The organism is Fundicoccus ignavus (assembly GCF_009659375.1).
In the GTDB taxonomy this organism is placed as follows: domain Bacteria; phylum Bacillota; class Bacilli; order Lactobacillales; family Aerococcaceae; genus Fundicoccus; species Fundicoccus ignavus.
This window is the reverse complement of the sequence record NZ_WJQT01000001.1, coordinates 1-56,653: the sequence shown is the minus strand read 5'-3', so window position 1 is coordinate 56,653 and position 56,653 is coordinate 1. Positions and strand designations below refer to the sequence as shown.

General features: G+C 39.1%; 62 protein-coding genes, 21 tRNA genes and 1 rRNA gene (1 of these 84 cut by a window edge). 5 read left to right on the top strand and 79 right to left on the bottom strand.

Translation table 11 applies throughout. The features are described 5' to 3' along the window. Window positions 1–1,423 carry the 3' portion of an RNA degradosome polyphosphate kinase gene (locus tag GF867_RS00420; protein WP_153831151.1) on the top strand. 803 nt of this gene lie to the left of the window's left edge, so 1,423 of the gene's 2,226 nt are visible here — the last part of the coding sequence; its start codon lies off the left edge, out of view; its stop codon occupies window positions 1,421–1,423. Window positions 1,424–1,626: 203 nt separating this feature from the next. On the opposite strand, the gene GF867_RS00415 is transcribed toward GF867_RS00420, so the two are convergent. Both GF867_RS00415 and GF867_RS00410 read right to left on the bottom strand, forming a co-directional pair. Then, entirely contained in the window at window positions 1,627–2,319 is a 693-nt protein-coding gene (locus GF867_RS00415) for an enoyl-CoA hydratase/isomerase family protein (RefSeq protein ID WP_153831150.1), read from the bottom strand. A 1,073-nt stretch (window positions 2,320–3,392) separates the two neighbouring features. Then, entirely contained in the window at window positions 3,393–5,564 is a 2,172-nt protein-coding gene (locus GF867_RS00410; protein WP_153831149.1) for an LPXTG cell wall anchor domain-containing protein, read from the bottom strand. 273 nt (window positions 5,565–5,837) lie between these two features. Here GF867_RS00410 and GF867_RS00405 point away from each other — a divergent pair, with 273 nt between their 5' ends. The 4 genes from GF867_RS00405 (at window position 5,838) to GF867_RS00390 (ending at window position 10,034) form a co-directional block, all read left to right on the top strand. Next, window positions 5,838–7,466: an ABC-F family ATP-binding cassette domain-containing protein gene (locus tag GF867_RS00405; protein WP_153831148.1), complete on the top strand. Its 1,629-nt coding sequence runs from the start codon at window positions 5,838–5,840 to the stop codon at window positions 7,464–7,466. A gap of 68 nt (window positions 7,467–7,534) precedes the next feature. Then, window positions 7,535–8,509, top strand: a complete 975-nt coding sequence (gene guaC / locus GF867_RS00400) for a GMP reductase (protein WP_311454272.1) — start codon at window positions 7,535–7,537, stop codon at window positions 8,507–8,509. Window positions 8,510–8,791: 282 nt separating this feature from the next. After that, window positions 8,792–9,511, top strand: coding sequence for a YebC/PmpR family DNA-binding transcriptional regulator (locus tag GF867_RS00395; RefSeq protein ID WP_153831147.1), 720 nt, complete (start codon window positions 8,792–8,794; stop codon window positions 9,509–9,511). Window positions 9,512–9,560: 49 nt separating this feature from the next. After that, a complete protein-coding gene (locus GF867_RS00390) occupies window positions 9,561–10,034 on the top strand; it encodes a glutathione peroxidase (protein ID WP_153831146.1) in 474 nt (157 codons plus the stop codon). A 517-nt stretch (window positions 10,035–10,551) separates the two neighbouring features. On the opposite strand, the gene GF867_RS00385 is transcribed toward GF867_RS00390, so the two are convergent. From GF867_RS00385 to rrf, 77 genes are all read right to left on the bottom strand, one after another. After that, window positions 10,552–11,199 carry a CBS domain-containing protein gene (locus tag GF867_RS00385; protein WP_153831145.1) on the bottom strand — a complete coding sequence of 216 codons (648 nt, stop codon included), beginning with the start codon at window positions 11,197–11,199 and terminating at the stop codon, window positions 10,552–10,554. 3 nt (window positions 11,200–11,202) lie between these two features. Further along, window positions 11,203–11,871 (bottom strand): ABC transporter ATP-binding protein, encoded by a 669-nt coding sequence (locus GF867_RS00380; RefSeq protein WP_153831449.1) that lies wholly within the window; start codon window positions 11,869–11,871, stop codon window positions 11,203–11,205. Between the two features lie 35 nt (window positions 11,872–11,906). Further along, window positions 11,907–12,683, bottom strand: coding sequence for an ABC transporter ATP-binding protein (locus tag GF867_RS00375; protein WP_153831144.1), 777 nt, complete (start codon window positions 12,681–12,683; stop codon window positions 11,907–11,909). Further along, complete coding sequence (locus GF867_RS00370; protein WP_153831143.1) at window positions 12,680–13,648, bottom strand: branched-chain amino acid ABC transporter permease; 969 nt, start codon at window positions 13,646–13,648, stop codon at window positions 12,680–12,682. The genes GF867_RS00375 and GF867_RS00370 overlap by 4 nt, the downstream gene beginning before the upstream one ends. A 9-nt stretch (window positions 13,649–13,657) precedes the next feature. Then, a complete protein-coding gene (locus GF867_RS00365; protein WP_153831142.1) occupies window positions 13,658–14,536 on the bottom strand; it encodes a branched-chain amino acid ABC transporter permease in 879 nt (292 codons plus the stop codon). Between the two features lie 364 nt (window positions 14,537–14,900). Beyond that, window positions 14,901–16,064: an ABC transporter substrate-binding protein gene (locus GF867_RS00360; RefSeq protein WP_153831141.1), complete on the bottom strand. Its 1,164-nt coding sequence runs from the start codon at window positions 16,062–16,064 to the stop codon at window positions 14,901–14,903. A gap of 431 nt (window positions 16,065–16,495) precedes the next feature. Then, complete coding sequence (locus tag GF867_RS00355; RefSeq protein WP_153831140.1) at window positions 16,496–18,475, bottom strand: heavy metal translocating P-type ATPase; 1,980 nt, start codon at window positions 18,473–18,475, stop codon at window positions 16,496–16,498. A 249-nt stretch (window positions 18,476–18,724) separates the two neighbouring features. Then, window positions 18,725–19,885 (bottom strand): ABC transporter substrate-binding protein, encoded by a 1,161-nt coding sequence (locus GF867_RS00350; protein WP_153831139.1) that lies wholly within the window; start codon window positions 19,883–19,885, stop codon window positions 18,725–18,727. Between the two features lie 115 nt (window positions 19,886–20,000). Further along, on the bottom strand, window positions 20,001–21,509 hold the full coding sequence (locus tag GF867_RS00345) for a hypothetical protein (protein ID WP_153831138.1): 1,509 nt from the start codon (window positions 21,507–21,509) through the stop codon (window positions 20,001–20,003). A gap of 506 nt (window positions 21,510–22,015) precedes the next feature. After that, window positions 22,016–22,534 carry a GNAT family N-acetyltransferase gene (locus GF867_RS00340; RefSeq protein ID WP_153831137.1) on the bottom strand — a complete coding sequence of 173 codons (519 nt, stop codon included), beginning with the start codon at window positions 22,532–22,534 and terminating at the stop codon, window positions 22,016–22,018. A 478-nt stretch (window positions 22,535–23,012) separates the two neighbouring features. After that, window positions 23,013–23,783: a tRNA pseudouridine(38-40) synthase TruA gene (gene truA, locus GF867_RS00335; RefSeq protein ID WP_153831136.1), complete on the bottom strand. Its 771-nt coding sequence runs from the start codon at window positions 23,781–23,783 to the stop codon at window positions 23,013–23,015. 18 nt (window positions 23,784–23,801) lie between these two features. After that, on the bottom strand, window positions 23,802–24,608 hold the full coding sequence (locus GF867_RS00330; protein WP_153831135.1) for an energy-coupling factor transporter transmembrane component T family protein: 807 nt from the start codon (window positions 24,606–24,608) through the stop codon (window positions 23,802–23,804). 3 nt (window positions 24,609–24,611) lie between these two features. After that, the gene (locus GF867_RS00325; RefSeq protein ID WP_153831134.1) at window positions 24,612–25,502 is read right to left on the bottom strand and encodes an energy-coupling factor transporter ATPase; all 891 of its coding nucleotides are present in this window, start codon (window positions 25,500–25,502) and stop codon (window positions 24,612–24,614) included. Beyond that, complete coding sequence (locus tag GF867_RS00320; protein ID WP_153831133.1) at window positions 25,472–26,311, bottom strand: energy-coupling factor ABC transporter ATP-binding protein; 840 nt, start codon at window positions 26,309–26,311, stop codon at window positions 25,472–25,474. Before GF867_RS00320 ends, GF867_RS00325 begins: the two co-directional genes overlap by 31 nt. Window positions 26,312–26,636: 325 nt before the next feature. Beyond that, window positions 26,637–27,017, bottom strand: a complete 381-nt coding sequence (gene rplQ, locus GF867_RS00315) for a 50S ribosomal protein L17 (RefSeq protein ID WP_153831132.1) — start codon at window positions 27,015–27,017, stop codon at window positions 26,637–26,639. A gap of 35 nt (window positions 27,018–27,052) precedes the next feature. Beyond that, the gene (locus GF867_RS00310; RefSeq protein WP_153831131.1) at window positions 27,053–27,997 is read right to left on the bottom strand and encodes a DNA-directed RNA polymerase subunit alpha; all 945 of its coding nucleotides are present in this window, start codon (window positions 27,995–27,997) and stop codon (window positions 27,053–27,055) included. A gap of 84 nt (window positions 27,998–28,081) precedes the next feature. Then, the gene (rpsK, locus tag GF867_RS00305; RefSeq protein WP_153831130.1) at window positions 28,082–28,474 is read right to left on the bottom strand and encodes a 30S ribosomal protein S11; all 393 of its coding nucleotides are present in this window, start codon (window positions 28,472–28,474) and stop codon (window positions 28,082–28,084) included. 35 nt (window positions 28,475–28,509) lie between these two features. Continuing rightward, window positions 28,510–28,872 (bottom strand): 30S ribosomal protein S13, encoded by a 363-nt coding sequence (gene rpsM, locus GF867_RS00300; RefSeq protein ID WP_153831129.1) that lies wholly within the window; start codon window positions 28,870–28,872, stop codon window positions 28,510–28,512. A gap of 27 nt (window positions 28,873–28,899) precedes the next feature. Continuing rightward, window positions 28,900–29,013, bottom strand: coding sequence for a 50S ribosomal protein L36 (gene rpmJ, locus GF867_RS00295; RefSeq protein WP_153831128.1), 114 nt, complete (start codon window positions 29,011–29,013; stop codon window positions 28,900–28,902). Between the two features lie 34 nt (window positions 29,014–29,047). Further along, window positions 29,048–29,266, bottom strand: coding sequence for a translation initiation factor IF-1 (gene infA, locus GF867_RS00290; protein WP_153831127.1), 219 nt, complete (start codon window positions 29,264–29,266; stop codon window positions 29,048–29,050). 60 nt (window positions 29,267–29,326) lie between these two features. Continuing rightward, window positions 29,327–29,977 carry an adenylate kinase gene (locus GF867_RS00285; RefSeq protein ID WP_153831126.1) on the bottom strand — a complete coding sequence of 217 codons (651 nt, stop codon included), beginning with the start codon at window positions 29,975–29,977 and terminating at the stop codon, window positions 29,327–29,329. 29 nt (window positions 29,978–30,006) lie between these two features. Next, the gene (secY, locus tag GF867_RS00280) at window positions 30,007–31,299 is read right to left on the bottom strand and encodes a preprotein translocase subunit SecY (RefSeq protein WP_153831125.1); all 1,293 of its coding nucleotides are present in this window, start codon (window positions 31,297–31,299) and stop codon (window positions 30,007–30,009) included. Then, window positions 31,299–31,739, bottom strand: a complete 441-nt coding sequence (gene rplO / locus GF867_RS00275) for a 50S ribosomal protein L15 (protein WP_153831124.1) — start codon at window positions 31,737–31,739, stop codon at window positions 31,299–31,301. Before rplO ends, secY begins: the two co-directional genes overlap by 1 nt. A 33-nt stretch (window positions 31,740–31,772) precedes the next feature. Continuing rightward, window positions 31,773–31,952 carry a 50S ribosomal protein L30 gene (rpmD, locus tag GF867_RS00270; protein ID WP_153831123.1) on the bottom strand — a complete coding sequence of 60 codons (180 nt, stop codon included), beginning with the start codon at window positions 31,950–31,952 and terminating at the stop codon, window positions 31,773–31,775. 13 nt (window positions 31,953–31,965) lie between these two features. Further along, window positions 31,966–32,469: a 30S ribosomal protein S5 gene (gene rpsE, locus GF867_RS00265; protein WP_153831122.1), complete on the bottom strand. Its 504-nt coding sequence runs from the start codon at window positions 32,467–32,469 to the stop codon at window positions 31,966–31,968. A gap of 20 nt (window positions 32,470–32,489) precedes the next feature. Beyond that, a complete protein-coding gene (gene rplR, locus GF867_RS00260) occupies window positions 32,490–32,846 on the bottom strand; it encodes a 50S ribosomal protein L18 (RefSeq protein ID WP_311454255.1) in 357 nt (118 codons plus the stop codon). Between the two features lie 60 nt (window positions 32,847–32,906). Beyond that, window positions 32,907–33,443, bottom strand: a complete 537-nt coding sequence (gene rplF, locus GF867_RS00255; protein WP_311454253.1) for a 50S ribosomal protein L6 — start codon at window positions 33,441–33,443, stop codon at window positions 32,907–32,909. A 44-nt stretch (window positions 33,444–33,487) separates the two neighbouring features. Beyond that, on the bottom strand, window positions 33,488–33,886 hold the full coding sequence (rpsH, locus tag GF867_RS00250; RefSeq protein WP_153831121.1) for a 30S ribosomal protein S8: 399 nt from the start codon (window positions 33,884–33,886) through the stop codon (window positions 33,488–33,490). 36 nt (window positions 33,887–33,922) lie between these two features. After that, on the bottom strand, window positions 33,923–34,108 hold the full coding sequence (locus GF867_RS00245) for a type Z 30S ribosomal protein S14 (protein ID WP_153831120.1): 186 nt from the start codon (window positions 34,106–34,108) through the stop codon (window positions 33,923–33,925). Between the two features lie 19 nt (window positions 34,109–34,127). Beyond that, the gene (gene rplE / locus GF867_RS00240) at window positions 34,128–34,670 is read right to left on the bottom strand and encodes a 50S ribosomal protein L5 (protein ID WP_153831119.1); all 543 of its coding nucleotides are present in this window, start codon (window positions 34,668–34,670) and stop codon (window positions 34,128–34,130) included. A gap of 24 nt (window positions 34,671–34,694) precedes the next feature. Then, window positions 34,695–35,000, bottom strand: a complete 306-nt coding sequence (rplX, locus tag GF867_RS00235; protein WP_153831118.1) for a 50S ribosomal protein L24 — start codon at window positions 34,998–35,000, stop codon at window positions 34,695–34,697. A gap of 26 nt (window positions 35,001–35,026) precedes the next feature. Beyond that, on the bottom strand, window positions 35,027–35,395 hold the full coding sequence (gene rplN, locus GF867_RS00230) for a 50S ribosomal protein L14 (protein WP_153831117.1): 369 nt from the start codon (window positions 35,393–35,395) through the stop codon (window positions 35,027–35,029). A gap of 33 nt (window positions 35,396–35,428) precedes the next feature. Beyond that, on the bottom strand, window positions 35,429–35,692 hold the full coding sequence (rpsQ, locus tag GF867_RS00225; protein ID WP_153831116.1) for a 30S ribosomal protein S17: 264 nt from the start codon (window positions 35,690–35,692) through the stop codon (window positions 35,429–35,431). Between the two features lie 23 nt (window positions 35,693–35,715). Next, a complete protein-coding gene (rpmC, locus tag GF867_RS00220) occupies window positions 35,716–35,910 on the bottom strand; it encodes a 50S ribosomal protein L29 (RefSeq protein ID WP_153831115.1) in 195 nt (64 codons plus the stop codon). Further along, a complete protein-coding gene (rplP, locus tag GF867_RS00215; protein WP_153831114.1) occupies window positions 35,900–36,334 on the bottom strand; it encodes a 50S ribosomal protein L16 in 435 nt (144 codons plus the stop codon). Before rplP ends, rpmC begins: the two co-directional genes overlap by 11 nt. Before the next feature lie 3 nt (window positions 36,335–36,337). Then, the gene (rpsC, locus tag GF867_RS00210) at window positions 36,338–36,994 is read right to left on the bottom strand and encodes a 30S ribosomal protein S3 (protein WP_153831113.1); all 657 of its coding nucleotides are present in this window, start codon (window positions 36,992–36,994) and stop codon (window positions 36,338–36,340) included. Between the two features lie 3 nt (window positions 36,995–36,997). After that, window positions 36,998–37,354 carry a 50S ribosomal protein L22 gene (gene rplV, locus GF867_RS00205; RefSeq protein ID WP_153831112.1) on the bottom strand — a complete coding sequence of 119 codons (357 nt, stop codon included), beginning with the start codon at window positions 37,352–37,354 and terminating at the stop codon, window positions 36,998–37,000. An 18-nt stretch (window positions 37,355–37,372) separates the two neighbouring features. Next, window positions 37,373–37,654: a 30S ribosomal protein S19 gene (gene rpsS, locus GF867_RS00200; RefSeq protein WP_343030414.1), complete on the bottom strand. Its 282-nt coding sequence runs from the start codon at window positions 37,652–37,654 to the stop codon at window positions 37,373–37,375. Window positions 37,655–37,694: 40 nt separating this feature from the next. Then, complete coding sequence (gene rplB / locus GF867_RS00195; protein WP_311454240.1) at window positions 37,695–38,525, bottom strand: 50S ribosomal protein L2; 831 nt, start codon at window positions 38,523–38,525, stop codon at window positions 37,695–37,697. A gap of 33 nt (window positions 38,526–38,558) precedes the next feature. Continuing rightward, entirely contained in the window at window positions 38,559–38,852 is a 294-nt protein-coding gene (locus GF867_RS00190; protein WP_153831111.1) for a 50S ribosomal protein L23, read from the bottom strand. Continuing rightward, window positions 38,852–39,475, bottom strand: coding sequence for a 50S ribosomal protein L4 (gene rplD / locus GF867_RS00185; protein ID WP_153831110.1), 624 nt, complete (start codon window positions 39,473–39,475; stop codon window positions 38,852–38,854). Before rplD ends, GF867_RS00190 begins: the two co-directional genes overlap by 1 nt. A gap of 26 nt (window positions 39,476–39,501) precedes the next feature. Next, window positions 39,502–40,137 carry a 50S ribosomal protein L3 gene (rplC, locus tag GF867_RS00180; RefSeq protein WP_153831109.1) on the bottom strand — a complete coding sequence of 212 codons (636 nt, stop codon included), beginning with the start codon at window positions 40,135–40,137 and terminating at the stop codon, window positions 39,502–39,504. 23 nt (window positions 40,138–40,160) lie between these two features. Continuing rightward, window positions 40,161–40,469 (bottom strand): 30S ribosomal protein S10, encoded by a 309-nt coding sequence (gene rpsJ / locus GF867_RS00175; protein WP_153831108.1) that lies wholly within the window; start codon window positions 40,467–40,469, stop codon window positions 40,161–40,163. Window positions 40,470–41,113: 644 nt separating this feature from the next. Next, complete coding sequence (locus GF867_RS00170; protein WP_153831107.1) at window positions 41,114–41,272, bottom strand: hypothetical protein; 159 nt, start codon at window positions 41,270–41,272, stop codon at window positions 41,114–41,116. 363 nt (window positions 41,273–41,635) lie between these two features. Further along, on the bottom strand, window positions 41,636–42,820 hold the full coding sequence (locus GF867_RS00165) for an ABC transporter substrate-binding protein (protein WP_153831106.1): 1,185 nt from the start codon (window positions 42,818–42,820) through the stop codon (window positions 41,636–41,638). A gap of 803 nt (window positions 42,821–43,623) precedes the next feature. After that, window positions 43,624–44,577, bottom strand: coding sequence for an ABC transporter ATP-binding protein (locus GF867_RS00160; RefSeq protein ID WP_153831105.1), 954 nt, complete (start codon window positions 44,575–44,577; stop codon window positions 43,624–43,626). Beyond that, window positions 44,570–45,646: an ABC transporter ATP-binding protein gene (locus GF867_RS00155; RefSeq protein WP_153831104.1), complete on the bottom strand. Its 1,077-nt coding sequence runs from the start codon at window positions 45,644–45,646 to the stop codon at window positions 44,570–44,572. Before GF867_RS00155 ends, GF867_RS00160 begins: the two co-directional genes overlap by 8 nt. A gap of 2 nt (window positions 45,647–45,648) precedes the next feature. Then, window positions 45,649–46,710 carry an ABC transporter permease gene (locus GF867_RS00150; RefSeq protein WP_153831103.1) on the bottom strand — a complete coding sequence of 354 codons (1,062 nt, stop codon included), beginning with the start codon at window positions 46,708–46,710 and terminating at the stop codon, window positions 45,649–45,651. A 2-nt stretch (window positions 46,711–46,712) separates the two neighbouring features. Then, window positions 46,713–47,645, bottom strand: a complete 933-nt coding sequence (locus tag GF867_RS00145; protein ID WP_153831102.1) for an ABC transporter permease — start codon at window positions 47,643–47,645, stop codon at window positions 46,713–46,715. 154 nt (window positions 47,646–47,799) lie between these two features. Next, window positions 47,800–49,431 (bottom strand): peptide ABC transporter substrate-binding protein, encoded by a 1,632-nt coding sequence (locus tag GF867_RS00140; protein WP_153831101.1) that lies wholly within the window; start codon window positions 49,429–49,431, stop codon window positions 47,800–47,802. A gap of 338 nt (window positions 49,432–49,769) precedes the next feature. After that, window positions 49,770–50,690 (bottom strand): cysteine synthase A, encoded by a 921-nt coding sequence (cysK, locus tag GF867_RS00135; protein WP_153831100.1) that lies wholly within the window; start codon window positions 50,688–50,690, stop codon window positions 49,770–49,772. A gap of 36 nt (window positions 50,691–50,726) precedes the next feature. Continuing rightward, the gene (locus GF867_RS00130) at window positions 50,727–51,467 is read right to left on the bottom strand and encodes an amino acid ABC transporter ATP-binding protein (protein WP_153831099.1); all 741 of its coding nucleotides are present in this window, start codon (window positions 51,465–51,467) and stop codon (window positions 50,727–50,729) included. After that, a complete protein-coding gene (locus GF867_RS00125) occupies window positions 51,464–52,177 on the bottom strand; it encodes an amino acid ABC transporter permease (RefSeq protein WP_153831098.1) in 714 nt (237 codons plus the stop codon). Before GF867_RS00125 ends, GF867_RS00130 begins: the two co-directional genes overlap by 4 nt. A gap of 23 nt (window positions 52,178–52,200) precedes the next feature. After that, entirely contained in the window at window positions 52,201–53,010 is an 810-nt protein-coding gene (locus tag GF867_RS00120) for a transporter substrate-binding domain-containing protein (protein ID WP_153831097.1), read from the bottom strand. Between the two features lie 38 nt (window positions 53,011–53,048). Further along, window positions 53,049–54,203 (bottom strand): trans-sulfuration enzyme family protein, encoded by a 1,155-nt coding sequence (locus tag GF867_RS00115; RefSeq protein WP_153831096.1) that lies wholly within the window; start codon window positions 54,201–54,203, stop codon window positions 53,049–53,051. Window positions 54,204–54,446: 243 nt separating this feature from the next. Continuing rightward, window positions 54,447–54,517 (bottom strand) — tRNA-Gly (locus GF867_RS00110). 22 nt (window positions 54,518–54,539) lie between these two features. Beyond that, window positions 54,540–54,612, bottom strand: a tRNA-Asp gene (locus GF867_RS00105). A gap of 2 nt (window positions 54,613–54,614) precedes the next feature. Next, window positions 54,615–54,687 (bottom strand) — tRNA-Met (locus GF867_RS00100). Window positions 54,688–54,717: 30 nt separating this feature from the next. Then, window positions 54,718–54,807 (bottom strand) — tRNA-Ser (locus tag GF867_RS00095). Window positions 54,808–54,834: 27 nt separating this feature from the next. Continuing rightward, window positions 54,835–54,906 (bottom strand) — tRNA-Glu (locus GF867_RS00090). Window positions 54,907–54,945: 39 nt separating this feature from the next. Further along, window positions 54,946–55,035: transfer RNA gene (locus GF867_RS00085), tRNA-Ser, on the bottom strand. A 42-nt stretch (window positions 55,036–55,077) separates the two neighbouring features. Next, window positions 55,078–55,151, bottom strand: a tRNA-Ile gene (locus GF867_RS00080). A gap of 13 nt (window positions 55,152–55,164) precedes the next feature. Further along, window positions 55,165–55,235, bottom strand: a tRNA-Gly gene (locus GF867_RS00075). Between the two features lie 15 nt (window positions 55,236–55,250). Further along, window positions 55,251–55,323, bottom strand: a tRNA-Met gene (locus GF867_RS00070). Window positions 55,324–55,341: 18 nt separating this feature from the next. Next, window positions 55,342–55,431 (bottom strand) — tRNA-Ser (locus GF867_RS00065). Window positions 55,432–55,443: 12 nt separating this feature from the next. Continuing rightward, window positions 55,444–55,517, bottom strand: a tRNA-Ile gene (locus tag GF867_RS00060). A gap of 10 nt (window positions 55,518–55,527) precedes the next feature. Next, window positions 55,528–55,601 (bottom strand) — tRNA-Met (locus GF867_RS00055). A gap of 47 nt (window positions 55,602–55,648) precedes the next feature. Further along, window positions 55,649–55,721: transfer RNA gene (locus GF867_RS00050), tRNA-Ala, on the bottom strand. 16 nt (window positions 55,722–55,737) lie between these two features. Further along, window positions 55,738–55,811, bottom strand: a tRNA-Pro gene (locus GF867_RS00045). Between the two features lie 22 nt (window positions 55,812–55,833). Continuing rightward, window positions 55,834–55,907, bottom strand: a tRNA-Arg gene (locus tag GF867_RS00040). Window positions 55,908–55,917: 10 nt separating this feature from the next. After that, window positions 55,918–56,003 (bottom strand) — tRNA-Leu (locus tag GF867_RS00035). 27 nt (window positions 56,004–56,030) lie between these two features. After that, a tRNA-Gly gene (locus tag GF867_RS00030) sits at window positions 56,031–56,102 on the bottom strand. Window position 56,103: 1 nt separating this feature from the next. Beyond that, window positions 56,104–56,179, bottom strand: a tRNA-Thr gene (locus GF867_RS00025). A 47-nt stretch (window positions 56,180–56,226) separates the two neighbouring features. Beyond that, a tRNA-Leu gene (locus GF867_RS00020) sits at window positions 56,227–56,308 on the bottom strand. 28 nt (window positions 56,309–56,336) lie between these two features. Then, a tRNA-Lys gene (locus GF867_RS00015) sits at window positions 56,337–56,409 on the bottom strand. Window positions 56,410–56,417: 8 nt separating this feature from the next. Continuing rightward, window positions 56,418–56,490: transfer RNA gene (locus GF867_RS00010), tRNA-Val, on the bottom strand. Window positions 56,491–56,522: 32 nt separating this feature from the next. After that, window positions 56,523–56,638: ribosomal RNA gene (gene rrf / locus GF867_RS00005) — 5S ribosomal RNA — on the bottom strand. Between the last annotated feature and the right edge of the window lie 15 nt (window positions 56,639–56,653).

Here is a 56,653-nt window from a genome sequence, read left to right as displayed (position 1 = left end):
AGTCATCGAAAACTACGTCAAAAAACGTAAAAACGGTATGGCAGTCCGAGTGGAGGTCGACACTTCTCAGTTGAGTGACTTCTCTGAACTGCAAGTTCAATATTTATTGGATGCATTGGACTTACATATCAATGATGTCTATCAAATTAACGGTCCACTAGATTTAACTTTCTTATTCGGGCTACGTGAACAAATTGGCGCAGATTTACCCGAATTAATGTACAAACCTTTTGATAGTTTCTTAGATCCAGCTAACTTGGGTGAAAGTTTATTTACACGCGCTAAAGAAAGAGATTTATTCTTCCACCATCCTTACGACGCTTTCGATCCGATTGTCTCGTTAGTTGCACACGCTGCTCAAGATAGCCAGACGATTGCGATTAAACAGACGCTCTACCGTGTGTCGAAAAACTCGCCGATTATCGCAGCCTTAAAACAAGCAGCTGAGAACGGTAAAGAAGTGACGGTATTAGTGGAATTAAAAGCGCGTTTTGATGAAGAAAATAATGTTTTCTGGGCGCGTGAACTTGAAGATGCCGGCTGTCACGTTTTATATGGGGTAACAGAATTAAAAACGCATAGTAAAATCACTTTAATTACACGCCGTGAAGATGATCGCATTCAACAATACGTGCATCTAGGCACTGGCAACTACAATGATAAAACCGCCAAGATGTATACGGATATGGGGATTATTACCACGCATGAAGGGATTACAAGCGATGCGACTAATTTCTTTAATTATTTAAGTGGTTACGGTGAGCGTCCGACTTACAAACATTTGCACGTTTCACCTTTTGAAATCCGTGACTCTTTGATGGATTATATTGATGAAGAAATTGACTTCCACCGCCAATTTGGCAATGGACGCATCATTGCGAAAATGAATTCATTGACTGACAAAGAGCTGATTCGCAAGCTTTATCAGGCCGGTCACGCAGGAGTTAAAATCGACCTAATTGTTCGTGGTATTTGTTGCCTGAAACCAGGGATGGAAGGAATTTCTGAAACCATCCATGTGCGTAGTATCGTCGGTCGTCTCTTGGAACATCCACGTATTTACTATTTCCACCGCAATGGTAGTCACCATCTATTCCTGTCATCTGCTGATATGATGACGCGTAATATGACGAAGCGTGTTGAAATTGAGTTTCCAATTCTCGACCCTAAAATTGAACAAGAAATTTATGACATCCTCGAATTGCAGTTGTCTGACACTGCCAAAGCACACGTCTTACAACCTAACGGCGAATACCTAAAACCAGAACATATTGAAGAACAAGTGAACAGTCAAGATATCTTGATTAAACGCGCTCAAGCTGAAAGCGACGCTTTACTAGAGGTTGCACACGTCGAAGCCATAGTAGCAGAGGCTAAACCCTTAACCTGGTGGCAAAAACTCCTAAACTTCTTTACAAAATAGGACTCTAAGTCATTCGCAGTAAGTAAGACAAGAACAGCCCACTCCATTGTCTGGTGTGGGCTGTTCTTGTCTTCTGTATTTGAGGGGGCTTGCGTTCAAATACCCATGGATTGAGTTACTCGAGTCGCTTAGCACCGACATTCGGCTATGTTAAGCAGCTCGCTATTGATGCACGATATGTGGTGACGTATTTTGTCGGTGAATTATTGGTTGAAATTTGGTGTGCGTTTTTCTAGAAACGCTGTTGTACCTTCGATAAATTGTTCCGTCTGCATAGCTTCGGTCTGTTTAGTCGTTTCGAGTTGTAGATACTTCTCCAGGTCTTCGTAATTACTGTGGTAGTTGAGTGCTTTCAGGTTCTCGTAGGCGCTAAGAGGACCGGTCGCCAATTGTTCAGCGACACGTTTCGTTTTTTCCATCAGGTCATCAGCTGGAACGACTTGACTGACTAAACCAATTGAGTAAGCTTCAGTCCCCTTAATCGCTTCGCTCGTCAAGCTATAATGCATCGCGCGACTGGCACCAATTTGCTTCGATAATAAATAGAAATTAGCGCCATCTGATACCAGACCGACTTTAATAAAGGCAGTCATAAACACTGCCTTTTCTGAAGCAATAATTCGATCGGCCGCTAATACTAGGCTAAAGCCTGTTCCCGCAGTTGCGCCATTTACAGCCGCAATAATCAATTTCTTCATTTGTTTCATATATAAAATAATCTCAGCGACTTTCTCTACCAGCACTTTCATAGCTTCAGTTTTCTGATCTTGCGCATGTTGCTTCAATGTCGCTAAATCACCACCGGCACTAAACACTTTAGCGGTGCTTCCTAACACAATTACTTTTGTCTCAGGGTCCTCCTCTGCTACCTGCAACGCCTCTAATAAATCAGTCATTTACGTGATATCAATGACATTGAAACTTGCTAGTGAATCCAACATGATGTAACGAACCCCGTTTTCTACCTTAGCACTCACTAATTTTCTTTCCATCTGACACAATCCTTTCTCGGCATACTCTTCTTTCGTTTCATTCTATCATTTAGAGAAAGCCTTTTCACCACTCGGCCTTTGACGTTTAATTATCTAACTTATTAGCTCAACAGATACCTCGTTAAAATTCTAGACGCAATCATCTAGTACGTTTTGATCGTGCTCCATTTTTTTAAACTCGAACATGATTCCATCCGAATCGTGCCCCACTTTTCGAAACTGAGACATGATACCGCAGAAATGCTAGCAACCAACTTATTCTCTTGCAAGAAACCCAAGGCGGTGTCATGGCCCAAGGTCCACGACGATTATATTAAAACCGCAAGGCGTTTCAATCGTGTCGGTCAGTCGGCCGACACTCCTTTGGTTCTTCGTTTTTTTTGAAGCAATAGATAAAACCCAAACTCGTAACAGCATACTATGAGAATTTCTCCAGAATGGATTAAATGTTGTTTTCGCATACAATAATCCTCTCTCGAGCAAATTTAAGTTATAAAAAAACTCGCTATTCCAGGTTTCTAGCCGATTCTAGCGGACCTTCGGCTAGATTAGCTTGTATTGGAAAAAATAAGCTGATCGAAATTCTAAGCTTGGTAATTCACCCTTAAACTCATAGTCCTCATGACGCTAGGAAATCTCAGCCTAATCAGAGGCCACTAAATTTCGTTTAGCAATCATACAGCATTACTATTATGGAATACTGTGCGCAGCTCAGCAATTTGTTTTCCCAAGCGGTATCAAGGGCAATCGGCACAGCTTGCTCTGACTATGAGCGCAGCGAAGTAGACAGAGCCTAGCCGATTGAGCCGGAAAAGCCTGAAGCGCCAGCGAAGGCTTTGAAGACGACCACCGCCTTGGAAAACAATAAACTGAGCGAAGTACAAAGTTTGTTAAAGCACCCAAACCCGTATCATCCCATATGCAAAAAAACTCGGGCAGCCATAGCCACCCGAGTTCAAATCTAATCTTGTATTCAATTAGTTGGCCTTACGTCCGCGGTAAATTAAGTAACCAGCAACACCAATTAATAATACTGCTACGCCACCAATCCACCATGCATTTGTTTCACCAGTGTTTGGTAATGTTTCTTGATTTTCTGATTCAACATCCGTTGATTTTGAAACTGAAACACTTGTACTTTCTGATTCAGAGCTTGTTTCTGAACTTTCATCTGTTGATGTCTCCGATTCAAAAACTTCTGGATATAGATCACGTAAGTATTGTTCAGCTGCTGAGTAATCTACTTCACCTTCTGCAGAGAAGTTCGCAAATAATAAGTGAACAAATTGCATTTGATCCACTTGTGCTTGTGTTAAAGCTGTATTACCCACTAAATCACTTTTTGCTTGAATAACTAAATCTCTGAACAAGTCTGGATATGTTTCTAGTGCGCGTTGGAATGGATACGTTATATCGTTACCACCCGTATCAATTGATTCACGACTCCAAGTTAAGAAATCACCTGAAGGAATTTGATTCGCAATATCCATCGTCATCGGTGTCGCACTTACACTACTTTCACGTAATAAATTCGCTACTGAATTTACTTGTTCATCAGTGAAGTTATCAGGATAGTAAGTAATCAACATGCGTCTGAATCCATTTACGTTGCCTTCTGTTAAATCTGTTACATCAAAGCCAAATGTATCTAAGACTGATTGTAATGTTTCATCACCTAAAGCAGCGACTTGTTCATTCGTTAAATCAGTTTGTGATACTAAAGCTTCTTTGAAACTATCTAATTCTGTTGCTTCATCTTCAGAATCTGATTCACTCTCTGCTTCGCTAGATTCATCATCAGTACTTACTTCATATTTGGCTTGCATGACAGCGGCTAACTCTTCCAAATCTTCCGCTCCGCCTGCTTGTAAATAAGAGTAGTATTCTTCCCATAATAGTGTAACATCTGGTACAGCAGCTAAGTCCTCTTCATTTAAGCCATATGACTCATTTAAAGCTGTACGGAAACGATTTGCTTCATCCGCAAATACTTCTGGGTAATCTTCTGTTGAACGATTGAATATGTATTCGACACCGTTGTCACTTGTATTGATCACTTTATCATAAGATAATAAAGCTGCATTTGGAATTTCAGCTGCTTGAGCTTGTAACATCGGTGTTTCAGCGACTGCTGCTGCACGAATTTTATCGGCAACACCTTGAATTTGCTCTTCAATAAATAAGTCTGGTCGTTCGCTCACTAACATATCTTGAATCGCTAAAGCTGATTCTGCGCTAAAGTTGTTAGCGACTGCTACTGGTAAGTAAGTGTTTAAGGTTGCTTCATCGAAATAAGTTAAACCAGGTTCAGTTAAGAATGAATATTCAACTAAAGAAGCTTTCATCTTGTCTAAATCTGATAGAATTACATCTTCAGATGATTCAATCACTTCTGTTGAGTCTTCTTCTGTAGATTCCTCTTCTGAGTTTTCTTCAACGGGTACTTCACTCGTTGCTTCCTCTGAAGACTCTTCTACCGTTTCTTCTGAAGTTTCTTCCTCCTCAGAACTGCTGTCTGTTTCTGTGCTGTCAGCTGTACTTTCTTCTGCAGCTTCTTGTGAGCTTTCCTCAGCACTTTCAGCTGCTTCAGCTTCACGTTGCTCACGACGTTCAATGTATTCTTTAACAGCCGTCTCAATTTCAGGTAAGATAGCGGCAACTGTTGCGTCAACATCTTCACCGTTAGCATTGAATTCCGCTTGATATAAAGCTAATGTTGTGCTTGGTAAAGCCATATTTAAATCAGAGAACGTATAGCTAGAAGCTGCGGCAATTGCTTCAGCCGCACGACGGTATGCATCGTACTGTTCACCGATTAATAAACTTAATTCAGGGTAATTCGCTGCAAGATCGTCATAAATTGCTTTATATAATTCATCACTATTGGCGCTTGTTTCTAAAGCATCGCTATAGTAAAGCAATAAATCTTCATCTTTAACATTTAATAATTGTTCCAAGTTAACTGGCTCTAAACCAGCTACCATATTTTTAATCTCAGTAACTAATGTTGCTTCGTCTGCTGTTAATTCTTGGGCATGTACAATCGCTGGTGTTGTGCCTAATGCATCTCCTAGCCAAATTGCATTCGTATTAACTGCTCCTAAAGCTAATGCACTCGCAGAGACGAGTAATAGTTTTTTCAATTTCATGTTACTTCCCCCTCTTAATTAATTCTTATTATACGTCATAATTGTGAAATTTATTTGACTTTCATGTGTCAAAACAAACAAATTTACATCCAAAATATTAACAGAAATCGCTTTTGTGTCATATTTTGTCAGGTTTGGTTGCTTGAGTCATTTTACTTGTCAGAATGTTCTAATTTTTCCTAAAAAGTCACTATTATTGTGGTAGTTATGCTATTATATTACATGTGTCAGAAGTGCTTGACACCTTCTATAAGCACTCAAGGAGGATAAATAATGTTAAACGTATCAAACGTAAGTTTACAGTTCCCGGACCGTAAGCTATTTGATGATGTAAATATAATGTTTTCACCAGGAAACTGTTATGGTGTAATTGGAGCAAATGGAGCTGGAAAGTCAACTTTCTTAAAAATCTTGTCTGGAGAAATTTCTCCATCAACAGGTAATGTCTCAATGGATCCAAACGAACGCTTAGCAGTCCTAAGTCAAAACCACTATGGCTTCGAAGACCACAGCGTTATCGAAACAGTCATGATGGGTCATAAAGAATTGTACGAAATCATGAAAGAAAAAGATGCCATCTATATGAAAGAAGATTTCACAGATGAAGATGGTATTCGTGCCGGCGAATTAGAGGGTCTTTTCGCTGAAATGGGCGGTTGGGAAGCTGAATCTGAAGCAAGTAACATGCTACAAGGTTTAGGTATTTCAACAGATATGCACTTTAGCTTAATGCGTGAATTAATTGAAGCAGATAAGATTAAAGTTTTACTTGCTCAAGCTTTATTCGGTAAACCCGATAACTTATTACTGGATGAGCCGACAAACGGTTTAGACTCACAAGCAATTAGTTGGTTAAGTGAATTTATTATTAACTTCCCTAACACAGTAATTGTTGTTTCCCATGACCGTCACTTCTTAAACAATGTTTGTACGCACATGGCAGACGTTGACTTTGGTAAGATTAAATTGTACACAGGTAACTATGACTTCTGGTTACAATCTAGTCAATTAGCAGCTAAATTAGCGGCTGATCAAAACGCGAAAAAAGAGGAAAAAATCAAAGAGTTACAAGACTTTATTGCTCGTTTCTCTGCTAACGCGTCTAAATCTAAACAAGCGACTTCTCGTAAGAAGACTTTAGATAAAATTACGTTGGATGATATTCAACCATCGTCACGTCGTTATCCATTCGTTGGCTTCTCACCAGAGCGTGAAATTGGGAATGACTTATTAAGTGTTAACGGCTTATCTAAAACAGTTGATGGCGTGAAAGTATTAGATAATATTACATTCACCCTAGACCGTGATGATAAAGTTGCCTTTACAAGTCGTAACGACATTGCGATTTCAACTTTCTTCGATATTATTACAGGTAAAATCGAGCCAGATAGTGGGTCTTTTGAATGGGGAGTAACGACTTCTCAAACTTACTTACCACGTAACTCAGGTGATGAGTTTGATGGTGTTGATTTAAATATCGTTGATTGGTTACGTCAATACGCTTCAAAAGAAGAAAGCGACAATACTTTCCTAAGAAGTTTCTTAGGTCGTATGCTTTTCTCTGGTGATGACGTGATGAAGAAAGTTAATGTACTTTCTGGGGGAGAAAAAGTTCGTTGTATCTTATCTAAAATGATGCTTTCTAAAGCGAACGTTTTAGTTCTAGACCAACCTACAAACCACTTAGACTTAGAGTCGATTACTGCTCTAAACGAAGGTTTAATCAAATTTAAAGGCGCTCTTCTAGTTGCTTCACATGACTACGAAGTCTTAAATACGACGGTTAACCGCGTGATTGAATTGACACCTAATGGTTCATTCGACCGCATCAATACAACTTATGAAGAATTCTTAGATAACAAAGATACACAAAATCGTATCGAAGAATTGTACAACGCTTAAGCTAAGTCATAAGTTTTATCACACAATGTAATTTAATACTAATAACCCCTATAAAAGGAGAATGTTCTGTGGAAGTTTTTGATTATGAAGATATCCAACTGATTCCAAATAAATGTATCGTGAGTAGCCGTTCTGAGTGTAATACACAAATTCAGTTTGGCCCTCGCACTTTTAGAATTCCTGTTGTACCTGCAAATATGCAAACTGTTATTAATGAAGAGTTAGCAATCTGGTTTGCAGAAAATGATTACTTCTATATCATGCACCGTTTCGACGAAGCTGCTCGCATACCATTTGTTAAAATGATGCACGAGCGTGGCCTATTTGCCTCGATTAGTGTAGGAATTAAAGACTACGAATATAACTTTGTTCGTCAGTTAGCTGAAGAAAATATAATTCCAGAATACATTACGATTGATGTTGCACATGGCCACTCAGAAGATGTTCTAGATATGGTACGTTTCATCAAAGAAATGATACCACAAACTTTCCTAATTGCAGGTAACGTTGGTACACCAGAAGGTGTACGTGAACTTGAAAACGCTGGAGCCGACGCAACGAAAGTTGGCGTAGGTCCTGGTCGTGTTTGTATTACTAAATTAAAAACTGGTTTCGGAACTGGTGGTTGGCAATTAGCTGCCATTCGTTCATGTGCTAAAGCAGCCCGCAAGCCAATTATCGCAGATGGCGGAATCCGTCATCATGGCGATATCGCTAAATCAATTCGTTTTGGTGCTTCGATGGTAATGATCGGCTCTTTATTAGCCGCTCATGAAGAAAGCCCTGGCCGTACACGTGTCATCGACGGACGCACATACAAAGAATACTTCGGTAGTGCTTCTGAGTACCAAAAAGGTGAACACAAAAACGTGGAAGGCAAGATCGAAATGATTGCTGCTCGCGGTAAACTTTCAGACACATTAATTGAAATGGAACAAGATTTACAATCTTCTATTTCATATGCAGGTGGGCGCGACTTAGAAGCCATCCGCAAAGTCGACTATGTTGTTGTACGTAACAGCATCTTCAACGGAGACCGTTAAATTTAACCAAATATAATTTTAGCACGTCAGATTAATCGATCGATTAGTCTGACGTGCTTTTTTGTTTAGTGAGCCTCTTTTTTTAAGCCAGCAGAAACGTATTCTTTTATTAAGTAAATTACTACAAGAAAATGATATTTTTCTTTTTAAACGTTCGTCTTTTTTTGAGATGGTGGCAACCTTTAGTCGCTTACTCCCTATCTCATTACATTCTAACTTAACAAATGCGCCCTTTCATGTATATAATAGACTTAAGACAGTTTAGAAAGAAGAGTGAACACAATGGGACGTAAATGGATGAACATTCGCGAAAAAAAAGCGAAAACCGATCAGAACACTTCAAGAATTTACGCTAAATTTGGAATTGAAATTTATGCTGCAGCGAAATCTGGCGACCCTGATCCCGAGTCAAACCAAAAACTAAAATTTGTTGTCGACCGTGCGAAAACTTATAATGTACCTCGCCACGTTATTGAAAAAGCGATTGATAAAGCCAAAGGTGGCGACGATGAAACTTTCCAAGAATTACGTTATGAAGGTTTTGGCCCTAATGGATCAATGATTATCGTAGATGCCTTAACAAATAACGTTAACCGTACAGCCGGTAATGTACGTGCTGCTTATGGTAAAAACGGTGGTAACATGGGCGTGAGTGGTTCAGTTAGTTATTTATTTGAATCAACAGCAGTATTTGTCTTCAATGGTGAAGATGCTGATGAAATCATGATGGGCTTACTTGAAGCTGAAGTTGATGTTCGTGAAGTGCTTCAAGAAGAGGAACAAATTATTGTTTATGGTGAACCAACTGAGTTCCATTCAATTAAAGAAGCATTAGAAAACATGGGAATCACAGAATTTGAAGTCGCTGAAATTGAAATGTTAGCACAAAATGAAGTAACATTAGCTGGAGACGACTTACGTTTATTCGAACGTTTAATCGATGCTTTAGAAGATGACGACGACGTTCAAAAAGTTTATCACAACGTAGACTTAGAAGACTAATCCAATCACGAAAAACAAATCCGCTTAGTTGCTGGTAGAAGGAGACGACATGACTTTACCCGATTTTACTCTAATTAGAAGTAATGGTGAACCCTATACATTTAATCAGTATAACGATCACGTTATATTGATAGTGAATACCGCAACAGAATGCGGCTTTGCCAAACAATTTGATGGCTTAGAAAATCTTTATCAAGAATTTAAAGATCAAAAATTTGTTGTCCTTGGTTTTCCAAGTAACCAATTCAATAAGCAAGAACCGGTCAGCAATGAAGATATGTTGGAAACATGCCGAGTTAACTTTGGTGTGACTTTCCCATTGAACGAAAAAATTAATGTCAATGGTCCTGATGCTTCACCACTCTTTCAATGGTTGAAGCAAGAAAAACGTGGCATTCTGAATTCTGAAATCAAATGGAATTTCACGAAGTTTTTAATTAATCGTGAGGGCGAGGTAGTCAAACGTTATCCACCGACTACAGAACCTAAATCAATTGTTAAAGACATCGAGAAATTACTCTAGACAATTTAACGCTTCTAAATCTGTAAATCGGATTTAGGAGCGTTTTTTAGTAGTTTAACATTGTTAATTTAATCGCCTGTGTTTTTCCGGTTTTCTCAAGGTGATGAAGCTTTAAAAGAGACACAACGTCTTGGAAAGGCCATAGTCTGAGTGAAGCTAAACAACACCGAATCATGTCTCAGTTTCAAAAAGTGGAGCATGATAGAGAGCGAATCGTGTTGCAATTTCAAATTCTCGAACACGATTCGAAAAAGAAAACCAAGGCAGTGTTGTGTCCAATGGTCCACGACGCTTATATTAAATCTACAGGGTGTTTAAATCGTGTCGGCCTGTAGGTCGACGCTACTTTTGCTCTTCGCTTCTATTGAAGTAATAAATAGAACGCCTATTTTCTTAACTGCGTATCTAGAAAAACAATAAGCTAAGCGAATTACAGAGCTTGGTAAATCAGCATAAAACTTATATCCCGTTATAAAAAAATCTCCAGTCTTCATGAGACCGGAGATTATATTTTGGCTTATTCGTTTGTTTTTTCGTGTACTGATTTAACTTCATAGCCGCGTGCTTTAATCGCCGCTTCTAATTCATCTGTTTCAGTTGTCGAAACATGTAAGACTAAGCGAATGTTGTTTTCGTGGTGATAAACAATCATATGGGTTAAGTTTACATCTGTTTCAACTAGAGCGTCGCCGACTTCTTCGATAACACCTTTACGGTCACCAATAAGTTCAACAACCAAGCTTGATCCTGGTGTATCGTATCCAGAAACGTCTACGAAAGCCTTGAAGATATCTTTATCGGTAATAATACCCACTAATTGGCTACCTTCAGTGACAACTAACACGCCAATGTTGTTTGCGCGCATAATTGAAGCCGCTTCTTCGACCATGTTATCAGGTCCAATTGTCATGACTTTTTTCACCATGATATCTTTAGCCGTGGTTTTCTCTAATAAGTAATTCACTTCATGAGCACTTAAACTTGTTGCACTTGATGGTGAGTTTTTAGAAATCACTTCTTTTGTAATTAATCCGACTAATTGACCATTTTCAAGGACAGGCAGACGATTGATATCATGTTGCTTTAATAAGTCGCTCGCCTTTACAACACTTGTCTCGGGTGTAATCGTAATTAAATTTGTTGACATATAATCTTTAATATACATTCACTAACCTCCTAAGTATGCTTTTTGAACATCATCACTTTCCAATAGTTCTGCTCCGGTACCTGATAAAACAATTTCACCGGTCTCCAGAACGTAACCGCGATTTGCAATCGTTAATGCCATTTTAGCATTTTGTTCGATTAAAAGCACTGTTGTTCCTTGTTTTTGAATATCAACAATGATATTAAAAATTTCCTTAATGAAAATTGGTGCCAGACCCATTGAGGGTTCGTCCAATAGTAACAACTTCGGTTTTGACATCAAAGCGCGTCCCATGGCTAACATTTGTTGCTCCCCACCAGATAAAGTTGCCGCATCTTGATTTTTTCTTTCTTCAAGAATTGGGAATCGTTGATAGACGGCTTTGGCATCTTCAAGAATACCTTCTTTATCATTTCGCAAGAAAGCACCTAATTCCAGGTTTTCCTTAACAGTTAAACCTTTAAATACGTGGCGCCCTTCTGGCACATGAGAAATTCCTGTTTCAACGATTTTCTTTGGAACCAACTTTAATAAATCGTGATCGCCGTAAGTGATTGAACCCTGTGATGGTTTAACCAAACCTGAAATTGTTCGAAGGATGGTTGATTTACCAGCACCATTGGCGCCGATTAAAGCAACGATTTCACCTGTATTTACTTCAAAGTTAACGGATTTTACGGCGTTAATCATTCCATAGTTTACTTTTAAATCTTCAACTTTAAGCACTAATCAACACCTCCTAAATAAGCACGAATAACGTCAGGGTTTTGCTTCACTTCTTCAGCAGTCCCTTGTGCAATTAAACGGCCATACTCCAATACATAAATTCTTTGACAAATTTGCATAACTAAAGACATATCATGTTCAATCAAAACGATTGTTAAATCGAACTGTTCACGGATTTGCGCAATTAAATCGGTTAATTCTGCCGTTTCTGCTGGGTTCATTCCGGCAGCTGGCTCATCTAAGAATAAAATCTTAGGTTGAGTTGCTAAGGCACGAACAATTTCCAAGCGACGTTGCTGACCGTATGATAGATTACGTGCTTTCTCATCCGCAATACCATCTAAATTAAAGATTTTCAGTAGCTCTAACGCTTTAGCACGCATCTCTGCGTTCGTTCTGTAATGAGCCGCTAAACGCAGAATACTTGAGAATACTGAGTTTCCTTGTTCGCGGTGCATCGCAACCATTACATTTTCGATAACTGTCTGATCTTTAAATAATCGAATATTCTGGAAAGTTCTGGCTAAACCTAATTCATTAATTTTATCAGGTTTAACATTGTTTAACTTCGTCATTCCATTATCAGTTAATAATTCGATAGTTCCCTCTGTTGGAACATAAACACCTGTTAATAGGTTAAAAAACGTTGTTTTACCGGCTCCGTTAGGTCCAATTAAACCTACTAGCTCATTCTCCTCTAAGTGGATAGAAACGTTTGAAACGGCTGCTAAACCACCGAAGTTTTTAGTTAAGTTTTTAACTTCTAACAAACTCATGAAACAGCCTCCTTATCTTTCCCTAGTGCTTTTGTTACAAGTGAACCTAAACGTAGTTCACGTGTACCTAATAAACCACCTGGTCTGAAGATCATAATCAATACTAAAGCAATCGCATAGATTACCATACGTAATTGACCATAATCTTGTAAGAACACATTTAAGAGTCCTAATAAAATGGCTGCAACAAATGAGCCTGTAAAACTACCAATACCACCGAATACAACGATGATTAGCACATCAATTGAACGCTCGAATGTATAATCGCCTGGTGTTACAATTCCTAAGAAAGTTGCTTGTAATGAACCGCCAATGCTGGCTGTAATCGCACCTAAAACAAAGGCTAGTACTTTATACAAAGTAACATTAACCCCCATTGACTCAGCTGCAATTTCATCTTGCTGAATCGCCATTGTCGCGCGACCGGCACTACTATAAACAAAGTTTAAGATAAAGATAGTTGTGATAACCATAAAGACGTATACGTTAATCCAATTTGATACTAAAGGAATACCGCTGATACCAGCAGGTCCATTCGTTAAATCACGCATGTTATTAATGATTACACGAACAATTTCAGCTACCCCTAGAGTAGCAATTGCCAAGTAATCACCTTTTAAACGCAGTGTTGGAATACCTACAAATAAAGCTAATATGATTGAAAGTCCTACACCAACAGCCATCCCTACATAAAGACCCGTTGTATTGCTTTCCATAGCTTTAGTGAATATAGCGGCTGAATAAGCACCAATCGCAATAAAACCTGCGTGTCCTAAAGAGAATTGGCCTGCTACACCTAAAACTAAGTTAAGTCCAACCGCATAAATAATGTTAATCATAATAGTGACAAGCGTTATCTGATAAAAACGATTGATAATACCAGCTTGTACTAACGCATATAAAGCTAGGAAGCCTAAAACAGCTGCAGCTAGCCACACCATGTTACGAATATGAAATCTATTCATTTTTGCCACCTACACTTTCTCTTTGACATTCTTGCCGAATAAACCAGATGGTTTAATCAATAGAATGACAATCAGTAAGGCATATACAGCCGCATCTTTGTACATTGAACCACCCATAAATGTAACGATTGTTTCAAGAAGACCAATTAGATATCCACCTATCATGGCTCCTGGGATACTTCCAACTCCACCAACTACGGCGGCCACAAAGGCCTTTAGACCTGGTGTTGTACCCATTGTTGCCGAAATAGAGTTGTAATAAACACCTACTAATACACCCGCAACACCTGCTAGGGCTGATCCAAGCGCGAATGTAAATGAGATGACACGATTGACATCAATCCCCATTAATTCAGCTGCCTCAGAGTCAACGGCTACAGCACGCATTGCTTTACCCATTTTTGTATGTTTAACAATCGCATTTAATACAATCATTAAGATAACGGTTGTAACGAATACAAACACTTGTTTCATATTAATGACTATTCCAAAGACTCTAAATGGCATAACCGGTATTGTTGATGGAAATGCTCTAACTTCAGGTCCTAAGAAGTAAATCATTACGTTCTGTAAGAAGTATGAAACCCCAATGGCTGTAATTAACGCAGCTACTCGTGTTGATTTACGTAAGGGCTTGTAGGCCACTTTCTCAATCACCACTCCTAAAATAGCACAGAATACTCCTGCTAAGAGCATTGCCAGAAAAACATTGACGTTTAAAACACTTACTAGAAAATAACCAAAAAATGCTCCTACCATATAAATGTCACCGTGAGCAAAATTTATTAAGCGAATCGTACCATATACCATTGTATAGCCGAGCGCGATCAGAGCATAAATACTTCCTAACGAAATCCCGTTAACAAGTTGTTGCATGAATAATTGCATAGTTAAAATCCTTTCCTACCATATTTTGCCTACTTTAAAAAAGTATATAACACACTTTCTAATAATTCAACCGTTATTTTAAATAAACTCTAATATTATCATTGTTATTTAAGAATAGCAAGTGGAATGAAAGCCTTTTTATAAAGTGTTTATGCTTGTTCTTAGTCTTTGCATTAAATTAAAATTAGATTAGAGAATACTCATTTAATTGCAGGTTCCCTGATACAATACGCAACGAATGCTGTGAAAGTTGCTCTCCCACAGCACTACTTTTGCTTTATAATTTGAACAATTTTTTTGAAACTGGATTACCACCTGTATATTAGTGAATAATTTTTTTTCATATTTTGCAATCTAGTTTTAATTATTCTGCTGATACTTCTTCAGCGGAAGCAATTTCACCGTTCTCTAATTTCAACATTAAAGCTGGTTTAATTGGATTATGATTATCATCAAATGAGAAAGTTCCTGTGATACCTTCAAAGTTTTCAATCTCTCCGATTGCTTGCGTAATGGCTTCTGTATCCGTAGAGCCTGCGATTTCAATCGCATCTAGCAATAAGTTCGCTGCATCGTAACCTAACGCTGCAAATGTATCGGGTTGTTTGCCAAATTTTGCTGAAAAATCGTCAATGAATTGTTGTGTCTTAGGATCGTCGTTCCCTTCGTAGAAATGCGTTGTAAAGTAAATATCTGATGCATTCTCTGCGCCTGCTAATTCAATTAATGTTTTACTATGATAACCGTCTCCCCCAATAATCGGTTGAGTAATGCCTAATTCACGTGCTTGTTTAATGATTAGACCCGTTTCTGTATAGTAACCAGGAATATATAAGATATCAAAGTCTTGTCCTAATAAAGATGTCAAAATCGCAGAGAAATCTGTATCGCCTGATGTATAAGATTCTGTTTTAATAATACTACCACCATTGGCTTCAAATCTTTCCGTAAAGCTATCTGCTAAACCTAATGAGTAATCAAGTGCTTGGTCGGTAATGATAATCGCTGAGGATGCTTCAAGGGTTTCTGTCGCATATTGACCAGCTGCTAACCCTTGGAACGAGTCTTCAAAACATACTCTAAATAGATACTCAAGTACGTTGCCACTTTCATCCAGTGTTAAGCCATCGCCTGTGGAAGCACCTAAAATAGTTGGCATTTTGCCTTCAGAAATGATTGGAATCGCTGCTTTAGCTACCCCTGTAGCCGTTGGTCCAATAATCCCTACAACATCTTGAGAGATCAATTTAGTTGCTACAGACGCTGCTTCAGTTAAATCCGATTGGTTATCTGTGATGAATAATTCAAGTTGTTGACCATCTAATAAGCCACCGGCTTCATTACGTTGTTCTACTGCTAGTTGTAAAGCCTCAGCAATCGGTGTTCCGTAAGCTGCTGCCGCGCCTGATAATTCTAAGTTACCTCCGATTTTAATGGTATCTTGTGCGTGTGCCATCGTTCCTGTCAATAAGTTAGTCGCTAGTAATAAACCTGCAAAAAGTGTTTGTGTTAATTTAATCATTTTCATTTTTAATTCCTCCTAGAATATTGTTGAGTATTGTGTCAAAGTTTTTGTTTAAATGTAGAGTGCTTATGCAACAAAAAAGACCTAACTAGATTATGAAAATCTAGTCAGGTCTTCCTTCAAAAACGTCGATTTATCCACACTGTTGTCGCCAACAATGACCGGTGGCCACCTTTGATAAAGAAGAAACGTTTTAATTATTACACCCGAATAGATTTTCGTCCATCTATGCGGGCAACACCATAAGGCCTCCTCGTCATAGATACTTAAAGTACCACGACGACGACGACGTTAAATGTAGTGTTTGTTTGTAATAAATTAAACTGTTTCATTACGTTCTGCCTCCAGTTAGAATATTTGATAGGTTTATATTAAATCTTTCTGTTAAAACTGTCAAGCGATTATCATCAAAAACTCATAAAAATTTTGTTTAGCTATTTCAATAAACGTAAACCATTTAGAATCACAACTAAAGTACTCCCTTCATGAATGATGACGCTAATCGCAATATCATTAAAACCTAAGACTGCCCCCGCAATCAAGAAGACTACCACAGCCATTGAGAAAATAATGTTCTGCCAAATAACGCGGTTCATTTTTTTCGCAATACGATGTGTTTGCACTAGTTTACTTAAATCATTGCGCATCAAGACTATATCCGATACTTCAATCGCTACATCGGTCCCCTCACCCATCGCAAGCCCAATATCGGCTTGCACTAGAGCAGGCGCATCATTCACACCATCGCCGACCATTGCTGTCACGCCTTGTTTTGCTTTCAACTCACTAACTAAGCGCGACTTATCCTCCGGCAATACATTCGCAAACACCTCTTTCAAACTAAGTTTCTGCCCGATTGCTTGACCAGTCTGTTCAGAATCACCCGTAATTAATGTCGTATGCACACCCGCTTGATTAAAGTAATCAATCGTAGCTTGCGCTTGTTCATTCGGCACATCCATCAAACCAATTGCTGCGACAACCTCCTCATCCTCTGCTAAGAAAATAACTGTTTGCCCAGCCTTTGACCATTTATTCTGTAGATCAAGGATTTCCGCTTTAACCTTCTCAAAAGACGATGGCTTACCAATACGGTAATTCTTCCCAGCATATTGACTCATTAATCCTGTTCCAATCTGATTCGTCACGTCAAGCTCCAATGGCGCACCAGATACAGTATAATATTCTAAAATTGCTGTAGCTAATGGATGATTAGACTGTCGCTCCATTGCCACTAGAATATCAATTAAAACCGGATCTTCTTTGACAAAATATGATTTAACGACTTCTGGCTTACCAACAGTTAAAGTTCCCGTCTTATCGAAGGCGATAGCTTGAACATTCGCTAGCTGTGATAAATAAACACTCCCTTTTGAAAGTACACCTTTGCGTGCTAAACTTGAGGTTGTGGAAAGCGTGACTGAGACGGTTGCAGCTGCTAACGCACAAGGTGAAGCGGCTACTAATAAAACCAAGCCCATTTGCACACTTTCTAATAATGGTGTTTGAAACATTAACGTATTAACGATAACAAATAAAATCACCGAAACTATCACGAAATTGACATATCTTGGCTCGAATCGCTGTATAATTGACGCAGCTTTCGTCTGATTTGCTTGATTTTGACTGACTAAAGAAATAATCTTCGCAAATATCGTCTCTTCATTCGCCTTCGTCACTTCGATTGTAATCGTACCCGTACCATTAATTGTACTTGCAAAGACTTCGTCACCTATTTGTTTTTCTGCTGGTATGCTTTCCCCATTAATCGACGATTCATCAATCGATGTGTTCCCCGCAATGACTTTTCCATCAATCGGTACTTGGTCTCCATTCAATATTTGTACGCTATCGCCAATTTTTAGCTCACTTACATCAATCACTGTAACGTTCCCCGCTTCATCTAGTAGTCGAGCAGTGTTAGGAGTCAATGCAATGAGTTGACTAATTTCACGTTGACTACGACCTTCAGCATAATCTTCAAGGAAATGCGCTCCAGCAAAAATTAAGATTAATAATGTAGCTTCCCAATAATTACCTAATAATGTGGCTCCCACAGCCGCTAAGCCCATTAACACATGTGAATTGGGTGTTAGTCGCTTAGAAGCTTTAGTACGACGAATTGTTTCACCAATACCTTCTAATAAAACAACGTGATACCCTGCCGTTAAACTTGCAATAACAAAGAGAATATTACTTAATACACTATCGCCCATTACAAGCGAAACTATGGCTAAAGTCAAACCAATTAAATATAAAATAATTGGTAACTTTCCGTGAGAATGATCGTGACTATGACCATGTTCGTGGTTATGCTCTTGGCTGTGTTCTTCATGTTGATGTGTGTGGGCAGCTTCATTGTGATCAATACCTTCATGTTGGCGACTTGTTTTTAAATGTTTAACATCTTTCATTTTGTTTGACCCCTCTCTGAAAAGCGTAATAATTCCTTTTTACGAATGAGCACCCATTCATATGTTTTTCAAAAAAAATGACCGAATGTTGAATCATATTTTGGCTGAATTCAAATGAATGATTAGTCATGTGTTCTATAGTTATATAGTACTCCATTTATCTGAGTGTGTCAACATATGTACACCGATTCAATTATAAATATAAAAAATCAGAGTAACACGATGGCTACTCTGATTAGATAAACAAAATTATTCAGCTGAAACTAATTCAGCGTTCACGATTTCACCGTTTTGTAAAGTGATCATTGTTGCTGGTTTAACTGGGTTATGGTTTTCGTCAATTGCGAAAGTACCTGTTACACCTGCAAATTCAGTTGTTGCTGCGATTGCATCTTTAACTGCTTCTGGATCAGTTGAGCCAGCTCTTTCAACAGCATCAATTAATAATTTAGCAGCGTCATAGCCTAAAGCCGCAAATGCATCTGGTTCTGAACCAAATTTCTCTTCATAAGCTGCCATAAATTCTACTACTACAGGTTCTTCTGATTCAGATGAGAAGTGGTTAGTGAAGTAAACATCATTCACGTTCTCTGCACCAGCTAATTCAATTAATGTTGGTGAAGCGAAACCGTCACCAGCTAAAATTGGTTGTGTAATGCCCATTTGACGAGCTTGTTGGATAATCAAGCCACCTTCTGTATAGTAACCTGGTACGTATAAAACATCGTATTCTTGTACTAATAATGAAGTTAAAACTGCTGAGAAGTCTGTATCGCCACTTGTATATGATTCTTGAGTAACGATTGTTCCACCGTTTTCTTCAAATTGAGCAACGAATGAATCTGTTAAACCTTGTGAATAGTCTAAGGCTTGGTCCGTTAAAACAGCTGCAGTTTTTGCACCTAAGTTTTCAGTAGCATAAGCTGCTGCGGCTGCACCTTGGTAAGAGTCCTCAAAACAAACTCTAAATAAATATTCTAATACACTACCGCTATCGTCTAAAGTGATGCCATCACCTGTAGCTGCAGGTAAAATTACCGGAATGCCTGCTTCTTCAATAATTGGAGTTTGCGCATTTGCTTGTCCAGTCGTTGCTGGTCCAACAATCCCTACAACACCTTCTCCAACTAAACGTGTTGCAACTGAAGCTGACTCAGTTAATTCTGACTGGCTATCAAAAAGAACGATTTCTAATTGTTGGCCATCAATAACGCCACCATTTGCGTTGACTTGTTCAACAGCTAATTCTAATCCATTTGCCATTGCTTGACCATATGAAGCAGCACCACCAGATAATTCGTAGTTAGCTCCAATTTTTACAGTATCTTGTGCTGAAACAGTTGCACTAGCTAGCGAACTAACGATAGCAACACTTGCTAAGAAAGTTAATCCTATTCTTTTTAATTTCATATGTTTTTCCTCCTAAAATCAATCATGCTTGAATTATAAGTCAATTAGAAGCGTTTTACAAGACAAATATTTGAATTTAGCCACTTTTTTATCATTAAATTCTAATTTTAGGTGCTTATTCCTTGTTTTTTTTCATTTTAGATGCTTTTTGGGTGTTTCTAGCTAAGGTATCTTTGAGATGTTGGATAAAATATTTAAGCACTTGATGACGTGCATGATATTTATCTTGACCCGAAATAATATACCAAGGTGCATTCTCAGTGTGGGTTCTATCTAACATTTCATTCATTGCCAAAATATACTCGTCCCATTTTTTGCGGTTACGCCAATCTTCAGTCGTTATTTTATAATTCTTTTCTGGTTCATTGAGCCTATCCTGGAATCGTTTAGCTTGTTCATCTTCGTCAATATAGAGGAAAAACTTCATCACGACACTTCCATGATCAGTCAATGTTTTCTCCATCTGATTGATTTCTTTATAGGCCCTTTGCCAGTCCCTCTGAGGGGTAAGCCCTTCTACTCGCTCAACAAGCACACGACCATACCAACTGCGATCAAAAATAACCATATCACCATCTTGCGGTAATTCAATTTGGAAACGCCATAAGTAATGAAACAAACGCTCAATTTGATTCGGTGCGTTAATACCATAAATTTTATAACTGCGAGGATCAATATGTCGCGTAAGCCGTTTAATAGCTCCACCTTTCCCGGCGGCATCTACCCCCTCAAAAGCTAATACAATCGCTATATCATGCGTGTAACACTCATAAACTAGATTAGCTGCTTCTTTTTGCAACTTTTCTAAGTCTTTATCATACTCTTTTTCTGAAAGTTTTAAGCTTAAATCAACGTCATCTAATTTAGGTTGTTCGATATGGTACTCATGAGTTGGTAAGTCCTCTTGGCTCGTTCTCCTCAACGTAATTTGCTCAATACCGGCAGTAATCAATTCAATTGTCAGACCGAGTGCTGTTTTAGAGGCTAATTTCAAATCTTCAGCTGCAATAATATGCCAAGGACTATAAGGTAAGTCTGTCGCTTTTAAAACCTTATCAAACCATTTTTGGTGGCTGGCATAATCTTTCGCCTGCGCGTAATCTTCATCTGATAATAGAAACTGACTTCGGGTTGATTGCTCTAATTGCTTAATATTATTCGCTTGGGTTTCTTCCGTTACATTAAGAAATAGCTTAATCACTATCGTATCATCATCCACTAACATTTTCTCTAATGCTAAAAGCTCTTGTACCCTTTGTGCTAATTTTTTATCCGTTCTTTCATCGTGATTAAATACTTGGTAATAGAAACTGCGATCATAAACGACCATTTCGCGACGACTTGGAATTTTACGCCAGAAACGCCAGACGCTTGTGTGTCGCATCTCCTCTTCAGTAGCGCCTTCAAAAACTTCCACTCTGACATAACGTGGATCTAATTCACGTGTTAAGTCATTAATTACAAAGCCCTTTCCTGAACTCTCCCAACCATCAACTAAGATTAAGACAGGTATATCGAGTCTTTGAACGATTCTTTGGAGCCTATCTAATTGTTCACCTAAATCTGAGCGTTTGAAATTAACGTACCGTTGATCCACTTTGTCGAATTTAAAATCTTTTAACATTAGTATCCTCCATTCATCCCTCTAATTGGCATGTATTCTCAACTTACTGTTATGCTTATTTTAACACGCTAAATCCAATAGCAATAACAATAGCCTTTAGATTGAATGGTATTCTAGTTAATGGCAGGTCTAACTCTTTATATAATGAGAAAATTAGAAACTAGTCCTAAGCCACTAATTTCTAATTAGCAGTTTTAACTTGATTATATAGCGTTATTGTTGTTAGATAGCTATGCTTAGCTCAGCAACTTGATTTCCATAGCGGTACAAAGGGCAATCGGCGCAGCTGCTCTGACTATGAGCACAGCGAATTAGACAGAGCCTAGCCGATTGAGCTGGAAAAGCACGAGCTTCAGCGAGGCTTTGAAAGCGACCACCGCCTTGGAAAACAATTAGCTGAGCAAAGTACAAAGCTTGATAAACCAACCCTAAACCTATAAAACCTTGTATTATAAATAAACCCATTGCAAAATAGCAATGGGCATCCATATGGTTATATAGGTTTATTAACTTTCACGGGAATAATGATAGGCATTGCGAGCAGTTCCATCTGCTACATAAATCACACCACAATATTTATAGCCGAATTTTTCAATAAGATGAATCATTGGTTGATTTAATGAATGAGTATCAATTCGAATCTGATCATAACGGTCTTTTACCCATTCCATGCAAAATTGGCCACTACCTTTGACTTGTCCGCTGGTACTAATTCGATGAATTGTCACATAAGGTGCATCATTTAACCAAGCACCGCCTTCAATGTGAGTGTAAGTCGGATCAATACCTTCGATAGCAGCAAAGGTTGCGACAATCGTGCCTTCTGGCAATCCTTCAACTTCATCAGCCTCAGTGACACACACATAACTCGCTTGTTGATTAATGTCTTTTAAGACAAGTTCACGACCTGGGTGGCCTTTGCGCCACTGATTGGGGTTGCCGCTCGCAATTTGAACTTGACGGCCGTATTCAAATATCTCTAAGATGCGTTCAATATCAGTTAATTCAGTAGGACGTATTCTCATTAGGTCACCTCATATATGTTTTATTGGCCTATTGTAGCATAAGTTCGATTATTTCACTAAATATTAAGCAAGGCCTTCCTATCAATCGGGATAATAAATAATCTCTTCATACGTTTATCACGACCCACTTAGGTGAGCAGAGAACAAATGCGATTAAATCACTCCTAAACTTATAATCCTAAAAAAGCTTGGAATTATGTCTCAGTTTCAATAACTGAAGCATGATAGACAGTGAGTCGTGTGCAAGTTTTCAAAACTCGAACACGATTAGAATCAGGAAACTCCGAACTTTTTCCCGAGGTCTTTAAACTCTTGTTAGCAGTTATAATTCGGTAATACCGTCTTGGATAAACAATAAGCGAAGCACAAATGCTAGTAAAACACAGCTAAACTCATATTCTCTTAAAATATTGTAAAAAAATAGCGTCAGTGATTTTTCACCAACGCTATTTTATCGTATTTTGAGAGATGGTGTCCTTTATTTAAAAGGGTCTTCTGGATATTCAACTTCCATCATGCACAGGCCTTGCGGTGGTGCAGTTGGGCCAGCTTCATTTCGATTTTGTGCTTCAAGTAGACGTTCCAACTCATTAACTGGCTTGAGTCCATCACCAATTTGTAGGAGCGTTCCAACAAGGATGCGGACCATATTATAAAGAAAACCTGCGCCATGAAAGTAAAAATGCAATTCATGGCTAGCTTCATCATAATTAACGGTTGCTTCGTAGATCGTGCGAACCTTATTTTCTTTGTCTGTCTTCGAAGAACAAAAGCTCGAGAAATCATGAGTACCGACAATTGCTTGAATAGCAGCCTGCATATTCTGCAAATTATAACGGTAAGGATGATGGGTCGTGTACAAACGTTTGAATGGGTCTGGGAAGCGGTTGGTATCAACACGATAAAGATACTTTTTCCCAGTTGCATGATAGCGTGAGTGAAAATCATCCGCTACTTGAGCAACTTGAATAATACGTATCGATGAGTCGAGGATACTATTAAGCGCGCGCAACATCGAATCTGGTTGAATAGCTGCTGGATAATCAAAGTGAATCACTTGCCCTAAAGCATGAACCCCAGAATCTGTTCGACCTGAACTAGAGGTCGGAATGTGTTGACCTTTTGGTAATTTAGCCATTAATTTCAATGCTTTTTCAATTTCGGCTTGGATGCTTGGCCCATTAGGCTGTACTTGGTAACCCACATAATGAGTTCCATCGTATTGAAGTTTGGCAGCATAACGTGGCATTTAGAAATCCTCCTCTAGTTAAAAAGCAATAAAACGCAAGCCGATTAGAACGGCCGTTACTAATAAATATCCTACAAATACTAACAAATCATTACGGTCAAAATCCAGTTGACGGTACTTAGTACGACCTTCTCCACCACGATAGCCACGTGCTTCCATCGCAGTAGCCATTTCTTCAGCACGATTAAACGCACTCACAAAAAGCGGAACTAAAATCGGAATGATTGCCTTCATACGGTCAACGAAATTACCTTGATTAAATTCAACACCACGCGCTCTCTGAGCATTCATGATTCTTTGTGCCTCATCCATTAATGTTGGCACATAACGCAATGCGATGGATAGCATTAAAGCAATTTCATGAGCTGGGAAACCAAAGCGAGCTAAGGGACGTAATAAATGTTCGATACCGTCCGTTAATTCTAAAGGTGCAGTCGTTAAAGTAAGTAAAGTGGACATCATAATAATTAAAACCAACCGAGCAAAAATGTAAGCTCCATTTATTAACCCTGATGATGTAATCTGGAAAACCCAAAACTCTGCATACACCGTTCCGCCTGTTGTAAACAACACTTGGAAAATAACCGTGAATAAAATTAGCCAAATCAAAGGTTTCACACCATTTAAGAAGAACTTAATATCAATTCCACTTAACCAAATAGCGAAAAATGTAAAGAGAGCTAGCAACAAATAAGAGAGCCAATTGTTGGCTAAAAAGATAATTAAAATAAAGTAGAAGCTCCCGAGTAATTTTGTTCTTGGATCTAACTTGTGAACAAAACTATTCGATTTAATATAGCGACCTAATAACATTTTCTCTAACATAGCTTATCCCTCCTCTACCTGAATACCAGCTTTAATTTTAAGCAAGTAATCTGCTAATTCGTCTACAGTTAAAGGTGGTTTTGCTGTCGTCGGCATTGCGACATCCAATTGACTATCTATTTTAGCCATAAATGACATGGCTTGAGGTAAGCTTAATTGTTTCTGATCTAACCAGCTAGCATCTGCAAAAACTTCTGCTGGTGTACCATTTTTAACCATAGTACCTTTTTCCATTACGATGACATTATCTGCATACTTCGCCACGTCATCCATTTGATGGGTCACCAGTACTAAGGTAATATTCGTTGTTTGTTGTAAATCAATAAACATCTCCATCATACTCTTATGACCTAATGGGTCTAATCCTGCAGTAGGTTCATCTAAAACTAATACTTCAGGCTCAAGTGCTAAAACACCTGCGATCGCAACACGACGCATTTGCCCACCACTTAAATCAAAAGGTGACCTTTCATATAAATGTTCTGGAATCCCTACTAATGCTAATTTTTCCTTAGCAATTCGCATCGCTTCTTCTTCTGAAATATCAAAGTTTAATGGACCGAACATTACATCTTTAATGACACTTTCCTCAAATAATTGAGCTTCCGGAAATTGGAATACAACGCCCACTTTTTTACGTAGAGGTTTTAACGTTGCATGCTCAGAAGTAGCGGTAACTTTTTCTCCAGCTACCGTCAAAGTCCCTGCTGTCGGTCTCAAAAGTACATTTAAGTGTTGAATTAAAGTAGATTTACCTGAACCAGTATGTCCAACAATTGCCGTCACTTTATTTTCAGGAATTGTTAAATTGACGTTATTTAAGACATCAACTGCAAATGGTGTATTTGGATTATAAGTATAACTTACTTGATCAAATATGATTTGGTTAGCCATTCGAACAACTCCTCCTCGTTTAAATATTCCTCAGGTAATTCAACACCACGTTGAATTAAAGCTTGTTTTAATTTTTGAGCAAAAGGCACATCTAAGCCCATACCCACTAATTCATTTCCTATAGAGAAAATATTTGCTGGTGTATCGTGTTTAACCATTTGTCCTTGATTCATAACAAAAATACGATCCGCATAACTTGCTTCATCAATATCATGTGTGATTGAAATTACGGTTAAATTAAATTTCTCTTTTAAATCACGAATGGCAGCAATTACTTCTTTTCGGCCTAAAGGATCTAGCATTGCAGTCGCTTCGTCTAAGATAACAACATCTGGACGCAACGCGATGACGCTTGCCAATGCAACTCTTTGCTTTTGTCCCCCTGAAAGGCGAGCAGGTTCGTGTTCTTTAAATTCTGTAATACGCACTTGTTTAAGCGCATCCTCAATACGTGTAATCATTTCTTCACGCGGAATTCCATTATTTTCTAAGCCAAACGCGATATCATCCTCAACTGTTGCTCCAACAAATTGATTATCTGGGTTTTGAAATACCATGCCGACTGCACGACGTGCGTCCCAAACCGTCTCTTCATTTAACTGTTGTCCATTTATTTTTACTTCACCTTCATAAGGTACCAGTAAACCATTAATAATTTTTGCTAATGTTGATTTGCCTGATCCGTTCGGGCCAATAATAGCAATCCATTCACCTTGTTTAATTTCCAATGATACATTGCTCAAAGCGTTCGTCTCATTATTGGGATATTGAAACGAGATATTATTTAGTACAACGATTGGTTGAGCCATTATTTCCACTCCTTTAACTCGATTGATACATTCGATCAACAATGAACAGTTAAACAATAGATGTTGACCTAGAATATTTTCTTTCATACTTAAACCGTCATTCCTACTATCACTATTATATGACAAATGAATCACAATTTAAGTATAAAAAAAACCACTTATACGATGAAAAGCACGCTGATTGAGATTTACTACCTAAGCAGTAAATCTCAATCATTGAATAATAGAGCTTTTAACTTATTATTCGTGCTATAGAGCTAGACCAATAAACAAACGTTCATCAATCGTAACACTCTCCATCATAAAAGTGACTCACATAGAGCAATTATACTAACTCTAAGATTACCATTGGTGCAGCGTCACCACGTCTTGGTCCTTTTTTAAGGATGCGTGTGTAACCACCATTACGGTTCTCATAGCGTGTTGCATAAGTATCGAATAAACGATCTAGAACACGTTCGATTACAACTTTGTCATCTTCAATTCTTGCGTCTGCAATTTCATTGCGTAAGAAAGCTGCAGCTGCACGACGTGATGCTAAGTCGCCCTTTTTAGCTAATGTAATCATTTTATCAACTGTTTTACGAACTTCTTTAGCACGTGCTTCAGTTGTTACAATAGATTCGTTAATAATAACGTCAGTTGTTAAATCGCGTAATAATGCTTTACGTTGTGCACTTTTACGTCCTAATTTACGGTATGCCATTCAAATTTTCCTCCTTTTCTTACAAATGAAAAGTTTTAGTCTTCTTCACGTAAACCTAACTCAAGACCAGCTAATTTATTCTTAACTTCTTCAAGTGATTTACGTCCGAGGTTACGTACTTTCATCATTTCAGATTCAGTCTTATTTGTTAATTCTTGGATAGTATTAATGCCAGCGCGTTTCAGACAGTTGTATGAACGAACAGATAAATCTAATTCTTCAATTGTCATCACTAACATTTTTTCTTTTTCTGCTTCTTCTTTTTCAACCATGATTTCAGCTTGACGAGCTTCATCACTTAAGTTCACAAAGATATTTAAATGCTCAGTTAAGATTTTAGCAGCCAAACTTAAGGATTTCTCAGGACTGATTGATCCATCTGTCCAGATATCCATAGTAAGTTTATCATAGACATTTTTCTGTCCGATGCGAGTGTTCTCAACTTGATAATTTACTTTATGAACAGGTGTATAGATTGAGTCAATCGGTAAGACTCCAATCGGCATATCTTCACGTTTATTATGTTCTCCACGAACATATCCACGACCATTTGATACATTTAATTGAATATCTAATTGCGCACCTTCAGCTAAGGTACAAATATATAAATCAGGATTTAAAATTTGTACTTCATTATCATGAATGATGTCTGCAGCGGTAACAGTTTTGGGACCAGTAACATTTAATTCGATCACTTTATCTTCTTGTGTATGTAATTTTAACGCTAGTTCTTTCAAATGAAGAATGATTGTTGGGACATCCTCAACAACGCCATCAACGGTAGCGAACTCGTGTAAAACTCCATCTATCTGGATGCTTGTTACAGCAGAACCAGGTAAAGAAGATAATAAAATACGACGTAATGAGTTTCCAAGGGTTGTGCCATAACCACGTTCTAGTGGTTCAATAACGATTTTTCCATATTTGGAATCGTCACTGACTTCAATCGTTCTAATTTCTGGTTTTTCAATTTCGATCATTGATTATTCTGCCCCTTTCAAAACGTTTTGTTTCAATGATAATTTAGATGCATAATTTGTAGACAGTCAATGTCACAATTATCATTAGACACGGCGACGTTTTGGTGGACGACAACCGTTGTGTGGAATTGGTGTTACGTCACGGATTGCAGTTACTTCTAATCCAGTAGCTTGTAAAGAACGGATTGCAGATTCACGACCTGAACCAGGACCTTTTACAGTTACTTCAAGTGATTTCATGCCATGTTCCATAGCACCTTTAGCAGCAACTTCTGATGCCATTTGAGCAGCAAATGGTGTAGCTTTTTTAGATCCGCGGAATCCTAAAGATCCAGCTGAAGACCAAGAAATAGCATTACCATTTACATCAGTAATCATAACGATTGTGTTGTTAAAAGTAGAGCGAATATGTGCGATACCTTTTTCAACATTTTTTCTTACACGACGGCGTCTGCGTGTTTGTTGTTTTTTTGCCATGAAGATTTTTACCTCCTTCATCTAAATTATATTAATTATTTTTTACCAGTGATTGATTTTTTAGGACCTTTACGAGTACGTGCGTTGTTCTTAGTGTTTTGTCCACGTACAGGTAAGTTACGACGGTGACGGTTACCACGGTATGAACCGATTTCTTGTAGACGTTTAATGTTTAAGCTTACTTCACGTCTTAAGTCACCTTCGACTTTTAATGCATCAATGATACCACGGATGCGATCTAACTCATCGTTTGTTAAATCTTTAACACGAGTTTCTTCTGAAACATTAGCTTCTGCTAAAATGTTTTTTGAAGTTGTGTTACCAATTCCGAAAATATATGTTAATGCAATAACTACACGTTTTTCACGTGGAATATCTACTCCTGCAATACGAGCCATATATCGTTTGCCTCCTTATCTTACTTATTAACCTTGACGTTGTTTATGTTTTGGGTTTTCACAAATGACCATTACTCGTCCGTTACGGCGAATAATTTTACATTTTTCACAAATTGGTTTTACTGATGCTCTAACTTTCAACTATGTCCCTCCTTAACTAACTTGGCGGATGGTTTTATTTAAAGCGGTATGTAATTCGTCCACGTGATAAATCATAAGGAGACAATTCAATTGTTACCTTATCACCTGGTAGAATACGAATGTAATTCATTCTAATTTTACCTGAAACGTGAGCTAAAATTTCATGCCCGTTTTCTAATTCAACCTTAAACATTGCGTTTGGTAAAGTTTCAATGACTGTACCTTCTACTTCGATAACATCATCTTTAGCCATTATTACTTCCTCCTCCTAACAATCTCGTTACTTTTATACAAAACAAATGACGAAATATAACTATTTCTCTAATATTGTACGAATCTCACGGTAAACTTCCTCAATAGATTGCTCACCATTGATTTTATGTAATAGACCGCGTTGGTTGTAATAATCAAGTATAGGTCGAATCGATTCCATTTGAAGATTAATTCGATGTGCTACTCTTTCAGGTTTATCATCTTCTCTTTGATAGAAGTCGTGTGAACCACAGTTATCGCAAACTCCATCCTCTTGTGGGGGATTGTAAATTTTATGATAAGTAGCGCCACAGTCTCTACAGATGATACGTCCACTTAAACGTCCTTTTAATACCTCAGCATCAACATCAATTAAAATAACTGCATCGATTTGAGTATTTAAAGTTTCTAAGTTTTCTTCTAATGCTTCGGCTTGTACTTTAGTACGTGGATAACCATCTAACATAAAGCCACGCGCTTTAACATCATCTTGCGATAATCTTTCGCGCACCAATCCATTAGTTACATCATCTGGAACTAAATCACCACGGTCTGTGTATGCTTTAGCTTCTAATCCAAGAGGTGTTTCATCTTTGATCGCTTGTCTGAAAATATCGCCGGTAGAAATATGAACAATTTCATAGTCTCGTGCGATTTGTTCGCTTTGCGTTCCTTTACCAGCGCCTGGTAATCCCATTAATAATATGTTCATTTATATCTTCCTTCGTTTTTTAATACGTTTTATTCGTGAAGAAATCCTTGGTAACGACGTTTTACCATACGGCCTTCAATTTGCTTAGCTGTTTCGATTGCAACTCCGACAACGATTAATAAACTAGTACCACTAAGTGAAATTTGCATTGGAACGTTCCAGATTAAACCAATAGCAATTGGCATAACCGCTATAAACGTTAAGTAAAATGCACCTACACCACTTAATCTATTGATTAAATTAGTGATATATAACTCTGTGTCGTGACCTGGGCGCACACTTGGAATGTATGCACTTTGTTTTTGAAGGTTTTCAGAAACTTTTTCCGGGTTGACTTGCACTAGCGAATAGAAATAAGCAAAGGCAATGATCAGAATTGTATAGAAAATAGCACCAAGTGGGTGTTGAAGACTAAATAAATTTACAACAATTTGCATCCACGCACTATCTGTGTCGGTGTTCATAAATCCTAAGATTGTCTGAGGTGTTGTAATAAATGACGAAGCAAAAATTACAGGAATCACCCCTGCCGAGTTGATTTTTAATGGTAAGTGCGCTGTATGGCTTGCGCCTGATGCTTTTTTAGAGTGATGAATTGGAATGCGTCTTTGAGCACGCTCCATCAACACAACAATCACAATTAATGCCACAATTACTAGAACTACTGCTAATAAAATTAACACGTTCATTAATAATTGATCTCCAGCATTTACAATGCTTGTAGTAACATAATTGTAAATCTCTTTTGGTACTTCTGCCACAATACCTGCGAAGATTAACATTGATACACCATTTCCAATTCCGTTACGAGTGATTTGTTCACCCAACCAGATTAAGAACATTGTACCAGCTGATAATACTAAGGCAATTGTTAGATAGGTAGCGACACTAGGGTCTTTTACTAAACCTAAACCTGATAATTGGTTAAATCCAACTGAAATACCAATTGCTTGTACAAATCCAAGTACGATAGCTGTATAAGTCGTTGTTTGGTTTAACTTACGACGACCAACCTCGCCTTGATTTGCCCATTCAGTTAATTTAGGAATAATATCCATTTGTAACAATTGAACGATAATTGAGGCAGTGATGTAAGGGGAAACGCCCATCGCGAAGATAGAATAGCGTTGTAATGCCCCACCACCAAAAGTATTTAATAAGCCAAGCAAACCACTTTGCGAAAGAGTTTGAATAGCTGATGCGTTAACTCCAGGAACTGGAATATGTGATCCTAAACGGAACACAGCAAGAATAAATAATGTAAACAAAATTCTCTGACGGATATCCTTAATAGTGAAGGCGTTCTTCAGAAATGAAAACATTAAATCACCTCGATTGATCCACCAGCTGCAGTAATTGCTTCTTCTGCCGCTTTGGAGAATTTAGCTGCTTGAACAGTTAATTTTCTTTCCAGTTGTCCCTCACCTAAAATTTTAATACCTGATAATTCTTTTTTAACGATTCCAGACTCAACTAAAAGTGCTGGTGTTACTGTTGTACCATCTTCAAAACGGTTTAAAGTTTCTAAGTTTACAACAGCGTATTCTTTACGGTTAATGTTGTTGAATCCGCGTTTTGGAATACGTCTGAATAATGGAGTTTGTCCACCTTCGAATCCTAAGCGTACTCCACCACCTGAACGTTGTTTTTGACCTTTCGATCCGCGTCCAGCTGTTTTACCGTTACCAGAACCTTGACCACGACCTACACGGTTGCGTTCTTGTCTAGATCCTTCTGCTGGTTTTAATGTATGAAGTTTCATTAATTGGCACCTCCTTATACTAATGTAAAAATATTATGCTTCTTTTGCTTCTACTAAGTGACTGATTGTTTGAACCATTCCACGAATAGCATCGTTATCAGGTTTAACAACTGTTTTATGTAGTTTAGTTAAACCTAATGCTTTAGCTGTATCGATTTGGTTTTGAGGACGACCAATCAAACTACGCTTTAAAGTGATTTCTAAGTTTGCCATTGTAAAGTCCTCCTTATCCTAATAGTTCTTCAACAGTTTTGCCACGTAATGCAGCAACTTCTTCAGCAACTTTTAACTGTTGTAAACCTTTAACAGTTGCACGAATCATGTTGATTGGGGTGTTAGACCCTAATGATTTACTTGTTACGTCAGCAACGCCCGCTAATTCCATAACGGCACGAACTGGACCACCTGCAGCAACTCCTGAACCGGCAGTAGCTGGTTTTAATAACACACGTCCACCACAGAATTCTCCGATAGCTTCGTGTGGAATTGTAGTACCTGACATAGGCACTTCGATTAAGTTTTTCTTAGCAGATTCTACCGCTTTACGGATAGCTTCTGGTACTTCTTGAGCTTTACCAGTACCGAAACCAACGTGACCATTTTTGTCACCAACTACTACTAAAGCTGAGAAACGTAGACGACGTCCACCTTTAACTACTTTAGTAACACGGTTGATCGCAACTACGCGTTCTTCGATTTCTCCTAAGTTATCTGGATTAATAAATACCATGAATAGGTGTCCTCCTTTTCTTAAAATTCTAAGCCGTTTTCACGAGCTCCATCAGCTAAAGCTTTAACGCGTCCGTGGTATAAGTAACCACCGCGGTCAAATACTACAGCTTTGTAGCCTTTAGCTACAGCGCGTTCAGCGATTAATTTACCAACTGCTGTTGATTGCTCAACTTTAGTTCCTTTTTCAATTGCTGAATCTTTACTAGAGGCACTTGCAAGCGTCACACCCGCTACGTCATCAATTAATTGAGCGTAGATGTTAGTGTTCGAACGGAACACGTTCAAGCGTGGGCACTCAGCAGTACCAGAGATTTTGTTTCTTACACGATTATGTCTTTTTTGACGTAATTTGTTTTTATCTGGTTTAGTAATCACAATTGTCACCTCTTTATCTTAATTTTAAGTATATATATAAATTCAAGCTTAACAGGAAAATTATTTACCTGTTTTACCTTCTTTACGGCGTACAAATTCGTCAACATAACGAATACCTTTACCTTTATAAGGCTCTGGTGGACGTACCGCACGGATGTTAGCTGCTAATTCGCCAACTTTTTCTTTGTTGAAACCTTCAACAATGATTTTAGTGTTTGCTGGAACTTCGAAAGACACGCCTTCTGAAGCTTCGAACTCAACCGGATGAGATAAACCAACGTTTAACACTAATTTATCACCTTGTTTTTGAGCACGGTAACCAACACCGATTAATTCTAATTCTTTTTTGAAACCTTCTGATACACCAACAACCATGTTGTTGAACACTGAACGTGTTGTACCGTGTAATGAACGGCTTTCTTTAGAATCATTAGGACGAGTAAATTCTACTTCGTTTTCTTTAACTTCTAATTGGATTGCTGGGTGTAACTCACGAGTTAATTCACCTTTTGATCCTTTAACAGTCACTGTATGACCGTTAACTTCTACGGTTACGCCTTCTGGGATTGTAACAGGTCTTTTACCAATACGACTCACAGGGCTGCACCTCCTTGTTTAATTTTATAGTAAATTATTTGGAATTACCAAATATAAGCTAATACTTCCCCACCAACACCTTGTTGACGAGCTTGTTTGTCTGTAACAACACCATTAGATGTTGAAATTACAGCTATACCTAAACCGTTTAATACTTTAGGTACATCTTCTGATTTAGCATAAACACGTAAACCAGGTTTAGAAATACGTTTGATACCTGTGATTACTTTTTCGTTGTTGCGACCGTATTTCAAGAATACTTTAATTTCGCCTTGTTTATTATCTTCAGCAACCTCGAAGTTTTTGATGAAACCTTCTTGTTTTAAGATTTCAGCAATCGCTACTTTTGCGTTTGAAGAAGGAGCAGATACAGTTTTATGTCCAACGCTGTTAGCGTTACGGATACGTGTTAAGAAATCTGCGATTGGATCTGTCATTACCATTTATGTTTACCTCCTTAATTACTAATTGTCGTTAAATTACCAGCTAGCTTTTCTAACGCCAGGAATTTGACCCTTGTACGCTAGTTCACGGAAGCAAATACGGCAAAGTTTGAATTTACGGTAAACAGAATGTGGACGACCGCAACGCTCGCATCGTGTATACTCTTGAACTTTGAATTTCGCTGTGCGTTTGTTTTTTTCTTTCATCGATGTTTTAGCCATTAATTATTCGCCTCCTTTATTATTTTTTGAACGGCATGCCAAGTTCTTTTAACAAAGCATGTGATTCTTCATCTGTGTTTGCAGTTGTAACAATAACAATGTCCATTCCGCGAACTTTGTCTACGTTATCGTAGCTGATTTCAGGGAAAATTAATTGTTCTTTCACACCTAAAGTGTAGTTACCGCGACCATCGAATGCTTTGTTGCTAATCCCTTGGAAGTCACGTACACGTGGTAATGAAACAGTAATTAATTTATCTAAGAAATCATACATTCTTTCGCCACGTAAAGTTACTTTAGCACCGATTGGCATACCTTCACGCAAGCGGAAACCTGCGATTGATTTTTTAGCCTTAGTAATGACTGGTTTTTGACCAGTTAATAGTGTTAACTCATCAACAGCTTTATCTAAGTTTTTAGCATTAGAAACAGCATCGCCAACACCCATGTTTACAACAATTTTTTCAACTTTAGGTACTTGCATAACTGAAGTGTAGTTAAATTGTTCAACTAACTTTGGTGTTACGTCGTTTGTATATTTAGCTTTTAAACGGTTTTCCATTTAATAGGATCCTCCTTCCAAGAATTAGTTAATTGTTTCGTTTGATTTTTTAGCAAAACGTACTTTTTTACCATCTTCGAAACGGTAACCAACGCGTGTTGCTTCACCTGATGTAGGATCAACCAACTTCACATTAGATACGTGAATCGGTGCTGGAACTTCTTCGATTCCACCTGTAGCACTTTGTGATGGTTTAGTATGTTTTTTTGCAATGTTTAAGCCTTCAACGATTACTCTATCTTTGTTAGGTAAAGTTTTGATAACAGTTCCTGTTTTTCCTTTATCTTTACCAGCAATCAATTGAACTTTATCGCCTGTTTTGATACGCATGAATTGTTTCCTCCTTCGTTGTGTAATTATAAAACTTCTGGAGCCAATGAAACAATCTTCATATAGTTGTGCTCACGTAATTCACGTGCAACTGGTCCAAAGATACGAGTACCGCGTGGGCTCTTATCGTCACGAATAATGACACATGCATTTTCGTCAAATTTAATATAAGATCCGTCCTTGCGGCGAGCTCCTGATTTAGTACGTACGATCACAGCTTTAACTATGTCACCTTTTTTGACAACTCCACCTGGTGTTGCATGTTTAACCGTTGCAACAATCACATCACCAATGTTAGCAGTTTTGCGTCCAGATCCGCCTAGAACTTTAATAGTTAAGACTTCACGTGCTCCTGAGTTATCGGCAACTTTTAATCGACTTTCTTGTTGAATCATTTCGATGTCCTCCTTCCGAAATTAACTGGTGTATTAGATAACGATTGCTTCTTCTACAATCTCTAATAAGCGGAAGCGTTTCGTCGCTGATAATGGACGAGTTTCCATAATACGAACGATGTCGCCTTCTTTTGCACTGTTTAATTCATCATGTGCTTTATATTTTTTAGAGTATTTTACACGTTTACCATATTTAGGGTGTGTTTTACGAGTATCAACTTGTACTGTAATTGTTTTGTCCATTTTATCTGAAACAACACGACCTAGATAAACTTTACGTTTGTTACGTTCACTCATTTTATATGCCTCCTTTTGCTAGTCTACTTAGACAATTCTTGCTCACGCAAGACTGTTTTGATACGAGCAATTGATTTACGTACGTGACGTAAACGGGCAGTGTTTTCTAACTGTCCCGTCGCCAATTGGAATCGAAGGTTGAACAATTCTTGCTTGAATTCTTTTTCTTTCTCAACCATTTGAGCGGCGGTTAGTTCTCTAATTTCATTAATTTGCATTCGATTCACCACCATATTCTTCGCGTTTTACAAATTTAGTTTTGATCGGTAACTTGTGAGATGCAAGACGTAATGCTTCACGTGCTACTTCTTCTGACACGCCATCGATTTCGAATAGGATTTTACCACGTTTAACAGGTGCTACCCAACCTTCTGGAGCTCCTTTACCTTTACCCATACGAACGCCGATTGCTTTAGATGTATAAGATTTGTGAGGGAAGATTTTAATCCATACTTTCCCACCACGTTTCATGTAACGAGTCATTGCGATACGCGCTGCTTCGATTTGACGGTTTGTAATCCATTTAGATTCAACAGCTTTTAAACCATAAGTTCCAAAGTCAACACTTTTGCCGCCTTTTGCTTCTCCACGCATTTTACCACGGAATTCGCGACGGTGTTTTACACGTTTAGGTACTAACATTTATTAGTTCCCTCCTTTCGTAGAATTTTTTTTCGTTGGTAAGATTTCACCACGACAAATCCAAACTTTAACTCCTAATTTACCGTAAGTTGTATCTGCTTCTTCCCAAGCGTAGTCGATATCTGAACGTAAAGTATGTAATGGAACAGTTCCTTCAGTATATGACTCTGTACGTGCCATATCTGCACCGTTTAAACGGCCTGAAACCATTGTTTTAACACCTTTAGCGCCAGCTTTCATAACGCGTTGGATAGCTTGTTTTTGTGCACGACGGAATGCTACACGGTTTTCTAACTGGTTAGCAATGTCTAATGCAACTAACTTAGCATCTAAACTTGGTTCTTTAATTTCAACAATATTGATGTGTACTTTCTTGCCTGTTAACTTGTTTAATTCAGCACGAACAGCATCAACTTCAGATCCACCTTTACCAATTACCATACCTGGTTTAGCAGTATGAACTGAAACTACCACACGGTTAGCTGCACGTTCGATTTGAATTGTTGAAACAGAGGCATCTGAAAGTTTTTTGTATAGGTATTCACGGATTTTTAAGTCTTCATGTAGGAAGTCTGCATATTTTTTATCAGCAAACCATTTTGCATCCCAGTCACGAATAACACCAACACGCATACCTATTGGATGTACTTTTTGTCCCATGGATTAAGCCTCCTCTTTTTCTGATACCACAACAGTGATGTGGCTTGTACGTTTTAAGATTTGTGAAGCTGAACCTTTAGCTCTTGGACGGAAACGTTTCATTGTTGGTCCTTCATCCACAAATACTTCACTTACGTATAAGTTTTCTAAGTCTAAATCATAGTTATGTTCAGCGTTTGCGATAGCTGACATTAATACTTTTTCTACTACTGGCGCTGAGCCATTTGGTGTGAATTTCAAGATTGAAATTGCTTCACCGATTTGCTTACCTCTGATAAGATCGACTACTAAACGAACTTTACGAGGGGCAATACGAACTGTTTTAGCTACTGCTTTAGCAGATGTAATTTGTTCTGTCATTTAAATTCCCTCCTTTGTCTAGCGTTTCTTCGTTTTCTTATCGTCAGCAGCGTGTCCACGATATGTACGAGTTGGTACGAACTCACCTAATTTATGTCCGACCATATCTTCTTGTACATATACTGGTACGTGTTTACGACCGTCATATACAGCAATCGTTAACCCAATAAAATTAGGGAAGATTGTTGAACGACGTGACCATGTTTTAATAACTTGTTTTTTTGCGCTTTCTTGTTGTTCCTCAACTTTTTTCATTAAATGAGAATCAACGAAAGGCCCTTTTTTCAAACTACGACTCACAGTGTGTAGCCTCCCTTCGGTTTGTCTATCTAATTATCAATTATTTTTTGCGTCCGCGAATAATTAACTTGCTAGATTTTTTCTTCTTATTACGAGTTTTCATACCAAGAGTTGGTTTACCCCATGGTGACATTGGAGATGGACGACCGATTGGTGCACGACCTTCACCACCACCGTGTGGGTGATCATTAGGGTTCATTACAGATCCACGAACAGTTGGACGTTTAGATAACCAACGTGAACGACCTGCTTTACCAATGTTAATTAATTCGTGTTGTTCGTTTCCTACAACACCAACAGTTGCACGACAAGTTGATAAGATCATACGTACTTCACCTGAGTTAAGACGTACTAAAGTATATTTACCTTCTTGACCTAATACTTGAGCGCTTGTTCCTGCTGAACGAATTAATTGAGCACCTTTACCAGGTTTTAATTCGATGTTGTGAATGAAAGTACCCACTGGAACGTTTACTAATGGTAATGCGTTACCGATTTGGATATCTGCATCAGCACCTGATTCAATCTTTTGACCTACTTTGATACCTTTAGGTGCGATGATGTAAGTTTTAACACCATCTTCATAATGTACTAACGCAATGTTAGCTGTACGGTTTGGATCGTACTCAATTGTTGCAATTGTTCCGATTACTCCGTCTTTGTTACGCTTAAAGTCAATCACACGGTAAGCACGTTTGTTACCACCACCGTGGTGACGAACTGTGATTTTACCTTGGCTGTTACGACCAGCATTTTGTTTTTGTGATTCTAACAAAGTTTTTTCTGGTGTTTTAGTTGTGATTTCTGAAAAATCATAACCAGTCATATTACGACGAGCATTTGTTGTCGCTTTGTAATGTTTAATCGCCACTATGTTTCCCTCCTGTTTCGATTATTCAGATAATTATTCAGCGTCAGCGAATAATTCGATAGTTTTTGAATCTGCAGTTAAAGTTACTACAGCTTTTTTATATTTACGAGTGTAACCACTGTAACGACCCATACGTTTAGCTTTACCAGCTACGTTGATCGTGTTTACTTTAGCTACTTTTACACCTTCAAACATAGCTTCAACAGCTTGTCTGATGTGTGTTTTGTTAGCACGAGTGTCAACTTCGAATGTGTATTTATTGTCTTCCATTAACATCATTGATTGCTCAGTGATTACTGGACGTAAAATTACTTCTGATAATTGCATTATGCTAAAGCCTCCTCTACTGTTGAAAGCGCAGCTTGCGTAATAATTACTTTGTCGTAATTTACAACATCTAAAACATTCACGTTGTAATCGTCGATTACTTTAACGTTTGGAATGTTACGTGCTGATAAGTAAGTATTAGCATTGTCACCTTCTAAAATTAATAATGTTTTAGTTGTAACATCTAAGTTAGCTAATACAGCTTTGAAATCTTGTGTTTTTGGTGCATCAAAATTTAATGCATCCACTACTACCAAGTTGTTTTCTAAAACTTTTTGTGAAAGTACTGAGTTTAAAGCTAAACGACGCACTTTTCTTGGTAATTTGTAACTATATGAACGAGGTGTTGGTCCAAACACAACTCCACCACCAACCCATTGTGGTGATCTAGTTGAACCTTGACGTGCACGACCAGTTCCTTTTTGTCTCCATGGCTTACGGCCACCACCACGTACTGCACTTCTGTTTTTAACAGCATGTGTTCCTTGACGTAATGAAGCACGTTGCATAATTACAGCGTCAAATATTACGCTTTCGTTAGGCTCAATCCCGAATACTGCTTCGTTTAATTCTACTTCTCCGGCTGTTGAACCGTCTTGTTTAAATAAAGTAACTTTTGGCATTCTCTCGTTCCTCCCTTCTTGATATATTATTTAACAGTTTTAATTGCTTGTTTAACTTCTACTAAAGATTTTTTAGATCCTGGAACGTTACCTTTAATTAAGATTACGTTGTTTTCTGTATCAACAGAAACCACTTCTAGGTTTTGGATTGTTACGCGTTCGCCACCAGTTTGTCCAGGTAATTTTTTACCTTTGAATACTTTAGATGGATCTGATGCCATACCCATTGATCCGACACGACGGTGGTAACGAGAACCGTGAGATTCTGGTCCGCGGCTTTGTCCATGACGCTTAATAGCACCTTGGAATCCTTTACCTTTTGATGTACCCGTCACATCGACGATATCACCAACTGCGAACGTTTCTACTGTGATTTCTTGCCCTACTTCATATTCTCCTAGCTCAACATCACGAAACTCGCGAATGAAGCGCTTAGGAGTAGCATTTGCTTTTGCTACATGACCCTTAGCAGGTTTGTTTGATAATACTTCACGTAAATCTTGGTAACCAACTTGTACAGCTTCGTAACCATCAGTTTCGTTTGTTTTAACTTGTAAAACTACGTTTGCTGGGGCTTGGATTACTGTTACAGGGATTAATTCACCATTTTCCGTAAAGAATTGAGTCATTCCTACTTTTGTTCCTAAGATTCCTTTGGTCATGAGTACACCTCCATTTTTTTATTTTATAATTTAATTTCTACGTCTACGCCACTTGGTAAGTCTAATTTCATTAAAGCATCAACTGTTTTAGCAGTTGGTTCTAAAATGTCAATTACACGTTTGTGTGTGCGCATTTCGAATTGTTCACGTGAATCTTTGTATTTATGCGGTGAACGAATTACCGTATATAAAGAGCGGTCTGTTGGCAATGGAATTGGTCCTGCCGTTTTAGCTCCCGTTCTTTGTGCTGATTCAACAATTTTATTCGCTGATACATCTAAAGCTCTATGCTCATATGCTTTTAAGCGAATACGAATTTTTTGTTTTGCCATGATTAATTTCCTCCTTCGTCAATTTTAAAAATGACTTGCTCCACAAGAATCTCCAACTTCACTAGCCCGTGGCAACTCGTCCTAGCGTGTCGCAACCTCTCGCTTCATCGCTGTCTTTCCCTTGTTTCCAAGGTTTGCGTCGTTTCAGTTTCAAATAAACCTTCAACAGACACAACGACTATTATATAGTATAAAACGTAGTGATGCAAGGTTTTTCGCGAAATTTATCATAAGTTTTTCAAAAGATTTTTTCTAATAAATATCAGCATAAAAAAACACACGTTAATCATTGATTTAACAGGTCTTTTACGATTTTTGATATTATATCTTCTATTATATACAGTGTAATAATGTCAGTAAGTCTAATTTAAGATGAAAAAATATAAGGTGTAGTTTAAATAACCTATCTTCTGCTTATGATCTTCACAGGGTTGTGTTGACAGTGAAACATATGATTGATTGAAGTTACAATGTGTAGATATGTCTTTGAAGCTTCCAAATAACGCTGTCAATCGCATCATTTTCTTGCTTGCTGTGTTATATTATAACGCTCAGAGCGCTTTGTCAATGACTTTTCGAAATGAATACGTTTTACTTTCCCTAACAAAATAAGCCCCGAAAACTCGAGGCCTACTACAGTCATTTTATTTAATGAATGCTTCTGTTTCTTTGATAACTTTCTGAATAAATTGAATCGTTGTTTCCTCATATGGGTGACGTATTCCACAACCTGGCGTTAAGATTAACCGTTGCCCTTGCGTCATCATCACAGAACGATAAATTTGCGAACGCAATTCGTTCATTTTGGACCTATTAACGCAACAACATCGTCACGGTTGACTTTTAGATCAATCCCTTTTAGAACCTTGTTGTCACCGAATGACTTTTCTATGCCCTCAATCGTTAACATTCTCTACCCCCTTGCCTTCATGAATCATCGCACAATTTATTATTATACGATTTCGAATCTATTTTGTCTAAATTAAATTGCATTGGATTTATTCCAATGCTTATTTGATTAATTGTAGCACCTTTTTGCACAAAGATAAAGTGAAATTCGTTATCTTATGTCGATTTAATTATAGAATACTGTGAAATATTTTGGAAGGGATGTGATTTTGAAAAGAAAAAATCTCAGGTACATTTAAACCTGAGATTTGTTGAGTTTATTCAGTTACAGTTGAACCATCAACTTCAAACACGTCTACGATTTCACCATTCACCATGTGAAGCATTGGTGCTGTTTTCACAGCATTATGGTAGTCATCGAATGAGAAAGATCCTGTCACACCATCGAATTGTTGGGTGTTCTCAATTGCGTCACGTACAGCGTCGCGGTCTGTTGAGCCTGCGTCTTCAATTGCTTGGAATAATAAATTAGCCGCATCGTAACCTAAAGCACCAAAAGTATCCGGTTTTTTACCGAATTTCGCTTCATAAGCTGCAATGAACTCTTGAACCACTGGACTCTCTGAACCTGTATGGAAATGTGACGTATAGTAGAGGTCTGTCGCGTTTTCTGCACCAGCTAATTCAACTAATGTATCACTTGCGAAACCATGACCACTTAAGATTGGTTGAGTAATTCCCATCTCACGCGCTTGTTTCGTGATCAAGCCACCTTCTGTATAAAAGGCAGGTAGGTAAATTACATCGAAATCTTCCGCTAATAACGTTGTCAGAATTCCCATGAAATCTGTTTCGCCGCCTGTGTAAGATTCTTCGCGGACAATCTCACCACCTAAACGTTCAAACTCCTCAACGAAAGGTCCCGCTTGTCCAACAGAATAGTCATTTGATTGATCGACTAACACAACTGCTTTAGTTGCACCAAATTGATCTTGTGCGAAACGCGCTGCTGCATTGGCTTGGAAAGTATATGTCGAGGCTAAACGGAATAAATAGTTATAAACATCGCCTTCAGGATTAGTCGTTAAATGGTCCGCTGTTGCAGCAGGAATTAAAGTTGGAACGCCAGCATCTTCAATAATTTGACTTTGCACCATTGCAACGTCAGTTGCGCCAGGTCCTACAATCGCGACGACACCATCTTCAATTAATTTTGTTGCTACTGAAACTGTTTCAGTTTTATCTGACTGGTTATCAGCGTAAACCAATTCAACAGGACGTCCATCTAATAAACCGCCATTCGCATTTACTTGCTCAACTGCTAATTCTAAGGCTTCAAATAACGCCACCCCGTACGATGCAGAATAGCCTGATAATTCATAGTTGGCACCTACTAAAATCGGTTCTTTGTCCTCTTGTGCGAAAGCTGCTGTTGTTGGTGCTGTTGCCGATAATAACGTTAAACCTGCTAGTAATTTTACCCCAAATTTTCTTAAATTCATGCTGTGTTCCTCCTATAATTTTTGCTGGCTAATAGCCGCTTTGATTAGTTGATAGCTAAATAAAAAACCACCCATTCAATAAAGAATGGGTGGCCCGTTAGGAAGTCCCATTCATCATTACATGCACGAATAGGACTGTATATTTTATAGAATTTCTATAAATACATAGCCCTCATATTAATAATAATAATAATGTTTTGTGCGTTTAATGTTTTCATGAGTAAACTTCCTTAACTAATGTTAATGTTTTCTAATCTGATATTAATATAACTCATCTTTTAATCAATTACAACCCCTTTTTCAAAATACTTATCAAAGTCTCCTCCTATTTCGAAAAAAGCTGCTTGGTATAATAGATATAGCTGAGCCAGTGGATTGCTCATGCTAGAGCGAAGGCTTTTGAAACGATTATTTCATTGGTTTTCTTGCTAGAAAAAATGGTTCGGTTACTCTAGTTGATTGTGCGTGACCTTCGGCTAGATTACACCTTTATCTAGCCGATTGTTCAGGACCTTCGGCTAGAATATGCCTTTATCTAGTCGATTGTTTGGGACCTTCGGCTAGAATATGCCTTTATCTAGTCGATTGTTCGGGACCTTCGGCTAGAATATGCCTTTATCTAGCCGATTGTTCGGGACTTTCGGCCAGATTAGACTATAAAGCCCGAAAAAGCTTTGAAAGCGACCACCGCCTTGGAAAAACAATGAGTTGAGCGAAGCATAAACACGGTAAACCAACATAAAACTTATAACCCTTACACAATAAAAAAAGAGACAGTGTTTCCACCATCTCCTTAATCATTATTATACAATTGGATGATTTTTCGCTTCTTGAATCACTTGGTCACGCTTCGCTGGCTCTAACCAAACAGAATGCGTATCCGAAATCTTATGTTCTTCTCCTAATGCGTAATTAAATCCACTGCCAGCATAATCATAATGCAGGGCAACACGATGTTTCTCAAGACGTGGATTCGGATGAGGAATCGCTGATAGCAACGAACGTGTGTAAGGATGAATTGGATTCGCGAAAATTTCATCTGTCGTACCCGTCTCTAACAAGTGACCTTGATGCAAGACACCAATACGATCTGAAATATACTTTACCATTGACAAGTCATGTGCAATGAATAAATAAGATACTTTGGTTTCTTCTTGAATATCTTTCATCAAGTTTACAATTTGAGCTTGAATCGACACATCCAAAGCACTTATTGACTCATCTGCAATAATCAATTGCGGATTCATAATCAAAGCTCTAGCAATCCCAACCCGTTGTCTCTGTCCGCCTGAGAATTGGTGCGGATAACGGTTAGCAAATTCACGCGATAAACCTACACGTTCAAGAATTTCCAAACCTTTCGCTTCTCTTTCAGTTTTTGATGGATACATATTCTGAATATCCAAACCTTGTGTGATAATCTCAATAATTTTTTTACGTGGATTTAAACTAGCCATTGGATCTTGGAAGATCATTTGCATGTTCGTACGCAGCATAGTATCACGTTCTTTATCTAACTTACCTGCAATTTCTTTATTATCAAATAAGATTGAACCCGATGTTGGGTTATATAAGCGAATAATTGAGCGTCCAATCGTTGATTTACCAGAACCAGACTCACCTACTAAACCATATGTTTCACCTGGATTTATATGAAAGCTCACACCATCAACAGCTTTCACAGTAAAATTCTTACTCACTTTAAAGTGTTGTTTCAAGTTTTTAACTTCTAATAAAGGTTGTTGATATTTAGTCATAGTGGCTCGCCTCCAATTTCATTCGTTCTAGTCTTTCTTGTAGTTCAGGAGGCATTTCAATTTTGGGTGCATTATTATGCATTAACCAACTTGCGACATAATGCGTATCTGATACTTGGAAAACCGGTGGATCAATACGCTTATCAATATTTAATGCGTACTCATTTCGCACATAGAAAGGATCACCTTGTTTATGATGGGCTAAGTTTGGCGGATTTCCCGGAATCGCATAAAGTTTATCTGATTTCGTATTGACGTCAGGCATAGCTGATAACAAGCCCCATGTATAAGGATGTTTTGGATCATAAAAGATATCATCGACAGTACCGCGTTCGATAATACGTCCAGCATACATTACATTGACATAGTCAGCTACTTTAGCCACCACACCTAAGTCATGTGTGATATAAATAACCGCAATACCTGTTTTTTCTTGAATCGCCTTGATTAGTTCGAGTATTTTGGCTTGGATGGTTACGTCTAGAGCAGTTGTTGGTTCATCACAGATTAGAATTTCTGGGTCACATGCTAACGCAATTGCGATAACAATTCTTTGGCGCATACCACCAGATAATTGGTGAGGATATTGCCCAAGCCGTTCTTCGCCGTTGGTAATGCCAACAAGTTCAAGCAAACTCAAAGCTTTCTGGCGCGCCTCTTTACGAGGTGTGTTGTAGTGGATAAACATCCCTTCCATAATCTGATCGCCAATCGTCATAGTAGGGTTAAGCGAAGTCATGGGATCTTGGAAGACCATTGCAATCCGTTTACCATTAAACTTGCGACGCATCTCTTTCTTACTGATTTTCAGCAAATCAATTGACGTAATCTGACCATTCTCTTCATACTTATATTCTATGACGCCTGAATTAATTCGCTGATTATTAGCCAGAATCCCCATGATTGTTTTGACGGTAACTGATTTCCCAGAGCCGGATTCCCCCACAATCGCAAGCGTCTCCCCTTTATACAAATCAAGGTTTACACCGCGAATCGTTTCAATTGGCCCCTGGGATGTACGAAAGGAGACACTCAAGTCACGCATTTCTAGAATTTTTTGACGGGACATTATTAGACCTCCTTCATAGTTGGATCCAACGCATCGCGCAGACCATCTGCCAGTAAGTTAAAGCTTAACATGGTCAGTGATAAGACTAGCACGGGCGGGATAATCATAAACGGCGCATTCAAGAAAGATTTGAAGGCATCGCTAATCAAGGAACCCAAAGAAGCATTCGGCATTGGAACACCCAAACCAATAAAGGCTAAGAATGACTCTGTAAAAATCGCATTGGGTACACTAAACATGGACATGATAATAAGCTGAGCGAAGATATTCGGTAATATCTCTTTGAATATAAGCGTACTTGGCTTTGCGCCTAAGGTCCGAGCTGCCAGCACAAATTCTCGATCTTTAAGCTTCAGTATTTGAGCCCTTGCCACTCGTGACATACCAATCCAGCCCGTTAAAGCAATCGCGATTGTAATACTGAGTATGCCTGGTCGCAGCACGACAATCAACAGCGTCACAATCACCAAACTTGGAATACCATTCAGAATCTCAAGTAAACGCTGCATGATCATATCAACTTTCCCACCGAAATAACCTGAGATTAAACCATACGTCATGCCGATTAAGACGTCGACAATCACCGCAACCAAAGCAATGTATAAAGAGATACGCGTGCCTTCCCAAGTTCTGGTAAAGATATCACGACCTAAAACATCACTCCCAAACCAATAATAAGTATCTGCTGCATTGGGATTTGTTTCATATTTGTTGATAACCATTGAACCAGTTGAAGCTTTCAAGGTTTGTCCACCATCCAGAATACCGAAGTTTTCTAGGAATGGTACTCTCGGTGCCATACTCTCATTGCCAATAATCTGTTCGTTTGAACCGAAGTCATTCATATAAGGTCCAAGCAAGGCAAAGAAAACAATGGTGATAATAAAAACCAGGCCGAATACGGATCCTTTATTCTTAGAAAACTTCACCAGGAATTGCTTAAAAGCAGATTCCCTGACATAGATTTCCTGTTCATGAGCATCTTGTGATTTATCGGCCCACTCAAAGTCATCCGGAAGAAAATTATAAGTCTGTTTGTGTGCATTTACTTGTTGCTCTGTCATCGTTATTCTCCTCCCGTTACGCGAATTCGTGGATCTAACACACCATATAGTATATCTACCACTAACATCACAAAGATAAATAATGCTGAATAGATAAACGATATCCCCATCACAATGTTGAAGTCATTCGACTGAATTGCTTGAACGAGTAACTGCCCTAAACCAGGTATGGAGAATATTTGCTCAACAACCATTGAACCTGTCATTAGCCCGACCACTAAGGGAGCTAGCACCGTTAAAATCGGAATACTGGCATTACGCAATACATGCTTAAACAATAAGCGTGTCCCCGTCACACCTTTACTTTCCGCAAGTTGAATATAATCCGATTGCAGCACTTCAATCATTTCCGTTCGAGTGAAGCGCGCAATCGAAGCCATCGTAAACAAACTTAAGGCAACAACAGGCAAGACCATACTCATCGCTTTATCATTCAAATTGAATAGAATCGGAAAGATACGCCACTGGAAACCGAAATAATAAGACAAGCCCAAGGCAAAGACATAAGAAGGCACACTTACACCAATTACAGAAAGTAAAGTTGACAATGTATCCCAAATCGAATTCTGATTAAAAGCTGCAATCGTCCCGAACACTAAACCAGATGCTGTCCCAACAATGACAGCCCAGAATCCTAATTCAAAGGAAATCGGCAATCGACTTTGCAATAAGGTGGTCACAGGTACGTCACGTGAAATTGAATAAGAAACGCCTAAATCACCTGACAACATACTCTTAACATAATTAAAGAATTGCACCAAAACAGGCTTATCCAAACCATAACGAATATTCATTAATTCTCTTTGCTCTGGCGTGATACGTTCATCATTAAAGGGAGACCCTGGCATAAATTGCAATAGCATAAATAGAATAAAGACAATTAACAATAATGTCGCAAGTGAAATCAACACGCGTTTAATTAAATACTTACTCATAAAGATAGATCCTTTCTAGAAGTTGTTGAAGCTACTTGAACGCTAGAAATAAGCAAAGCCAGAAAAGAGTTCTACATCTTATCAGCATGAACGCTCAGATAACATGTTTAGAAAACTTTCTGACTTCTATTGCTTATCTAACTTTAGCTTATCTTTACTGTTTCACAGCATATTTGAAGACGCGTGGTGTTCCTGTTGTATAGAAACCAATTTGATCAACATTTGCTTTTAACAATACTGCTGACGCTGCTTGATATACTGGTAAAACACCTGCTTCAGACAGTGCCAAAGCTTCCATTTCAATCATCTTATCAAAACGAGCTGCCTCATCTAATACAAGGTCACCCGTTTGAATCGACACATAGTCCGCATCAAATTGTTCGTTTGAATAACGCGCATCGTTGTAGCTACTATCCGTGATTAACAATTGTAAGTAAGTTGTAGGATCTGCGTAATCTGGTCCCCAACGTGTAAGCCCTAAATCAAAGTCCCCTTCACGCATGCGATCTAAACGGTTTTTCTTAGGCGTTTGTTCAATCTGAATATCCACACCCGGTAATGTCGCTTCGATTTGCGCTTCTAAAGATTGTGCAACGTTAATGGACGCTTCTGTGTCTTCAACAAGTAATCTCAGAGTAAAGCTATCTTTGCCCAATGCTTCTTTGGCCGCTTCATAATGAACGACAGCTTCCTCAGCGTTTGACGCTAGTAAATCACGCCCTGCAGCATCACGGAAATCTGTGCCGTCTGGACCTGCAGCTAATAATTGTGGAATGAAGTAAGCAGCTGGTAGCGAACCGTCTTTCAAGACATTATTAGCAATCACATCACGGTCAAAAGCTTTACCTAAAGCTAATCTCAAATCAACATTGGCTAAATCTTCATTTAACTCATTAGGCGAAATAAACCACATGTAACCTTGCTCAACAGAACGGAACTCTGGGTCAGCAGAGAATAACGTCACTTGCTCGCCCGAAATGTTTGTAATATCTAACTGGTCAGTCTGGTAAGCTAATACCGCTTGTTGTGAATCTTTAATTACTTGGAAACGAATGCCATCTAAAGCAATGCTCGCTACATCGTAATAATCTGGGTTCTTCGTTAAATCTGTTGTTGAACCAGCCGGTGTATAGCCTGATAGAATAAAGGCTCCATTTGAAATAGTCGTCTCAGGCGACGTTGCAAATTGGCCATCTGTTGACTCGTAGAAATCTTGGTTAATTGGGAAGAAAGGTGAGAATGCCATCAAACTAATGAAATAAGGTGTCGCAATCTCTAAAGTCACTTCCAAGGTGTAATCATCAAGCGCCACAACACCTAATTCAGCTTTATCCACATCTCCAGCAGTAACCGCTGCTGCGTTCTTCACGCCTGCCGTATCTAGAATAAATGAATACTCAGCTGCTGTTGCAGGATCTGCTAATCTTTGCCAACTATAGACGAAGTCATGTGCCGTCACTGCAGTCCCATTCGACCAAACAGCATCTTCACGCAATTTGAACGTATAAACTGTACCGTCATCACTTACGTCATAACTTTCAGCGGCTGCCTCTACAAACTCGCCATCTTGATTCCGCGTCATTAATCCTTCTTGGATGGCTGCGATGGCTTCCATCGAAGTCCCATCTGTCGCAATGTTTGGATCCAGTGATGCAATTTCTACATCTGTTTGTACACGTAGTACATTCTCATCTTGTGCGCTCACACTAGCTACGGGAGCTAATATAGAAAACGACAAAGCTAATGCAACAAATGATTGAACGAACTTTCTAGCTTTTGATATCATTCATTTTCCTCCTTAGGAATGCCTCAATATAGTTGTCAGGCAGAATTATTACTAATTATAAATAAGCGCTGTCAACAAGTCAATAGTTTTATTAAAATTAAATTAAAAACATTAGAGGGCGATGTCACGTTATGTTACTCTCTGTGTCAGAATGCACAGCAGCATCGAGCCTGCCAGTAATCAACCAGACCCTTTGCGATAGGCAGACTAGCGCACAAAAACAAGCAAGTTTTACAACTTAGAGCCAGTCGCTAGTTAAGCAAACCAGATGCCCTTTTGTGATAAAACTTGCTTGCCTATTCACCATGAGCGTTAATAAATATCTAGCAGACTATTCTTTACTCAACCTGACCATCACCATAAAAGCCCGTCGATAAGTAGCGTTCACCACTATCTGGTAACACAACGACAACTTTTTTGCCTTTACCTAATTGTTCTGCTAATCGCACTGCCGCGGCATAATTCGCACCAGATGATATTCCCGCTAAGATGCCTTGTTCTTTCGCTAACTTAACGGCTGTCTCAATCGCAACTTCATTCGTAACAGTCTCAACATGATCAATTACCGCTTGATCTAGAATCTCTGGCACAAAGTTTGCTCCTAAACCTTGAATTTTATGTGGACCTGCCAAACCTTGCGTAATTAATGGCGAGGCTGCTGGCTCAACTGCCCAGATAATGACTTCCTTATTGTTTGCTTTTAGTGTCTGGCCAACACCCGATACTGTTCCGCCAGTCCCAATCCCAGCCACAAAGGCGGCTACATCCGGAATATCTTCTAATATCTCATGTGCTGTTGTTTCTGCGTGGGCTTTGACGTTGGCTTCATTAGTAAATTGACCGAAGACTACTGCAGAACGCTCTTTGGCAATCTCTTCAGCCCTTTCACCTGCTAAGATCATGCCACCTGAAGCTGGTGTTAAGACTAATTCCGCACCATAGGCTTGAATGATGGTACGACGTTCCAAACTCATTGAATCTGGCATCACAATAATCACCTTGATCCCTAAAGCAGCACCAATCATAGCTAAGCCTACTCCAGTATTGCCACTTGTAGATTCAACAAGTGTTCCACCGATCGCCAGTTTTCCACTTGCTAACAAATCCTGAACAATATATTTAACTGGCCGATCCTTAACAGAACCACTTGGATTGTTTTTCTCTAACTTGACATAGACATCCGCAAAGTCCTCAGGCAAATTCTGAATTTTGACTATCGGTGTATACCCAATAGCTTCAACAATATTATCAAATAACATAAATAACCTCCTTAAATATCATCACTCATTACTCGTTTAAAACTCCTGCAATAATCTGTTTAAAAACCGCTTAGTACGCTCATGTTTCGGTTCCAGGAACATTTCATCCGGCGCTGCGTCTTCAACAATCCGACCACCGTCCAAGAATATCACGCGAGACGCGACCTTCTTCACGAAATTCATCTCATGCGACACAATAACCATCGTAATACCATCTTGTGCAATATCACGGATTACTTCTAATATTTCGATGACCCATTCTGGATCTAAGGCACTCGTGGGTTCATCGAACAACATAATATCAGGATCACTCGCTAAAGCCCGTGCGATACCAACACGTTGTTGCTGGCCACCTGAAAGGCGTGATGGAAAGTCGTTTAATTTATGCGACATCCCAACTCTTGTTAAGACCGCAATTGCCTTATCCCTTGCTTCCTCACGCGATAATCGCTTAACTACGACTAAGTGCTCCATTACATTCTCTAAGACTGTTTTATTCTTAAATAAATTATAGTGTTGAAAAACCATACTAGAATATGATCGAATCTTGCGGACATCCTCTTGTGTAAAGCCAACCGCGTCAATCTTATCTTGCCCAATTTGAATCGTTCCCTGCGTTGGCTTATCCAACCAATTAATCGTGCGTAATAACGTCGACTTGCCAGCGCCACTCTTGCCGATCAACGCAACCACTTCTCCCTTTGCGATAGAAAGATCAAGTTCTTTCAGTACCTCCTGCTGTCCAAAGCTTTTGGATAACTGCTTCAGTTGAATCAATCAGTTAACCTCCTTTCGTACTGGCTATACCGTCTTTCAACTGCATTGAAGAAGGCTGCTAGAATGGAACACACCACCCAATAAATCAGCGAAACTACAATATACATTTCTAAGTAACGATAGCTTCTCGCAGCAACAATCCGCCCTTGCGCCATCAAATCGACAATTGAAATCATGAACAAAAGAGACGTTTCCTTCACCAAAGAAACAAGTGTGTTTGATAAGGGAGGTATCGCAATGACAAAGGCTTGCGGAATAATCACTCGTCTCAAAGCCTGACTCGTTGTAAGATTAATACTGTAACAAGCTTCCAGCTGTCCAATATCAACAGCCAATAAAGAGCTTCTGAACGTCTCAGACATAAAGGCTCCCGCATTCAAAGACAAGGCAATAATGGCATAAACATCCTTCGGTACATTGACCGCATAAGCCGTTCCGAATTCTTGATTAATGATTTTCAACAAGATTGGAATGCCATAATATACGATAAACAACTGTAAAATTGCAGGCGTTCCTCTTATAAAAGAAACATACACTTTCACTAAAGGTGTTAACAGTTTAATCTCGAAATAGCGAATCAATGCCACAATTAAGCCGATTATAAGTCCAATCAATCCCGAGATACTGGCTAACCAAATTGTTTTAGGTAAGGCGCTTAATATTTCAGGAATAATACTCAACATAAATTCGACATTAAATAAATCTCCCATGATAACTCCTTCGTTACAACTTGTTAGTTCGCTTCTGCTGCTTCTGCTGTTGATTGATCTCTACCGAAGTATTCAATCGATAACTCCGATAGTACACCATTCTCTTGTAGTTCAAGCAAAGCTGCATCAATCTTTTGCTTTAATTCTTCGTTTTCTTCTGATTGCGCATAAAGGAAGTAAACAGGCTTGAGATCCAATTCAACCAGTTGAATCGATGCAATCTTTATTCCTAATTCATCCGCTGTTAATTGTGTCGTGATTACACTACCGATGGTCGCATCGACATTGTCATTCTCTAGTTCAAGTAAAGCATTATTGATATTGCCATCTGTGTAGACAATTTCAATCTCATTGCCATTTGCTTCATTATACTGCTCAAGGAAAGTTGTATTCGCATTGCCCACACCAGCAGCAACGCGTTTGCCTTTCAAATCCTCAAAAGACTGAATATCATCGCGCCCTTCTTTAAAGATTAATTGTACGCCTTCGTAATTGTAAGGCTCATCAGCAAACAAATACTTGGCTTCACGTTCTTCGTTTTTAGTCAGGTTACTGGCAATAAATTGAAACTCACCTGCATCCAATGCAACAAATATGCCATCCCAGGCTGTCGGCACATATTCGAACTCTACATCTTCCAGCAACTCATCAACAGCTTTTGCTACAGCTATATCATAACCATCTACTTCTCCATCATCATTTATATAGTTATAGGGAGGATAAGCCCCTTCCGTGCCAACTTTTACTACTGTGGCTGCCGAAGCTACTGTTAAAGGCAATGTTGCAGTCAATACCAATACCGTTAATGCTACTCGAATTAATTTTCTATACATATTACCTGTCTCCTTTAATTAACTTGATTTGATCGTTTCTATTTAATAATCGCTTGTTGAAGCGCTTGGTCGAAATCTTCCACCAAATCTTCTCCGTATTCAATACCAATTGATATTCTAAGTAAGTGATTGGCCAAGCCAATTCGATTTCTTTCCTCTTCAGGATAAACAGCGTGTGTTGTACTTGCCGGATTACAGATTAAGGACTCTACGCCTCCCAAACTGACCGCTAAGGTGATAATTGAAAGACCAGATAAGAACTGATCGATATTAACATCTGACGTCAACTCAAAAGAAATTAAACCAATATTTCCTTTAGTCTGCTTTAGGAAAATCCCATGATTTGGATGTGATGGTAGCGTCGGATGATAGAGTTGCTTGACTTGCTTACTCTGACGTAAGTAATCCAGGAATAACTGGGTATTCACTAAAGTTCGATCTAGTCGAACTGCTAACGTTTTAATTCCTCTAATTAATAGAAAGGAATCATTCGGACTGAGGATCCCCCCTAGCGAGTTCTGCAGGAAGGCAATTTGCTCGCTCAACGCTTCACTTTTAGTCACAACTAAACCTGCTAGCAAATCACTATGACCGCTCAAATACTTAGTAGCACTATGCAAGACAATATCCGCTCCAAGATTTAGCGGCTTTTGCAAATAGGGCGACATAAAGGTATTGTCAACAATCAGCAAGGCATCATGCTGATGAGCAATCTTAGCAATCGCTTCGATATCGCTCACATCTAACAAGGGATTCGATGGCGACTCAATATAAATCGCTCGAATTGAGTTGGAAACTTCAAAAGCTGCCCTCACAGCTTCAATATCTGTCGTATCAACCACATTAACGTTTAAGCCAAAACGACTATAAACTTGATGAAACATTCGATAAGTCCCACCATAAAGATTATCAGACGTAAGTATCGTATCGCCTTGGCCGAACAATGCTAACACACTATTGATTGCCGCTAGACCACTAGCAAAAGCAAAACCCTTGTGGCCCTCCTCTAATTCCGCAATCAAACGCTCCAACGCATGACGCGTCGGATTATCCGCACGCGCATACAGATAGCCATTATTCTCAGTTAATGACACTTGCGCATAGGTAGACGTTTGATAAATAGGCACGTTAACCGAACCTGTTGCAGCGTCCGTCGTATTCCCAGCGTGTATCAGTTGAGTTTCAATATTCATTTGCAACCACCTTTCCTTAAATATGAATGTCTGCTTAGAATTATAAACCAATTAGATACATTAGAATAATATGGATAATTAAACACCCGCGTTCGGTTTTCCCCAATGCACCCACACTAATATGCACACAAAAACTCCAGACAAAGTTCTCGCACACTTTGCCTGGAGTCTAAACATTCTAGCTATTCAATTCATTAGAAGATAAGTCGATAAACAAAAAAACCCACCGTAGTGAGTCTAAAAAGCGGGTGACGAGAATCGAACTCGCGACAACAGCTTGGAAGGCTGTAGTTTTACCACTAAACTACACCCGCAGATGTCTAGCTTAGTAAAATACGGTCCGGACGGGATTTGAACCCGCGATCTCCTGCGTGACAGGCAAGCATGTTAACCCCTACACCACCGGACCAATTGCGGAGGTAGGACTCGAACCTACGACCTTCGGGTTATGAGCCCGACGAGATGCCAACTTCTCCACTCCGCGATAATATTAAATTATGCCTTATTTAGACAAAGGAGGATAAGGGATTCGAACCCTTGCGCGCTTTTACACGCCTGACGGTTTTCAAGACCGTTCCCTTCAGCCGGACTTGGGTAATCCTCCATTAGACTGAACCATTTAACTCAATCATGACCCGTACGGGATTCGAACCCGTGTTACCGCCGTGAAAGGGCGGTGTCTTAACCGCTTGACCAACGGGCCTTGTATTTATTTAGTCATTATTTTCTAGCATTTATACTACGGAGAAGGAGGGATTTGAACCCTCGCGCCGCTATAAAACGACCTACACCCTTAGCAGGGGCGCCTCTTCAGCCACTTGAGTACTTCCCCATCTTATTATATAAAATGGTTGCCAATCGTAAATCTGCTAAATGGGCCTGAATGGACTCGAACCATCGACCTCACCCTTATCAGGGGTGCGCTCTAACCAGCTGAGCTACAGGCCCGTATTAAATTAAAAGCGGGTGACGAGAATCGAACTCGCGACAACAGCTTGGAAGGCTGTAGTTTTACCACTAAACTACACCCGCATTTTCCAATAAAGATTGCGGAGGTAGGACTCGAACCTACGACCTTCGGGTTATGAGCCCGACGAGATGCCAACTTCTCCACTCCGCGATAATGAAATTTGTGTTAAGGAGGATAAGGGATTCGAACCCTTGCGCGCTTTTACACGCCTGACGGTTTTCAAGACCGTTCCCTTCAGCCGGACTTGGGTAATCCTCCATAACTTGAACATGGACCTTGTAGGACTCGAACCTACGACCGGACGGTTATGAGCCGTCTGCTCTAACCACCTGAGCTAAAGGTCCTGGTTCTCTATAGCGGCGAAGGGGATCGAACCCATGACCTCCCGGGTATGAACCGGACGCTCTAGCCAGCTGAGCTACACCGCCATTAGATTGTGAATGGTTAGCACTATTCACATGTAAAGATAAAAAAATGGAGACTAGCGGGATCGAACCGCTGACCTCCTGCGTGCAAAGCAGGCGCTCTCCCAGCTGAGCTAAGCCCCCATAAGTTTTATAAAAATCGGGAAGACAGGATTCGAACCTGCGACCCCTTGGTCCCAAACCAAGTGCTCTACCAAGCTGAGCTACTTCCCGATGTCGTTTATATATTTAAACATGCAGCCAGCAGGAGTCGAACCTGCAACCGCCTGATTCGTAGTCAGGTACTCTATCCAATTGAGCTATGGCTGCTTGATGATAATGCCGAGGGCCGGAATCGAACCGGCACGGTGATCACTCACCGCAGGATTTTAAGTCCTGTGCGTCTGCCAGTTCCGCCACCCCGGCATGTTTGCCTGTGTTTTATATCTGGCAAGCGAAAGACGGGATTCGAACCCGCGACCCCCACCTTGGCAAGGTGGTGTTCTACCACTGAACTACTTTCGCATGGTGCCGGCTAAAGGACTTGAACCCTCGACCCTCTGATTACAAATCAGATGCTCTACCAACTGAGCTAAGCCGGCACATGAATTATCTTATTTAATTTTCAACGTTTAAACTTAAACGTGACTGCGGGTGAAGGGACTTGAACCCCCACGCCTTGCGGCGCCAGATCCTAAATCTGGTGCGTCTGCCAATTCCGCCACACCCGCTTCGTTGCTTCTTACCAAAGAAACGAAATGACCCGTGCAGGATTCGAACCTGCGACCCACTGATTAAAAGTCAGTTGCTCTACCAACTGAGCTAACGAGTCAGAATTGATGGAGGATGACGGGATCGAACCGCCGACATCCTGCTTGTAAGGCAGACGCTCTCCCAGCTGAGCTAATCCTCCAACATTAAATTGTCAATCATAACTACACACTGGCGTGGCGACGTCCTACTCTCACAGGACCAAAGGTCCAACTACCATCGGCGCTAAGAAGCTTAACTGCTGTGTTCGGCATGGGAACAGGTGTGTCCTTCTTGCCATCATCACCACACAGTGCGTATGTTAT

What these genes read in the sequence shown, in the direction of transcription:
- rplV (WP_153831112.1), bottom strand. Translation starts at nt 37,354, where the DNA reads ATGACAGAACAAATTACATCTGCTAAAGCAGTAGCTAAAACAGTTCGT.
- GF867_RS00390 (WP_153831146.1), top strand. Translation starts at nt 9,561, where the DNA reads ATGACTTTACCCGATTTTACTCTAATTAGAAGTAATGGTGAACCCTAT.
- GF867_RS00365 (WP_153831142.1), bottom strand. Translation starts at nt 14,536, where the DNA reads ATGCAATTATTCATGCAACAACTTGTTAACGGGATTTCGTTAGGAAGT.
- GF867_RS00370 (WP_153831143.1), bottom strand. Translation starts at nt 13,648, where the DNA reads ATGAATAGATTTCATATTCGTAACATGGTGTGGCTAGCTGCAGCTGTT.
- GF867_RS00120 (WP_153831097.1), bottom strand. Translation starts at nt 53,010, where the DNA reads ATGTATAGAAAATTAATTCGAGTAGCATTAACGGTATTGGTATTGACT.
- rpmC (WP_153831115.1), bottom strand. Translation starts at nt 35,910, where the DNA reads ATGCAAATTAATGAAATTAGAGAACTAACCGCCGCTCAAATGGTTGAG.
- GF867_RS00385 (WP_153831145.1), bottom strand. Translation starts at nt 11,199, where the DNA reads ATGTATATTAAAGATTATATGTCAACAAATTTAATTACGATTACACCC.
- rpsE (WP_153831122.1), bottom strand. Translation starts at nt 32,469, where the DNA reads ATGGTATTTATTAATCCAGATAACTTAGGAGAAATCGAAGAACGCGTA.
- GF867_RS00245 (WP_153831120.1), bottom strand. Translation starts at nt 34,108, where the DNA reads ATGGCTAAAACATCGATGAAAGAAAAAAACAAACGCACAGCGAAATTC.
- GF867_RS00285 (WP_153831126.1), bottom strand. Translation starts at nt 29,977, where the DNA reads ATGAACATATTATTAATGGGATTACCAGGCGCTGGTAAAGGAACGCAA.
- rpsM (WP_153831129.1), bottom strand. Translation starts at nt 28,872, where the DNA reads ATGGCTCGTATTGCAGGAGTAGATATTCCACGTGAAAAACGTGTAGTT.
- rplE (WP_153831119.1), bottom strand. Translation starts at nt 34,670, where the DNA reads ATGGAAAACCGTTTAAAAGCTAAATATACAAACGACGTAACACCAAAG.
- secY (WP_153831125.1), bottom strand. Translation starts at nt 31,299, where the DNA reads ATGTTTTCATTTCTGAAGAACGCCTTCACTATTAAGGATATCCGTCAG.
- GF867_RS00340 (WP_153831137.1), bottom strand. Translation starts at nt 22,534, where the DNA reads ATGAGAATACGTCCTACTGAATTAACTGATATTGAACGCATCTTAGAG.
- GF867_RS00165 (WP_153831106.1), bottom strand. Translation starts at nt 42,820, where the DNA reads ATGAATTTAAGAAAATTTGGGGTAAAATTACTAGCAGGTTTAACGTTA.
- GF867_RS00405 (WP_153831148.1), top strand. Translation starts at nt 5,838, where the DNA reads ATGTTAAACGTATCAAACGTAAGTTTACAGTTCCCGGACCGTAAGCTA.
- GF867_RS00320 (WP_153831133.1), bottom strand. Translation starts at nt 26,311, where the DNA reads ATGGCTCAACCAATCGTTGTACTAAATAATATCTCGTTTCAATATCCC.
- GF867_RS00350 (WP_153831139.1), bottom strand. Translation starts at nt 19,885, where the DNA reads ATGAAATTAAAAAGAATAGGATTAACTTTCTTAGCAAGTGTTGCTATC.
- infA (WP_153831127.1), bottom strand. Translation starts at nt 29,266, where the DNA reads ATGGCTAAAGATGATGTTATCGAAGTAGAAGGTACAGTCATTGAAACT.
- rpsC (WP_153831113.1), bottom strand. Translation starts at nt 36,994, where the DNA reads ATGGGACAAAAAGTACATCCAATAGGTATGCGTGTTGGTGTTATTCGT.
- rplP (WP_153831114.1), bottom strand. Translation starts at nt 36,334, where the DNA reads ATGTTAGTACCTAAACGTGTAAAACACCGTCGCGAATTCCGTGGTAAA.
- GF867_RS00415 (WP_153831150.1), bottom strand. Translation starts at nt 2,319, where the DNA reads ATGACTGATTTATTAGAGGCGTTGCAGGTAGCAGAGGAGGACCCTGAG.
- GF867_RS00145 (WP_153831102.1), bottom strand. Translation starts at nt 47,645, where the DNA reads ATGAGTAAGTATTTAATTAAACGCGTGTTGATTTCACTTGCGACATTA.
- GF867_RS00355 (WP_153831140.1), bottom strand. Translation starts at nt 18,475, where the DNA reads ATGAAAGATGTTAAACATTTAAAAACAAGTCGCCAACATGAAGGTATT.
- rpmD (WP_153831123.1), bottom strand. Translation starts at nt 31,952, where the DNA reads ATGGCAAACTTAGAAATCACTTTAAAGCGTAGTTTGATTGGTCGTCCT.
- rpsQ (WP_153831116.1), bottom strand. Translation starts at nt 35,692, where the DNA reads ATGAGTGAACGTAACAAACGTAAAGTTTATCTAGGTCGTGTTGTTTCA.
- rpsH (WP_153831121.1), bottom strand. Translation starts at nt 33,886, where the DNA reads ATGGTAATGACAGATCCAATCGCAGATTTCTTAACACGTATCCGTAAC.
- GF867_RS00375 (WP_153831144.1), bottom strand. Translation starts at nt 12,683, where the DNA reads ATGAGTTTGTTAGAAGTTAAAAACTTAACTAAAAACTTCGGTGGTTTA.
- GF867_RS00360 (WP_153831141.1), bottom strand. Translation starts at nt 16,064, where the DNA reads ATGAAAATGATTAAATTAACACAAACACTTTTTGCAGGTTTATTACTA.
- GF867_RS00170 (WP_153831107.1), bottom strand. Translation starts at nt 41,272, where the DNA reads ATGAACGAATTGCGTTCGCAAATTTATCGTTCTGTGATGATGACGCAA.
- GF867_RS00160 (WP_153831105.1), bottom strand. Translation starts at nt 44,577, where the DNA reads ATGACTAAATATCAACAACCTTTATTAGAAGTTAAAAACTTGAAACAA.
- GF867_RS00345 (WP_153831138.1), bottom strand. Translation starts at nt 21,509, where the DNA reads ATGTTAAAAGATTTTAAATTCGACAAAGTGGATCAACGGTACGTTAAT.
- rplO (WP_153831124.1), bottom strand. Translation starts at nt 31,739, where the DNA reads ATGAAACTTCATACATTAAAACCAGCAGAAGGATCTAGACAAGAACGC.
- rplN (WP_153831117.1), bottom strand. Translation starts at nt 35,395, where the DNA reads ATGATTCAACAAGAAAGTCGATTAAAAGTTGCCGATAACTCAGGAGCA.
- GF867_RS00325 (WP_153831134.1), bottom strand. Translation starts at nt 25,502, where the DNA reads ATGGCTAACCAAATCATATTTGATCAAGTAAGTTATACTTATAATCCA.
- GF867_RS00115 (WP_153831096.1), bottom strand. Translation starts at nt 54,203, where the DNA reads ATGAATATTGAAACTCAACTGATACACGCTGGGAATACGACGGACGCT.
- GF867_RS00150 (WP_153831103.1), bottom strand. Translation starts at nt 46,710, where the DNA reads ATGACAGAGCAACAAGTAAATGCACACAAACAGACTTATAATTTTCTT.
- rpsJ (WP_153831108.1), bottom strand. Translation starts at nt 40,469, where the DNA reads ATGGCAAAACAAAAAATTCGTATTCGCTTAAAAGCATATGAGCATAGA.
- GF867_RS00310 (WP_153831131.1), bottom strand. Translation starts at nt 27,997, where the DNA reads ATGATCGAAATTGAAAAACCAGAAATTAGAACGATTGAAGTCAGTGAC.
- GF867_RS00190 (WP_153831111.1), bottom strand. Translation starts at nt 38,852, where the DNA reads ATGCAATTATCAGAAGTAATTTTACGTCCAGTAATCACTGAGCAATCA.
- GF867_RS00330 (WP_153831135.1), bottom strand. Translation starts at nt 24,608, where the DNA reads ATGTTAGAGAAAATGTTATTAGGTCGCTATATTAAATCGAATAGTTTT.
- rpsK (WP_153831130.1), bottom strand. Translation starts at nt 28,474, where the DNA reads ATGGCAAAAAAACAACAAACACGCAGACGCCGTCGTGTAAGAAAAAAT.
- GF867_RS00380 (WP_153831449.1), bottom strand. Translation starts at nt 11,871, where the DNA reads ATGATTAACGCCGTAAAATCCGTTAACTTTGAAGTAAATACAGGTGAA.
- GF867_RS00125 (WP_153831098.1), bottom strand. Translation starts at nt 52,177, where the DNA reads ATGGGAGATTTATTTAATGTCGAATTTATGTTGAGTATTATTCCTGAA.
- rplC (WP_153831109.1), bottom strand. Translation starts at nt 40,137, where the DNA reads ATGACCAAAGGAATCTTAGGAACAAAAGTAGGAATGACTCAATTCTTT.
- truA (WP_153831136.1), bottom strand. Translation starts at nt 23,783, where the DNA reads ATGCCACGTTATGCTGCCAAACTTCAATACGATGGAACTCATTATGTG.
- GF867_RS00155 (WP_153831104.1), bottom strand. Translation starts at nt 45,646, where the DNA reads ATGTCCCGTCAAAAAATTCTAGAAATGCGTGACTTGAGTGTCTCCTTT.
- rplQ (WP_153831132.1), bottom strand. Translation starts at nt 27,017, where the DNA reads ATGGCATACCGTAAATTAGGACGTAAAAGTGCACAACGTAAAGCATTA.
- cysK (WP_153831100.1), bottom strand. Translation starts at nt 50,690, where the DNA reads ATGTTATTTGATAATATTGTTGAAGCTATTGGGTATACACCGATAGTC.
- GF867_RS00410 (WP_153831149.1), bottom strand. Translation starts at nt 5,564, where the DNA reads ATGAAATTGAAAAAACTATTACTCGTCTCTGCGAGTGCATTAGCTTTA.
- rplD (WP_153831110.1), bottom strand. Translation starts at nt 39,475, where the DNA reads ATGCCAAAAGTTACTTTATTTAAACAAGACGGTTCAACAGCCGGAGAA.
- GF867_RS00395 (WP_153831147.1), top strand. Translation starts at nt 8,792, where the DNA reads ATGGGACGTAAATGGATGAACATTCGCGAAAAAAAAGCGAAAACCGAT.
- rplX (WP_153831118.1), bottom strand. Translation starts at nt 35,000, where the DNA reads ATGCGTATCAAAACAGGCGATAAAGTTCAATTGATTGCTGGTAAAGAT.
- GF867_RS00140 (WP_153831101.1), bottom strand. Translation starts at nt 49,431, where the DNA reads ATGATATCAAAAGCTAGAAAGTTCGTTCAATCATTTGTTGCATTAGCT.